At 60.0% G+C, this 57,671-nt stretch carries 49 protein-coding genes, 1 tRNA gene and 5 pseudogenes (1 of these 55 running past the window's edge); 28 read left to right on the top strand and 27 right to left on the bottom strand.

Annotation, left to right across the window (positions count from 1 at the left end):
- Positions 1-568, top strand: the 3' portion of a protein-coding gene (gene fghA, locus QLQ83_RS00275; protein ID WP_282733580.1) for an S-formylglutathione hydrolase. The gene continues 287 nt to the left of window position 1, outside the view; only the last 568 of its 855 coding nucleotides appear in the window; its start codon lies off the left edge, out of view; the stop codon is at positions 566-568.
- A gap of 115 nt (positions 569-683) precedes the next feature.
- Positions 684-1,385: a monofunctional biosynthetic peptidoglycan transglycosylase gene (gene mtgA, locus QLQ83_RS00270; RefSeq protein ID WP_282733579.1), complete on the top strand. Its 702-nt coding sequence runs from the start codon at positions 684-686 to the stop codon at positions 1,383-1,385.
- On the opposite strand, the gene QLQ83_RS00265 is transcribed toward mtgA, so the two are convergent.
- Positions 1,367-2,290, bottom strand: a complete 924-nt coding sequence (locus tag QLQ83_RS00265; protein ID WP_282733578.1) for a DMT family transporter — start codon at positions 2,288-2,290, stop codon at positions 1,367-1,369. The genes mtgA and QLQ83_RS00265 overlap by 19 nt on opposite strands.
- 423 nt (positions 2,291-2,713) lie before the next feature.
- Here QLQ83_RS00265 and dctP point away from each other — a divergent pair, with 423 nt between their 5' ends.
- From dctP to QLQ83_RS00240, 5 genes are all read left to right on the top strand, one after another.
- Positions 2,714-3,883 (top strand): TRAP transporter substrate-binding protein DctP, encoded by a 1,170-nt coding sequence (dctP, locus tag QLQ83_RS00260; protein WP_282733577.1) that lies wholly within the window; start codon positions 2,714-2,716, stop codon positions 3,881-3,883.
- Positions 3,884-4,027: 144 nt separating this feature from the next.
- Positions 4,028-6,226: a TRAP transporter large permease subunit gene (locus tag QLQ83_RS00255; protein WP_282733576.1), complete on the top strand. Its 2,199-nt coding sequence runs from the start codon at positions 4,028-4,030 to the stop codon at positions 6,224-6,226.
- 172 nt (positions 6,227-6,398) lie between these two features.
- The gene (locus tag QLQ83_RS00250) at positions 6,399-6,791 is read left to right on the top strand and encodes a DUF4168 domain-containing protein (protein ID WP_282733575.1); all 393 of its coding nucleotides are present in this window, start codon (positions 6,399-6,401) and stop codon (positions 6,789-6,791) included.
- Between the two features lie 152 nt (positions 6,792-6,943).
- On the top strand, positions 6,944-8,854 hold the full coding sequence (locus QLQ83_RS00245; RefSeq protein WP_282733574.1) for a DUF294 nucleotidyltransferase-like domain-containing protein: 1,911 nt from the start codon (positions 6,944-6,946) through the stop codon (positions 8,852-8,854).
- A gap of 7 nt (positions 8,855-8,861) precedes the next feature.
- Positions 8,862-9,587, top strand: a complete 726-nt coding sequence (locus QLQ83_RS00240) for a 3'-5' exonuclease (RefSeq protein WP_282733573.1) — start codon at positions 8,862-8,864, stop codon at positions 9,585-9,587.
- A 92-nt stretch (positions 9,588-9,679) separates the two neighbouring features.
- Here the strand turns inward: QLQ83_RS00240 and QLQ83_RS00235 are convergent, their stop codons facing one another.
- From QLQ83_RS00235 to QLQ83_RS00215, 5 genes are all read right to left on the bottom strand, one after another.
- On the bottom strand, positions 9,680-11,353 hold the full coding sequence (locus QLQ83_RS00235; RefSeq protein WP_282733572.1) for a BCCT family transporter: 1,674 nt from the start codon (positions 11,351-11,353) through the stop codon (positions 9,680-9,682).
- A gap of 49 nt (positions 11,354-11,402) precedes the next feature.
- Positions 11,403-11,831, bottom strand: coding sequence for a universal stress protein (locus QLQ83_RS00230; protein WP_282733571.1), 429 nt, complete (start codon positions 11,829-11,831; stop codon positions 11,403-11,405).
- Positions 11,832-12,105: 274 nt separating this feature from the next.
- On the bottom strand, positions 12,106-12,978 hold the full coding sequence (locus QLQ83_RS00225; RefSeq protein WP_282733570.1) for a glycine betaine ABC transporter substrate-binding protein: 873 nt from the start codon (positions 12,976-12,978) through the stop codon (positions 12,106-12,108).
- Between the two features lie 77 nt (positions 12,979-13,055).
- A complete protein-coding gene (locus QLQ83_RS00220; RefSeq protein ID WP_282733583.1) occupies positions 13,056-13,889 on the bottom strand; it encodes an ABC transporter permease in 834 nt (277 codons plus the stop codon).
- A gap of 5 nt (positions 13,890-13,894) precedes the next feature.
- Complete coding sequence (locus QLQ83_RS00215) at positions 13,895-15,142, bottom strand: quaternary amine ABC transporter ATP-binding protein (protein ID WP_282733569.1); 1,248 nt, start codon at positions 15,140-15,142, stop codon at positions 13,895-13,897.
- A 379-nt stretch (positions 15,143-15,521) separates the two neighbouring features.
- Here QLQ83_RS00215 and QLQ83_RS00210 point away from each other — a divergent pair, with 379 nt between their 5' ends.
- Together QLQ83_RS00210 and QLQ83_RS00205 are read left to right on the top strand one after the other, a co-directional pair.
- Positions 15,522-15,905, top strand: a complete 384-nt coding sequence (locus QLQ83_RS00210) for a hypothetical protein (protein WP_282733568.1) — start codon at positions 15,522-15,524, stop codon at positions 15,903-15,905.
- A gap of 102 nt (positions 15,906-16,007) precedes the next feature.
- Positions 16,008-16,502 (top strand): hypothetical protein, encoded by a 495-nt coding sequence (locus tag QLQ83_RS00205; protein ID WP_282733585.1) that lies wholly within the window; start codon positions 16,008-16,010, stop codon positions 16,500-16,502.
- A 154-nt stretch (positions 16,503-16,656) separates the two neighbouring features.
- On the opposite strand, the gene QLQ83_RS00200 is transcribed toward QLQ83_RS00205, so the two are convergent.
- From QLQ83_RS00200 to QLQ83_RS00165, 8 genes are all read right to left on the bottom strand, one after another.
- Positions 16,657-18,066 carry a sigma-54-dependent transcriptional regulator gene (locus QLQ83_RS00200; protein ID WP_282733567.1) on the bottom strand — a complete coding sequence of 470 codons (1,410 nt, stop codon included), beginning with the start codon at positions 18,064-18,066 and terminating at the stop codon, positions 16,657-16,659.
- Entirely contained in the window at positions 18,063-19,505 is a 1,443-nt protein-coding gene (locus tag QLQ83_RS00195) for a sensor histidine kinase (RefSeq protein ID WP_282733566.1), read from the bottom strand. The genes QLQ83_RS00200 and QLQ83_RS00195 overlap by 4 nt, the downstream gene beginning before the upstream one ends.
- Before the next feature lie 51 nt (positions 19,506-19,556).
- Positions 19,557-20,696, bottom strand: a complete 1,140-nt coding sequence (locus QLQ83_RS00190; protein ID WP_282733565.1) for a PQQ-dependent sugar dehydrogenase — start codon at positions 20,694-20,696, stop codon at positions 19,557-19,559.
- Positions 20,697-20,809: 113 nt separating this feature from the next.
- Complete coding sequence (locus QLQ83_RS00185) at positions 20,810-21,685, bottom strand: AEC family transporter (RefSeq protein WP_282733564.1); 876 nt, start codon at positions 21,683-21,685, stop codon at positions 20,810-20,812.
- Positions 21,686-21,941: 256 nt separating this feature from the next.
- Positions 21,942-22,514, bottom strand: coding sequence for a PRC-barrel domain-containing protein (locus QLQ83_RS00180; protein WP_282733563.1), 573 nt, complete (start codon positions 22,512-22,514; stop codon positions 21,942-21,944).
- Positions 22,515-22,634: 120 nt separating this feature from the next.
- Entirely contained in the window at positions 22,635-24,611 is a 1,977-nt protein-coding gene (gene fhuB, locus QLQ83_RS00175; protein WP_282733562.1) for a Fe(3+)-hydroxamate ABC transporter permease FhuB, read from the bottom strand.
- Positions 24,601-25,485 carry an ABC transporter substrate-binding protein gene (locus tag QLQ83_RS00170; protein WP_282733561.1) on the bottom strand — a complete coding sequence of 295 codons (885 nt, stop codon included), beginning with the start codon at positions 25,483-25,485 and terminating at the stop codon, positions 24,601-24,603. The genes fhuB and QLQ83_RS00170 overlap by 11 nt, the downstream gene beginning before the upstream one ends.
- On the bottom strand, positions 25,478-26,248 hold the full coding sequence (locus QLQ83_RS00165) for an ATP-binding cassette domain-containing protein (RefSeq protein WP_282733560.1): 771 nt from the start codon (positions 26,246-26,248) through the stop codon (positions 25,478-25,480). Before QLQ83_RS00165 ends, QLQ83_RS00170 begins: the two co-directional genes overlap by 8 nt.
- A gap of 148 nt (positions 26,249-26,396) precedes the next feature.
- On the opposite strand from QLQ83_RS00165, the gene QLQ83_RS00160 reads away from it, so the two are divergent.
- Positions 26,397-28,202, top strand: a complete 1,806-nt coding sequence (locus QLQ83_RS00160; RefSeq protein ID WP_282733559.1) for an ABC transporter ATP-binding protein — start codon at positions 26,397-26,399, stop codon at positions 28,200-28,202.
- Between the two features lie 204 nt (positions 28,203-28,406).
- Complete coding sequence (locus QLQ83_RS00155; RefSeq protein ID WP_282733558.1) at positions 28,407-30,599, top strand: TonB-dependent siderophore receptor; 2,193 nt, start codon at positions 28,407-28,409, stop codon at positions 30,597-30,599.
- Positions 30,600-30,671: 72 nt separating this feature from the next.
- Here the strand turns inward: QLQ83_RS00155 and fhuF are convergent, their stop codons facing one another.
- Together fhuF and QLQ83_RS00145 are read right to left on the bottom strand one after the other, a co-directional pair.
- Positions 30,672-31,412, bottom strand: a complete 741-nt coding sequence (fhuF, locus tag QLQ83_RS00150) for a siderophore-iron reductase FhuF (protein WP_282733557.1) — start codon at positions 31,410-31,412, stop codon at positions 30,672-30,674.
- A gap of 108 nt (positions 31,413-31,520) precedes the next feature.
- On the bottom strand, positions 31,521-32,123 hold the full coding sequence (locus QLQ83_RS00145; RefSeq protein WP_282733556.1) for a hypothetical protein: 603 nt from the start codon (positions 32,121-32,123) through the stop codon (positions 31,521-31,523).
- Between the two features lie 276 nt (positions 32,124-32,399).
- On the opposite strand from QLQ83_RS00145, the gene QLQ83_RS00140 reads away from it, so the two are divergent.
- Positions 32,400-32,476, top strand: a tRNA-Ile gene (locus QLQ83_RS00140).
- Positions 32,477-33,256: 780 nt separating this feature from the next.
- Positions 33,257-33,829 (top strand): recombinase family protein, encoded by a 573-nt coding sequence (locus tag QLQ83_RS00135; RefSeq protein ID WP_282733555.1) that lies wholly within the window; start codon positions 33,257-33,259, stop codon positions 33,827-33,829.
- A 129-nt stretch (positions 33,830-33,958) separates the two neighbouring features.
- Here QLQ83_RS00135 and QLQ83_RS00130 read toward each other — a convergent pair.
- Positions 33,959-34,945 (bottom strand): annotated as a pseudogene (locus QLQ83_RS00130) (integrase core domain-containing protein).
- A gap of 212 nt (positions 34,946-35,157) precedes the next feature.
- Here QLQ83_RS00130 and QLQ83_RS00125 point away from each other — a divergent pair.
- From QLQ83_RS00125 to QLQ83_RS00095, 6 genes and pseudogenes are all read left to right on the top strand, one after another.
- Complete coding sequence (locus QLQ83_RS00125) at positions 35,158-36,474, top strand: site-specific integrase (RefSeq protein WP_282733554.1); 1,317 nt, start codon at positions 35,158-35,160, stop codon at positions 36,472-36,474.
- The gene (locus tag QLQ83_RS00120; protein WP_282733553.1) at positions 36,467-39,763 is read left to right on the top strand and encodes a V-type ATP synthase subunit E family protein; all 3,297 of its coding nucleotides are present in this window, start codon (positions 36,467-36,469) and stop codon (positions 39,761-39,763) included. The genes QLQ83_RS00125 and QLQ83_RS00120 overlap by 8 nt, the downstream gene beginning before the upstream one ends.
- Positions 39,764-39,780: 17 nt before the next feature.
- Complete coding sequence (locus tag QLQ83_RS00115) at positions 39,781-40,500, top strand: hypothetical protein (protein WP_282733552.1); 720 nt, start codon at positions 39,781-39,783, stop codon at positions 40,498-40,500.
- A 588-nt stretch (positions 40,501-41,088) separates the two neighbouring features.
- Positions 41,089-41,274, top strand: coding sequence for a hypothetical protein (locus QLQ83_RS00105; protein WP_282733584.1), 186 nt, complete (start codon positions 41,089-41,091; stop codon positions 41,272-41,274).
- Complete coding sequence (istB, locus tag QLQ83_RS00100) at positions 41,271-42,080, top strand: IS21-like element helper ATPase IstB (protein ID WP_282733582.1); 810 nt, start codon at positions 41,271-41,273, stop codon at positions 42,078-42,080. Before QLQ83_RS00105 ends, istB begins: the two co-directional genes overlap by 4 nt.
- A 103-nt stretch (positions 42,081-42,183) precedes the next feature.
- Positions 42,184-42,444, top strand: a pseudogene (locus QLQ83_RS00095) (integrase core domain-containing protein); the annotation flags it as partial.
- Positions 42,445-43,221: 777 nt separating this feature from the next.
- Here QLQ83_RS00095 and QLQ83_RS00090 read toward each other — a convergent pair.
- The 6 genes from QLQ83_RS00090 to QLQ83_RS19510 all read right to left on the bottom strand — a co-directional run bounded on the left by QLQ83_RS00090 (position 43,222) and on the right by QLQ83_RS19510 (position 47,271).
- Positions 43,222-43,911 (bottom strand): hypothetical protein, encoded by a 690-nt coding sequence (locus tag QLQ83_RS00090; protein WP_282733551.1) that lies wholly within the window; start codon positions 43,909-43,911, stop codon positions 43,222-43,224.
- 874 nt (positions 43,912-44,785) lie between these two features.
- Entirely contained in the window at positions 44,786-45,322 is a 537-nt protein-coding gene (locus QLQ83_RS00085) for a hypothetical protein (RefSeq protein WP_282733550.1), read from the bottom strand.
- A 249-nt stretch (positions 45,323-45,571) separates the two neighbouring features.
- The gene (locus QLQ83_RS00080) at positions 45,572-45,964 is read right to left on the bottom strand and encodes a DUF6957 family protein (RefSeq protein WP_282733549.1); all 393 of its coding nucleotides are present in this window, start codon (positions 45,962-45,964) and stop codon (positions 45,572-45,574) included.
- 449 nt (positions 45,965-46,413) lie between these two features.
- Positions 46,414-46,779 carry a hypothetical protein gene (locus QLQ83_RS00075; protein ID WP_282733548.1) on the bottom strand — a complete coding sequence of 122 codons (366 nt, stop codon included), beginning with the start codon at positions 46,777-46,779 and terminating at the stop codon, positions 46,414-46,416.
- A 47-nt stretch (positions 46,780-46,826) separates the two neighbouring features.
- Positions 46,827-46,973 carry a type II toxin-antitoxin system VapB family antitoxin gene (locus QLQ83_RS00070; RefSeq protein WP_282733547.1) on the bottom strand — a complete coding sequence of 49 codons (147 nt, stop codon included), beginning with the start codon at positions 46,971-46,973 and terminating at the stop codon, positions 46,827-46,829.
- A gap of 91 nt (positions 46,974-47,064) precedes the next feature.
- Positions 47,065-47,271, bottom strand: coding sequence for an antitoxin Xre/MbcA/ParS toxin-binding domain-containing protein (locus QLQ83_RS19510; RefSeq protein ID WP_411971104.1), 207 nt, complete (start codon positions 47,269-47,271; stop codon positions 47,065-47,067).
- A 422-nt stretch (positions 47,272-47,693) separates the two neighbouring features.
- Between QLQ83_RS19510 and QLQ83_RS00065 the strand changes: the two genes are divergently transcribed.
- Both QLQ83_RS00065 and QLQ83_RS00060 read left to right on the top strand, forming a co-directional pair.
- Positions 47,694-48,056 (top strand): hypothetical protein, encoded by a 363-nt coding sequence (locus QLQ83_RS00065; RefSeq protein ID WP_282733546.1) that lies wholly within the window; start codon positions 47,694-47,696, stop codon positions 48,054-48,056.
- Between the two features lie 434 nt (positions 48,057-48,490).
- Positions 48,491-48,703, top strand: a pseudogene (locus QLQ83_RS00060) (IS5/IS1182 family transposase); the annotation flags it as partial.
- 175 nt (positions 48,704-48,878) lie between these two features.
- Here QLQ83_RS00060 and QLQ83_RS00055 read toward each other — a convergent pair.
- Entirely contained in the window at positions 48,879-49,448 is a 570-nt protein-coding gene (locus QLQ83_RS00055) for a hypothetical protein (protein WP_282733545.1), read from the bottom strand.
- A 527-nt stretch (positions 49,449-49,975) separates the two neighbouring features.
- Here QLQ83_RS00055 and QLQ83_RS00050 point away from each other — a divergent pair.
- The 5 genes and pseudogenes from QLQ83_RS00050 (at position 49,976) to QLQ83_RS00035 (ending at position 52,936) form a co-directional block, all read left to right on the top strand.
- Positions 49,976-50,551, top strand: a complete 576-nt coding sequence (locus QLQ83_RS00050; RefSeq protein ID WP_282733544.1) for a hypothetical protein — start codon at positions 49,976-49,978, stop codon at positions 50,549-50,551.
- Positions 50,552-50,568: 17 nt separating this feature from the next.
- Complete coding sequence (locus tag QLQ83_RS00045) at positions 50,569-51,156, top strand: hypothetical protein (protein ID WP_282733543.1); 588 nt, start codon at positions 50,569-50,571, stop codon at positions 51,154-51,156.
- A gap of 102 nt (positions 51,157-51,258) precedes the next feature.
- On the top strand, positions 51,259-51,684 hold the full coding sequence (locus QLQ83_RS00040) for a lipocalin-like domain-containing protein (protein ID WP_282733542.1): 426 nt from the start codon (positions 51,259-51,261) through the stop codon (positions 51,682-51,684).
- 253 nt (positions 51,685-51,937) lie between these two features.
- A pseudogene (locus QLQ83_RS19505) lies at positions 51,938-52,099 on the top strand (IS5/IS1182 family transposase); the annotation flags it as partial.
- Between the two features lie 225 nt (positions 52,100-52,324).
- Positions 52,325-52,936 (top strand): hypothetical protein, encoded by a 612-nt coding sequence (locus QLQ83_RS00035; protein ID WP_282733541.1) that lies wholly within the window; start codon positions 52,325-52,327, stop codon positions 52,934-52,936.
- Positions 52,937-53,151: 215 nt separating this feature from the next.
- On the opposite strand, the pseudogene QLQ83_RS00030 reads toward QLQ83_RS00035, so the two are convergent.
- Together QLQ83_RS00030 and QLQ83_RS00025 are read right to left on the bottom strand one after the other, a co-directional pair.
- Positions 53,152-54,219 (bottom strand): annotated as a pseudogene (locus QLQ83_RS00030) (IS3 family transposase).
- 83 nt (positions 54,220-54,302) lie between these two features.
- Positions 54,303-54,989 carry a response regulator transcription factor gene (locus QLQ83_RS00025; RefSeq protein ID WP_282733540.1) on the bottom strand — a complete coding sequence of 229 codons (687 nt, stop codon included), beginning with the start codon at positions 54,987-54,989 and terminating at the stop codon, positions 54,303-54,305.
- Between the two features lie 296 nt (positions 54,990-55,285).
- On the opposite strand from QLQ83_RS00025, the gene QLQ83_RS00020 reads away from it, so the two are divergent.
- Entirely contained in the window at positions 55,286-55,564 is a 279-nt protein-coding gene (locus tag QLQ83_RS00020) for a hypothetical protein (RefSeq protein WP_282733539.1), read from the top strand.
- A gap of 15 nt (positions 55,565-55,579) precedes the next feature.
- Complete coding sequence (locus QLQ83_RS00015; protein WP_282733538.1) at positions 55,580-56,278, top strand: transposase; 699 nt, start codon at positions 55,580-55,582, stop codon at positions 56,276-56,278.
- 39 nt (positions 56,279-56,317) lie between these two features.
- On the opposite strand, the gene QLQ83_RS00010 is transcribed toward QLQ83_RS00015, so the two are convergent.
- Positions 56,318-57,571, bottom strand: coding sequence for an IS256 family transposase (locus QLQ83_RS00010; RefSeq protein ID WP_282733537.1), 1,254 nt, complete (start codon positions 57,569-57,571; stop codon positions 56,318-56,320).
- Between the last annotated feature and the right edge of the window lie 100 nt (positions 57,572-57,671).

The raw sequence follows: 57,671 nt of genomic DNA, 5'->3' as shown, positions 1-57,671 counted from the left end.
CGAGGATGACAGCTACGACTTCGGCAGCGGCGCCGGCTTCTACGTCAATGCCACCCGGGAGCCCTGGAAGAAGCACTATCGCATGTATGACTACGTGGCCGAGGAGCTGCCCTCGGTGGTGCGCCAGCACTTCCCGGTCAACGGCCGAGAGTCGATCAGCGGCCACTCCATGGGCGGACACGGTGCCCTGGTGATGGCCCTGCGCCGTCCCGGGCACTACCGCTCGGTATCGGCCTTCGCGCCGGTCGTCAATCCCAGCGAGTGCCCCTGGGGGCAGAAGGCCTTCTCCGGCTACCTGGGGGAGGACCGCGGCCTCTGGACCCAGTACGATGCCTGCGAACTGGTGGCCCGCGGGGCCTCGAGCCAGCCGCTGTTCATTGACCAGGGCGAGGCCGACGACTTCCTCGAGGAGCAGCTCTGCCCCGAGCGGCTCGAGGCGGTATGCGCCGAGCATGACCACCCGCTGACCCTGCGGCGCCAGCCGGGCTATGACCACAGCTACTTCTTCATCGCCACCTTCATCGAGGAGCACCTGCGCTACCACGCCGAACGACTGAACAAGCGCTGAGCGGGCGCATGCCCGCACCAGGATGACAGGCTGCCTCCCTTCGGGGAGGCAGCGTCGTTATACTGGCGGCATTCACCGAGCGGCGAGGGGAGCCCATGGCCGAGCGAGACACGCAATGAGGGAGTGGCGGCAGCGGGCCTGGCGGGTGCTGTGGCGTACCCTGCTGGGCTTCGTGGTGTGTTCCCTGGTGCTGGTGCTGCTGCTTCGCGTGGTGCCGGTGTTCGGCTCCATGGTGATGGTGGAGCGCAAGGTCCAGTCCTGGATCGCCGGGGAATCCCTCGACATCCGCCACCAGTGGCAGCCCTGGCAACGCCTCTCCGACCACGCCAAGCTGGCGGTGATCGCCGCCGAGGACCAGCGCTTCCCGCTCCATCACGGCTTCGATCTGGGCGAGATGCGCCGCGCCTGGGAGGCCAGCCGCAACGGGGGGCGCCTGCGCGGGGCCAGCACCATCAGCCAGCAGACCGCCAAGAACCTCTTCCTGTGGACCGGGCGCAGCTGGGTGCGCAAGGGGCTGGAGGCCTGGTTCACCCTGCTGATCGAGGGGCTGTGGCCCAAGCAGCGCATCCTTGAGGTCTACCTCAACATCGTCGAGTGGGACAGCGGGGTGTTCGGCCTCGAGGCCGCCTCACGCCACTACTTCGGCGTCGCCGCCGGCCAGCTCAGCGAGGCCCAGGCCAGCCGGCTGGCGGCGATCCTGCCCGACCCCCGCGGCCGTGATGCGGCGCGCCCCGGCCCCCAGGTGGAGCGGCGCAGCGCCTGGATCCGCCAGCAGATGCGCAACCTCGGCGGCACCGGCTATCTCGAGCGGCTCTGAGGGCTGCCGGGCCCGCTTCTCACCACCAGCACCACGCCGGCGATGGCGATGGCCATGCCGGCAAGCGACAAGGGCGGCAGGCGCTCGTCGAACAGCCACCACGCCTCCAGCGCCGTCACCGGCGGGACCAGATAGAAGAGGCTGGCCACCCGCGACGCCTCGCCGCGCTTGATCAGTGCCATCAGCAGCAGGATGGCGGAGATGGAGAGCACCAGCACCAGCCAGGCCAGGGTCAGCAGGAAGGTGGGCGCCCAGTCGATCTCCCTGGTCTCGAACAGCAGGGCGCCCAGGCCCAGCAGCGTCCCGGCACCGAGATACTGCACCACGGTGCCGGAGAGCAGCGGCATGCCGGTGCAGAACCGCTTCTGGTAGAGGGTGCCCAGCGAGATGCCGACCAGCGCCACCGTTACGCTGGCCAGCGCCCCGAGACCGAACCCCTGGAACAGCATCTCGCCCGGGTCGAGCTTGCCGCCCAGCACCAGGGCGATGCCGACGAGCCCCATCACCAGTCCCAGCCACTGCAGGCGCCCCAGCCGCTCGCCCAGCAGGGGACCGGCAAGCCCGGCGGTCAGCAGTGGCTGCAGCCCCACCAGCAGTGCGGCCAGGCCCGCCGGCATGCCCTGGTAGATGCCGTAGAAGACGCCGCCCAGGTAGGCCCCGTGGACCAGCAGGCCGGAGATGGCGATATGCCCCCACAGCCGGGGCCCCTGTGGCCAGCCCGCTCGCAGCAGCACGACCAGCGGGACCAGCAGGGCCAGGGTCAGCACGAAGCGCACGAACAGGAAGGTGAAGGGCTCGGCATGGGGCAGGCCGAACTTGGCGCCGATGAAGCCGGTGCTCCACAGCGCCACGAAGAGGATGGGCATGGCAGCCAGCCAGGACTGGCGGTGACGTTCCGATGTCATGGCAAAGGGCTTCCAGGGTCAGGGGGTGGGGGCATCATCGCGGCCCGTGGCACGGGATGCCACCCTCGCGGCTCGTGCTTTGGTAGTAGACGCGGCGACGCCGGAAAATTGGTAAGACCATGATTTTGCCTGAATAGACAGGGTCTTGCCACGCGTGAACGCTTGGTCTGACCAATGTCCGACGGCGGCTTGCGTTGAAAGTCGCTATTGGCCGGGGGGCGGCTTTTCGCTAGCTTTCGCCATGGAAGACGTTTCCAGATATATGGAATCTTCCCTGAGGCCCATAAGGATAGCGGGCCCTGCGTGCCGGTCGGTCGCCAGAACGAGCAGGCACGCGAGATGGCGCAGGGAGGAAAACAACAAGATCCCGTTGATGCCCGCTCATATGAGTGCGGGCTCGCGACCCAACCAGGAGTCCATGACATGCAAGACGACAAGCAGCCGTCAAGCATCTCTTCCGTCGACAACGACAACACGAAAGTCCTCAAGGAGTTCAAGACCCCGAGCCGGCGTAACTTCCTGAAGGCCGCGGCCGTCGGGTCGGCGGCGGCCGTGGCGGCCCCCTGGATCGGCAACGTCCAGGCGCAGGAGGGCATCCGCATCCGCATGCAGTCCTCCTGGCAGCCGGGTACCGTCGGCTATCGCACCTTCGAGGCCTGGGCCAAGGGCGTCGCCGAGGCGACCAGCGGCGAGGTCAACATCGAGCCCTTCCCCGCCGGGGCCGTGGCCGGTGCCTTCGAGGTCGCCGATGCCGTGCGCAACAACGTGCTCGATGGCCAGAACTGGTTCACCGTCTACTGGGCCGGCAAGATGCCGGCCGGCGTGTTCCTCACCGCCTTCCCCATGGGCCTGTCGCTGCCCCACCAGTGGGACATGATGTTTGGCGCCTACGGTGGCTTCGACATCGCCAAGGACCTCTACCGCAAGCAGGGCCAGGAACTGTTGGGCTATGTCCACCATGACCTGAACCTGATCCACTCCAAGAAGCCGCTGCGCAGCTTCGATGACTTCGACGGTATCAAGCTCCGCATGCCCGGGGGCATCGTCGCCGAGACCTTCGCCGCCGTGGGCGCCCGAACCACCCTGCTGCCGGGTTCCGAGGTCTATCCGGCCCTGGAGAAGGGCACCATCGATGCCGCCGACTTCACCGGTGCCGCGGTCAACTACGAGCTGGGCTTCTGGCAGGTGGCCGACTACATCATCATGGGGCCGCCCTCCACGCCCTGCCTGCACCAGTCCGTCGACCTGATGGACATCGCCGTCAGCCGTCGCATCTTCGAGCGGATGTCCTCCCAGACCCAGGACCTGATGCACGACCTGGTGGCGGCCTACTCCCGGGAGCACTATGCGGCGATCCAGAAGGCCAACGCCGAGGCCTGGCCCAAGTACCGCGAGAAGGGCGTGGAGATCATCCACCTCTCCGAGGAGGATGCCACCCGCTTCCGCGAGGTCGCCATCCCGCTGTGGTTCAAGTGGGCCAACAAGGACCCGGATGCCGCGCGGCTCTTCAAGGTGCATCTCGACACCATGATGGACCCCGCGGTGGCGCTGATCACCGAGGACGACATCAAGGACTACGAACTCAACGTCTGACCCGTCTGCTCGACCACTCCGGGTGTTGTCGGCCGAGGGCCGCAGCGCCCGGTTTGCATAGGGCACAACTCTCAATCCCGCATCCCGTCGGCTCGATGATCCGTCACCATCGCCGGGAGGCGATGGTATCGCGGAGGAGTTTCCATGAATCTTGAGATCAATTTCGTTCTGCCGCACTGGCTCTACTGGTCGGTACTGTTCTTCCTGCCCCTCGTGGTGATGTTGCTCGTCGACCGCAGCTTCCGCCGCGGCGGCACCATCAGCGGCGGTGACACCGCCGAGATCCCCGCCGGCGAGGCCGCCGAGGTCGCCTACCAGCCCCCCGGCAACCTGTTCACCGCCGTTATCGATCGCATTTCCGGGTTCTTCGGCCGCTACGTGGCCTACTGGGCGCTGATCGCCCCCTTCGTCTTCGCCTACGAAGTGCTGATGCGCTATGCCTTCAACTCGCCGACCAACTGGGCCCACGAATCGATGACCCTGATGTTCGGCATGCAGTACCTTATCGCCGGGGCCTTCGCCCTGCGCGAGGGTGGGCACGTGCGTGTGGACATCCTCTACACGCGGGCCAGGCCGGTGAACAAGGCGGCGCTGGACCTGCTGACCTCGGTGTTCTTCTTCATCTTCACCCTCGCCCTGCTGGTGACCGGATGGAAGTTCTTCTCACAATCGGTGAGCGACCGCTTCTTCTTCGGCTCAAGCTACGCCAACGAGACCTCCTTCACCGAGTGGGCGATACAGTTCTACCCGGTGAAGTTCATGCTCTTCTTCGGCGCGCTGCTGCTGCTGCTCCAGGGCATCGCCCAGCTGATCCGCGACTTCCAGGCCTTCCGGCACCATCGTCGGATGCATGACGGCAGCCGCACCTTCTCCACCCTGCTGGTCGCGGCGGGGGCCATCCTGGCGGCGTGGACCCTGTTCGAGATGGTCAACATCGCCACCACCGACTACGAGAGCCTGGCGGGCAGCCTCGAGGGAGCCCTGGCCAACGTGGGCATCGGTGGCCTGACCCTGGTGATGTTCGGCACCCTGATGGTGGTGCTGGTGGCGGGCCTTCCGCTGGCCTTCGTCACCGGCGGCCTGGGGGTCTGCTTCCTCTACCTGGTCGGCACCCAGGACATGCTCAACCTGATGCCCTCGCGCATCTTCCCGATGATGACCAACTACCAGCTCTCGGCCATCCCGCTGTTCATCTTCATGGCCTCGGTGCTGGAGAAGGCGGGCATCATCGAGGAGCTGTTCGACGTCGTCTACAAGTGGATGGGCGGCCTCAAGGCGGGCCTGGCCATCGCCACCGTCATCGCCTCCACGCTGCTGGCCGCCATGGTGGGCGTGATCGGGGCCGCGGTGGTGACCATGGGCCTGATCGCCCTGCCGGCGATGCTCAAGCGTAACTACGACCCGGAGATCGCCATCGGTTCGATCATGGCCGGCGGCACCCTGGGTATCCTGATCCCGCCGTCGATACTCGCCATCATCTACGGCGTCATTGCCCAGCAGTCGGTGGGCGAGCTCTACCTGGGCTCGCTGATCCCCGGCCTGCTGCTGGCCTTCATGTACGGCTTCTACTGCTGGATGCGCGGCACCCTGAACGTCAAGATGGCGCCGCCGATGCCGGTCGAGGACCGGGTCGACATGAAGGAGAAGCTGCGCCTGCTGCGCAATATGCTGGCACCGATCGTCCTGGTGGTACTGGTGCTGGGCATCATCTTCACCGGCATCGCCACCCCGGTGGAGGCGGCCGGCATCGGTACCTTCGGCGCCCTGGTGGTGGCCGCGATGCACAAGCGCCTCACCTGGCCCAACCTGCATGCCGCCTGCATGACCACTCTGGTCGCCTCGGCGATGGTGATGTGGATCATCTTCGGTGCCAGCATCTTCGTCGGCTTCTATATCCTGCAGGGCGGCCAGACCTTCGTGCAGGAGCTGATCTCCGGCGCGGGCCTCGGCCCCTATGCGGTGCTGGCCCTGATGATGGTGCTGCTGGTGGCCCTGGGCATGTTCCTCGACTGGGTGGGCATCCTGCTGCTGGCGGTGCCGATCTTCGTGCCGCTGATCAAGGGTCTCACCTTCGACGGCGTGTTCGGCCTGCCCGGCGTCGACCCTGCCGATGTCTCGCTGTGGTTCGGCGTCATCTACCTGGTCAACATGCAGATGTCCTTCCTCAGCCCGCCGTTCGGCTATGCGCTCTTCTACATCAAGGGCGTCTGTCCGCCGCATATCACCATGGCGCAGATCTTCCGCTCCTCCTTCCCCTTCCTGGGGATCCAGGCGGTGGGACTGCTGCTGGTGATCCTCTTCCCGGCGCTGGTGACCTGGCTGCCGAACCTGGCCTATGGCTGATGCCAGGCGCTCGCCCCGGCAAGCCACCAGAGGCGCTCCCTGCGGGGAGCGCCTTTTCGTGGGCATGGGAATATCCCTAAGTTTTACATTTGGTTACGAGATAGTCTGAACTCGCGCTTCCGGGGGGCGTCACAGGGGGGCACATTCACAACGCAACACCCTGGAGGTATTCATGCAACGGATGACTGCTCTGTTCTCGGCCGCACTTCTCTCTCTCGGTATGGCTGCCGCCGTGCAGGCTCAGGAAACCCAGCAGAGCCAGGACCCGGCCGCTGCGGAACAGCCGCAGGCCCAGGCGCCGGCCCAGGACTTCTCCGATGAGCAACTGCAGCAGTTTGCCGACGCCTCCCAAGAGATCGCCGTGATCTCCCAGGAGTACACCGAGGAGCTGCAGGCGGCAGAGGATGAGCAAGCCCAGCAGGAAGTGCGCATGGAAGCCAACGACAAGATGGTCGAAGTGGTCGAGGACAGCGGTCTCGACGTGGATACCTTCAACGCCATTGGCCAGGCCATCCAGCAAGACCCGGAGATGATGCAGCGCGTGCAGGAAATGGCCGAGTCCTAAGCACGGGCAGATCTCCGCCGACTCGATCGGCAGACGAGGGCCACCCTACGGGGTGGCCCTCTTCGTGTCTGTCGCTCGTCCCTGTCCTCTTTACAGCCCCGTGCGGCCATTCCAGACTGGTGCCATACATGTAACGGGCGGGAGCGTGACGCATGGACGTGGAACTGCTTGAGATCCGCCAGCACCTGGGGCGCTTCCCCCCTTTCGAGGGGCTCTCCGACGAGTTGCTCGACGAGGTGGCAGGCAGCGTGGAGGTGGCCTACTTCAAGGCCGGCAGCGATATCCTGGTGCTCGATCAGGAGGTCCATGAGTTTTGCTACATCCGCAGCGGCGCCGTGGAGGTCTATCGCCGCGGCGGCGAACTCTACAATCGCCTCGGCGAGGGCGATATCTTCGGCCACTTCAGCCTGCTGCGGAATCATCGCACCCGCTTCCCGGCCCGGGCCATGGAAGACTGCCTGATCTACTTCATCCCCGAGTCCGCCTTCCAGCGGCTCTGCGAGGCCGACGACAACTTCGCCGACTTCGTCGAGCTCGAGCGGCCGCGCCTGGAGTCGACGGTCAAGGAGCAGAAGAAGAACAGCGACATGATGATCACCCGGGTGCGCAAGCTGCTGACCCGCTACCCGGTGATGGTCGAGGCCAGCACCACGGTGCAGGAGGCCGCCCGCCAGATCACCGAGTTCGGCGCCTCGGCGGTGCTGGTGCTCGACGCCCCCGGCGATACCCCTCGCTACACCTTCCGCGACAGCGAGGATCGCCACTGGCAGGTGCGAGGCATCCTCACCGACAGCGACTTCCGCAAGCATGTGGTGGCCGAGGGTCGCTCCCCCGAGACGCCGGTGGGGGAGGTGATCGGTCCCCGTCTGATCGCCATCCAGTCCGATGAGTCGGTGCACGAGGCGATGTTGTGCATGCTGCGCAACAATATCCATCACCTGCCGGTGATGCACCGTCGCCACCCCGTGGGGATCGTGCATCTTTCCGACATCATCCGCTACGAGACTGGCAGCAGCCTCTACCTGGTGAGCAACATCTTCCACCAGTCCAGCGTCGATGGCCTGGCGCGGTTGGCGCCCGACGTGCGTGCCGCCTTCGTGCGCATGGTCGAGGAGGGCGCCGACTCGCGCATGGTGGGCAGCGCGCTCTCCACCATCGGGCGCAGCTTCACGCGCCGGCTGCTGGAACTGGCCGAGGAGGAGCTGGGCCCCCCGCCGGTGAGCTACTGCTTCATGGCGCTGGGCTCCATGGCGCGCAACGAGCAGTCCATCGTCACCGACCAGGACAATGCCCTGGTGCTCGCCGACGACTTCGACCCCGAGCGCCACGATGCCTACTTCCTGGCGCTGGCCCAGCGCGTCAGCGACGGCCTGGATGCCTGCGGCTACCCCTACTGCAAGGGCGACATCATGGCCACCAACGACCGCTGGCGCCAGCCCCTGTCGGTATGGAAGCAGTACTTCCGTGACTGGATCGATCACCCCTCCCCGGAGCGTCTGCTGCACAGCTCGATCTTCTTCGACCTGGACGCCGTGCACGGCGAGAATGCCTTCGTCGAGCAGCTCCAGGACCTGGTGGCCAGCCGGGCCCACAAGAGCCCGCTGTTCCTGGCCGCCATGGCGCGCAATGCACTGAACCGCACTCCGCCGCTGGGCTTCTTCCGGACCTTCGTGATGGAAAAGGACGGCAAGCACAACAATTCCATCAACCTCAAGCGCCGCGGCACCGCGCCGATGACGGACCTGATCCGGGTGCATGCCCTGGCCTGCGGGTCGCGGGCCCAGAACAGCTTCGCGCGGCTCGACGACATCGACCGGACCCAGCTGCTGGCGCCGGGGGTGAGCCAGAAGCTGCGCTATGCCCTCGAGTTCCTCTCGATGTCGCGGATCCGCCATCACGTGATCGATATCGAGCACGAGCGGGCACCGGACAACAACATCGAGCCGGAGAACGTCTCCGACACCGAGCGCCACAACCTCAAGGATGCCTTCCAGGTGTTGAGCAACGCCCAGAAGTTCCTCAAGTTCCGCTACCCCATGCCGTCGCGCTCCCGGTCTCGCTGAGGTGGCCATGATCCGCCTGCGTCCGCGAATGTCTCCGCCGACCCCGGGCTGGCCGGAGTACCTGGCCGGCCGGGCCGAGACGGCCAGGGACCCGCGACTGGCCCGCTATTTCGCCGCCGGGCTACCGGGCCCCGAGACCCCCATCGGCGAGGCGCCGATGGTGGCCCTGGACATGGAGACGACCGGACTGGACGAGCGGCGCCATGCCATCGTCAGCATCGGCGTGGTGCCCTTCACCCTGGGGCGTATCGCCCTGTCACGGCGACGCTACTGGGTCGTGCGCCCCTCGCGCCCGCTGAGCGAGGAGTCGGTGACCTTCCATCACATCACCCACGCCGACATCGCCCGGGCTCCGGACCTCGGCGAGATCCTCGACGAGTTGCTCGAGGCCCTGACGGGGCGCCTGGTGGTGGTCCACTACCGGCATATCGAGCGGCCCTTCCTGAACGCCGCACTGAAGGCGCGGCTGGGGGAGGGCGTGATGTTCCCGGTCATCGATACCATGTCGCTGGAGGCGCGCATCCACCGCCAGTCGCTGCTGGCCCGCTTCAAGCGCTGGATCGGCAGGCCGCCGGCCTCCATCCGCCTCTACGACAGCCGCGCGCGCTACGGCCTGCCCGTCTATGCGGGGCACCATGCGCTTATCGACGCCCTGGCCACTGCCGAGCTGCTGCAGGCCCAGGTGGCGAGCCACTATAGCCCGACGACCCCGGTGGGCGAGCTCTGGAGCTGAGACCCTGCCCGACAGGGGAGTCCCCCACGCGAAAAGGCGGCCCACGGGCCGCCTTTTCGTTGCTTGCCGAACGCCAATGAGGCGTGCCGGGCTTACTTGGCGCGAGGTTCGCTCATCAGTCCCTTGACGATGGCGTAGCAGCCCACCAGCAGCACCAGCGTGAAGGGCAGGCCGGTGGTCAAGGCCGCCGTCTGCAGGGCGGCGAGGCCGCCGCCCAGCAGCAGGGCGATGGCCAGTGCCCCCTCGATCAGCGCCCAGAAGATACGCTGGGGCTTGGGAGCGTCCACCTTGCCGCCGGCGGTGATGGAGTCGATCACCAGCGAGCCGGAGTCGGAGGAGGTGATGAAGAACACGATCACCAGCACGATGCCGACGAAGGAGGTGATGGCGGTCAGCGGCAGGTGCTCGAGCATGGTGAAGAGTTGCAGCTCCAGGGCGGCATCCTGCACGTCGGTGATGCCGGAATTGACCACCTGGTCGATGGCAGTGGTGCCGAAGGCGGTCATCCACACCACCGAGGCCATCGACGGCACCAGCAGCACCGAGATCAGGAACTCGCGCACGGTGCGGCCGCGGCTGACGCGGGCGATGAACATGCCGACGAAGGGCGACCAGGCGATCCACCAGGCCCAGTAGAAGGCCGTCCAGCCCTGGCTGAAGTTGGCGTCCTCGCGCCCGAACGGCATGGAGAGCGCCGGCAGGTGGGTCACGTAGCCGATCAGGTTCTCGAGCACGCCGGTAGCGATCATCAGCGTCGGGCCGACGAAGATCACGAACAGCAGCAGCAGGGCGGCGAGCACCATGTTGATCTGCGAGAGGCGCTGCACGCCCTTGTCGACGCCGAGCATGATCGAGCCCAGGGCCACGAGGGTAATCCCCAGGATCAGCAGCACCAGGGTGGTGTCGCCGGCGGGGATGCCGAACAGGTACTCGAGGCCACCGGCCGCCTGGGTGGCGCCGATGCCCAGCGAGGTGGTCAGGCCGAACAGGGTGGCGAACACCGCCAGGATGTCGATCACATGGCCCGGCCAGCCCCACACGCGCTCGCCCAGGATCGGGTAGAAGATCGAGCGCATGGTCAGTGGCAGGCCCTTGTTGAAGGCGAAGATCGCCAGCGACAGGCCGACGATGGCGTAGGCGCCCCAGGGATGCAGGCCCCAGTGGAAGATGGTGGCGGCCATGCCCAGCGAGATGGCGCCGGCCTGGTCACCCTCGGCACCGCCCAGCGGGGCCCAGTCAGTGCGCACGCCGTCCTCGCCCATGCTGATACCGCCCATGGCGGTGCCATAGTGGCCCAGCGGCTCCGAGACCCCGTAGAACATCAGCCCGATGCCCATGCCCGCGGCGAACAGCATCGAGAACCAGCCGGCGTAGCCGAAGTCCGGCGTGGCATCCGCGCCGCCGATGCGCACCTTGCCCATCGGGGTGAAGATCAGCACTAGCGCCAGGAGCACGAAGACGTTGGCCCCCAGCAGGAAGAACCAGCCCAGGTTGGTGGTCAGGAAGCTGAACATGCTGTTGAAGATCGGCTCCATCTGATCCTGCAAGGCCAGCGTCAGGACCACGAACAGCAGGATCACGATCGAGGAGAACAAGAAGACCTTGCCATGCAGGTCCACGTTCACGCCCAGCGGTGAGGCGGTGATGTTGTCCTGGCCGATCACATAGTCGGTATCGATGAGGTTCGCCGCCCCCTGCGGGGCGGGAATTCCCTCGGAGCCCGCACTCGGCTCCTTGGGTTTCTCGTCTTGGGGATCTTGAGCCACGAGACATCTCCCTTGCAGTTATTGGTGTGCTTGCGTTTGCTGGTTCGGCTTACTTGCCGGCCCCCGGACGCACCAGGAACACCGATGCCTTGGTGTGCGTCGCCACCTTGCCGCCGTGGGAAGGCATGATGACGTCCAGATGCTTGGGGGGGTGGGTCGGCATGACGACGAGGTCGGCGCCCACCTCGTCGATGGCCTCGATGAGATCGTCGTCGAGATCGGCGATCGGGTCGGGACTGACGATGGTATGGGTGCTGACCGGCTGGCCGTGGACCTTGTGCCGCTCCTGGGCGAAGGCCTCGAGCTTCTGCGTGTACTCCTGAGGGGTGCGCGCCACGCTGCCGGGCGTATTGGCGGTCACGCCCACGTAGCAGACCTCGGCATCATAGTGGCGAGCGAGGTCGGCCACGGCCTGTAGCGACGGCTCGATCAGCTCGATATGTGCCAGGTCGACCGGCACCATGATCTTGTGGAACATGCCTGTATCTCCTTGTTGGCCGCAGAGGTCCTGCGAGTCTGTTCAGTGTGACCGTTCCTCGCCACCTTGCCAGGCGACATTTCAACGGCGGCACTGCGCATCCCGAGCGGGCATGGTACCCATCCTCGCCGTTGATTGCAGTGGGCCTGTCTGCATCGGGCGACAGGGTCGTCGAGATTCGAGCCCCCCCAATGAGAAGGGGAGGCACCCTGTGGTGCCTCCCCTTGCGCTCGATGCGGTCAGCCTCGCCGATCAGGCGCGGCCCGGCATGCCCTCACGATTCGGGCAGCCACTCCTCGACCACGTCCTGGTTCTCCTCGACCCACTGCTTGGCGTTCTCGTAGGGGTCGGCGTCGTCCTCCTGGTTCATCAACATGACCTCACCCATCTGCTCCGGGGTCCACTCGAAGGCGTCCAGGATGGCGTAGGCCTCCGGCATCTCCTCCTCGAGGCCCTGGCGGGCGATGGTGTGGATCTGCTCGGCGCCGCCGTAGACGTTCTCGGGGTCCTCGAGGTACTTGAGGTCCCAGCGGGCGAACTTCCAGTGCGGCGTCCAGCCGGTGACCACGACGTCTTCCTCGTTGTTGATGGCGCTTTCCAGGGCGGCGGTCATGGTGGCACCGCTGCCGCTGCGCAGGGCCAGGTCGAGGTCGTAGGTGTCGACCACCTCCTCGGTCAGCCCCATGAGGCCGGCGCCCGGATCGATGCCAATGATCTCGCCGTTGAAGTCGTCGGCGTGGTCGTTGAGCTCGGCGATGGAATCGACGTCGCTGTAGGCCGGCACCACCAGGCCGAGTTTGGTGCCATCCAGGTTGACGCCCAGGTCGACGACCTCGTCGCCCACGCGCTCCATGTAGTCGGCGTGGGTGGTGGGCAGCCAGGCGGCGACGATGGCATCGGCATCACCGGTGGCCACGGACTGCCACATGGCGGCGGCGGAGAGCGAGGTCATCTCCACCTCATAGCCGGCCTGCTCCAGTACGGCGCGCACCACGTTAGTGGAAGCCACTTCTGAGGACCATTCCACGTAGGCCAGGTGCACGCTGCCCTTGTCCTGGGCCTGGGCGGAACCGGCGGTGAGCGCGGTGCCGGCGGCCATGGCCAGGCCGGCGAGACGGATGCGACGGTTCAGCGGGTGCTTGTTCATCGTGTTCCCCTTCTCTTGATGTTCAACCATTTACCTTGGAGGTGCCTCCCGACGGATTCAAGGGGTGGCCTCAACTATCAGGACTTGCGGCCCTTGCGCAGGGACTGGGTCACGCGGTCGAGCAGCATGGCCAGGATCACCACGGCGATGCCCGCCTCGAAGCCGTCACCCGGGCGCAGGCGCTGGATGGCGCGCCACACCTCGCTGCCCAGCCCATCGGCGCCGATCATGGCGGCGATCACCACCATGGAGAGTGCCAGCATGATGGTCTGGTTGATGCCGGCCATCACCGTGGGCAGCGACATCGGCAACTGCACCTTGACCAGCTTCTGGCCGCGGGTGGCACCGTAGGCGTCGGCGGCCTCGATCAGCTCCACCGGCACCTGGCGGATGCCCAGGGTCGTGAAGCGGATCGCCGGCGGCATGGAGAAGATCACCGTGGCGAAGATCGCCGACACCGAGCCGATGCCGAAGAAGGGAATCGCCGGGATCAGGTAGACGAAGGCCGGCATGGTCTGCATGAAGTCCAGGACCGGCATGATCGTCTTGTAGAGCCGCTCCGAGAGCGCCGCGGCAATGCCCACCGGGAGCGCGATCACCACCGCCACGAAGGTGGCGATCACCACCAGGGTGAGGGTCTCGATCATCGGCTCCCAGAGCCCCAGGTTCCAGATCAGCGCCAGGCCGAGGGCGGCCCCGATGCCCAGGCGCAGGCTCGCCACCCACCAGCAGAGGCCGACGATGATCGCCAGCAGGCCCCACTCGGGCAGCCACATCAGGGCATCGTTGAGCACGTCGATGCCGGTCTGGGTCACCCGGGAGATGGCGCGGGTGACGATGGAGTATTCGCTGGTCAGCCAGTCGAGGCCGCCCTCGATCCAGTCGCCCAGCGGAATGCTCGGAATCTCGATAGCCATCATGCGTCTCCTGCCGGTGCCATGTTCTGGTTCTCGCCCACCTTGGCGGGCTCGGCTGCCTGGGCCAGCTCGTCGAGGACGGCGCCCTTGACCACCACGCCCAGCAGCCTGCGGTGGTCATCCACCACGGCGATGGGGAAGCTCTTCTCGCTGAACATGGCGAAGAGGTTGTGCAGCGGCTCCACGGGGCCGACGGCACGGAAGTACTGGGTCATGATGTCACGGATGCTGTCCTTGCCTTCCTTCGCGGCCTGCTCGACGGCGTCCACCACCACGAGACCCAGCAGCTTGCGGTCGCGGCTGGTGACGTAGATGGAGTCCAGCCCGTTCTCGCGCATCTTGCGCAGGGTGGTGCGCGGGCCGTCTTCCTCGCGGGCGGTGGCACGCACCGGCCGCATGGCATGCTGGGCGGTGAGGATCCTGGACATGTCCACGCCCTCGATGAAGCGCGCCACATAATCGTCCGCGGGATGGGTGAGGATCTCCTCCGGGGTGCCGATCTGCACGATCTCGCCATCCTTGAGCAGGATGATGCGGTCGGCGATGTTGATCGCCTCGTCCAGGTCGTGGGTGATGAACACCGTGGTCTTCTGCATGCGGTGCTGCAGTTCCAGCAGCTCCTGTTGCATGTCGCCTCGGATCAGCGGATCCAGCGCCGAGAAGGCCTCGTCCATCAGCAACACCGTGGAGTCGTTGGCCAGCGCCCTGGCCAGCCCGACGCGCTGCTGCATGCCGCCGGAGAGCTGGTTGGGATAGGCATCCTCCCAGCCGTCCAGGCCGACCTGGTGAAGCGCATGGCGCGCCACCTTGGCGCGCTCCTCCTTGTCCACGCCACGGATCTCCAGGCCGAACTCGGCATTCTGCTGCACCGTGCGGTGAGGGAAGAGCGCGAAGTTCTGGAACACCATGGAAAAATGGCGACGACGGCAATCGAGCAGCGCCTTGTCGCCGAGCTCGGGAATGTTCTCGCCGTCGATGACGATCTCGCCCTCGGTGGGCTCGATCAGACGGTTGAGGCAACGGATCAGGGTGGACTTGCCCGAGCCGGACAGCCCCATGATCACCAGCAGTTCCCCCTCGTAGACATCGAAATCGATGTTCGACAGGCCCAGCGTCTGGCCGGTCTTGTCGAAGATCTCGGGGCGCTTTAGCCCCTGCTTGCGCAGTTCGAGTGCCTTCTTCGGCTGGTTGCCGAAGACCTTGCTCAGGTTGCGTACCCGAATCTTGACGTTTCGGTTCTCGTTCATTGGCTCTGCCTTTTGTCGGCTCCCCCGTCATCGGGCGGAAAGCGCCGAAGGGTCGAGTGTCGTGACGTAAGAAAACGACGTCATGATGCCAGGCTGCTGCGTTGACAGCGGCATCGGGTGACGATGGAGTGGACGCTACCCTAGCGTTTTTTGAATGACCATTCAAATTAAAACCCGGGGTGTCGAAGGCCTGCAGGATGGCGCAGGGGTGACCCATGTGTCGAATCTGACCAACGCCCGGCCCTTGGTGGGCCGCGCCTTCCGTGTTGCAAGGGTTATTTAACATGATGATTTTAAAGTTTTTATATACTTTCTTGCCGTGACTGGCACGGTGGCTGCTCGTTGTTGGGTGAAGTCCCGATGACTCAGGGAGAAAGCGATGACCGACCATGAGCTGAACCGAGACAGGCCCCGCGGGAAGCGTTCGCGCCGACTGACGACCCTCGCCGCGATCGCTGCCCTGGGGCTCGGCAGCCTGGCCCTGGCCGGCTGTGGCAACGGCGAGGAGGAGATGCCGCCGATGGAGGAGCCGGCCGGCGAGGAGTCTTCAACCATGAATGGAGAGTCCTCCACCATGGGTGAAGAGTCCTCCTCCATGGGACAGGACTCGGACATGGAGAGCCAGGATCCCGCCATGCAGCAGGACCAGGCCATGGACCAGGAGTCCACCATGGATTCACAGGCGTCATCCGGTGAATCGACCTCCACCACGGAATCGCCATCCGATGACCAGGAGCAAGACGACGACCAGAGCGGCACCTGACCGCCATTTCTCATCGGTGACCGACCGGACAGCCGCCGGTCACCCGACGGGCAAACCCCGCCCGATCCACCCTCGATCTTCATGTAAGGAAGGAGGTGCAAGATGATGTCCAAGGAAACCCTCAAAAGGCTCGGTATTCTCGGTGTCTCGTTCGGCCTGATCGCAAGCCCCTTGGCCTTCGGTGACATGCACGAGGACCCCGCCGCCCAGAGCACCGGCTCCGCGGCCGACCCTGCCACCCAGCAGGCGGATCCTGCGTCCGGCGACCCGGCGGCCGATCCGAATGCCCAGGGTGACCCGGCGGCAGCCGACCCGACGACCGGCGATCCGGCCGGCGGCGACCCGGCGGTGCCGGGCGACGACCCCGCGACCCAGGGCACCGATTCCGCGGCCGATCCCACTACCCAGCAGGCGGACCCCGCGGCGGGTGAGCCGGCCGGCGATCCGAACGCCCAGGGCGACCCGGCTCAGGACCCCGGCTTCGGTGAAGGCACCGAGGCGATGCCCGGCGCCGAAGAGGAGTATGAGAACGTGGAAGAGGAGGCGCCCTGGGACGAGGAGGGCGACGACAGCGAGGATGAGGAGCAGGGCTGGTAAGCCCGCTCCACCGCCCCGCTCAGCGGGGCGGCACTCGCGTGATGGACGGTTCTCCCGGTCCATGCCATTCCCAGGCCGGTGTATCGCGTTCCCCTCTGGCCGGCCCGGCATGTGACCCCTGGCCCCCGCTGCGGCGGGGGTCCTTTTTGTGTGGCTACTCCTCCTCGAGGCGACGGTAGAGGGTGCGACGGGCGATCCCCAGCACCTCGGCGGTACGCCGCTTGTTGCCGCCCGTGGCCGCCAGCACCTTGCGGATATAGCGCTTCTCCACCTCTTCCAGGCTCGGCCAGTCCGCCTGGGTGGCGGTGCTCGCCAGCGCCCCCTCGGCCCGGGTCTCGCGGCAGGCACGACGCCGGGCCTCGCCCTGATCGCGGATCCGCTGGGGCAGGTCGGCGTGACAGAGCTGTCCCGCCTCGGCCAGGGTCACCGCCCGCATGATGGCGTTCTCCAGCTCGCGAACGTTGCCCGGATAGTCATAGCCGAGCAGGGCCTCCAGGGCCGCCGGCTCGATGCGCGCAATGTGCTTGTCCTGCTGACCGGCATGCTTGTCGATCAGCGCCGGGATCAGCCGCTCGATGTCCCCCTCCCGTTCGCGCAGCGGCGGGATGCGCAGCGAGAAGGTCTCGAGGCGATAGAAGAGGTCGCTGCGGAAGTGACCCGCCTCGATCTCCTGCTCCAGCTGGCGATGGGTGGCGGCGATGATGCGCACGTCCACCGCTTCCTCCCGTTCGGCGCCCACCGGTCGCACGCTCTTCTCCTGCAGGGCCCGCAGCAGCTTGGCCTGCAGCGCGACGGGCATCTCGCCGATCTCGTCGAGGAACAGGCTGCCGCCCCGCGCGGCCTGGAAGAGCCCCTGGCGGGACTCGTCGGCACCGGTGAAGGCACCCTTCACATGGCCGAAGAACTCGCTCTCCATCAGCTCGGCGGGAATGCTGGCGCAGTTCACTGCGACGAAGGGGCCGTCGCGACGCGGACTCTCGGCGTGCACGGCCCGCGCCATCAGCTCCTTGCCGGTGCCGCTCTCGCCGAGCAGCAGCATGGGCGCGTCGCTGTCGGCCAGCCGGGCGGCGTCGTGGAACAGCGACTGCATGGCCTCGCTCTCGCCGACGATGCCGTGGAAGCTGTTCGCCGTCCCGTCGCTCGCCAGGCGCGAGGCCAGCCGACGGCTCTCCAGCACCCGGTAGACCGCCTCGCGCAGCCCCTCCAGGTCCAGCGGCTTGGTCAGGAAGTCGTCGGCGCCCTGCTTGAGTGCCTCCACCGCCTGGTCGATGGTGCCGAAGGCGGTGATCACGATGAAACCCACCGTGCTCCCCTCGCGGCGCAGCCGCTCGAGCAGCTGCATGCCGTCGATGCCCGGCAGGCGCACGTCGCTGATCACCAGGGCCACCTCGCTGTGGCTGAGCGTGGCCAGGGCCTGCTCGGCACTGGTCGCGGCGAGGGTCGCGTAGCCGGCGTCGGCCAGCTCCTCCTCGAGCAACTCCAGGATGGCCGGGTCGTCCTCGACGACCAGCAGGGGCAGGGCAGGCGTGTCGCGTTCCGTGTCTGGCATGTCGTGTCCGTTCATGGGGTGGTGTCCTCGAGTGGCAGCACGATCTCGAAGCCGGCGCCTCCCAGCGCGCTGTCGAAGGCGCCGATGGAACCGCCGTGGTCGTTGATGATGCGATGGACCATGGAGAGCCCGAGGCCGCTGCCCTGGCCCACGGGCTTGGTGGTGAAGAAGGGGTCGAAGACCCGGGTGCGGTCGGCCTCGGGGATGCCGCAGCCGTCGTCCTCGATGGTCAGGCAGAGACTGTCGTCGCGGCGGCGGGCCGCCAGTCGTATCCGCCGGACGCCCTCGGCCTGGGTGGCATTGCGCAGCAGGTTGGTGAGGACCTGGACCAGCTGCTGGCCATTGGCCAGCAGCATCAGCGGCGGGTCCGGCAGCACTGGCTCGAGGCGAATGTCGCGTGCCTCGAGGTCGGCCTCGACCAGCTGCCGGGCGTCGTGGACCAGGTCGTCCAGGGCGAGCCGCGCCTTGTCGACGCTGTGCTGGCGCCCCAGGTCCATCAGCTGGCGCACGATCTCGACGATGCGCTGTACCTCGCCGCGGATGCGTCCCAGTCGCCGCCGTTCGTCGTCGCCGATGCCGGCACGGCGCTCGAGGCGCTGGGCCTGGCCCTCGATGACGGTGAGCGGCGTGCCGACCTCGTGGGCCACCCCGGCGGCCAGCACGCCGAGCTCGGCCAGCTTGCGCGACTTGCGCAGTCGCCGCTCCAGCTCGATCTCGCGGCGCTGACGGGCCTCGATGTCGGCATCCTTCTCGGCCAGGGCGTCGAGCATGTGGTTGAGGGCCAGGCCGAGCCGGCGGAACTCGTCGAGGCCCCGGATCGTTGCCCGCTGGCGGCGCTCGCCCCGGGCGACCCGCTCCATCACCTCGAGCAGTCGGCTCAGCGGGCGCTCGATATGGCGCCGGAACATCCACCAGATGCCCAGCACGATGCCCGCCGCACCGATACCGAAGGCGACCAGGGCGACCTGGCTGAGAAAGCCGGTGTAGTTCTCGATGCCGGTATTGAGGCGGTTGACCTGCAGCACGCCGAGGGTATTGCCGTCGGGGGATTGCAGCGGCATCAGCGTCGAGAAGTAGGTCCAGCCGTCTTCCTCGCGATAGTCGCTGCGCATCTCCCCCTCCTCGACCACCGCCTGCAGTTCGGAGGCCTCGTAGAGCGCCTCGCCGAGCCCCAGGCCATGGATCTCGTTGCCCTTGATGTCGAAGACATAGGCGCCGTAGATGCGGTTGTAGGAGAAGGCCGACTGCAGGGTCTCCTGCAGCGACTCCGGGCTCTCGCGGGTCAGGGCATAGCCCAGGGAGGTACCGATGGCGCGGCTGATGGTCTGGACCTCGGTCTCCAGCTTGGAACGCACGTTGTCTTCCAGCGACTTGATGGCCACCAGGCTGAAGACCATCAGCACCAGGAAGAGCGGCACGATGACCGTGACGATGATCAGGTTGCGCAGGCGCATGGGGGATCCCTGTGGTCGTCAGGGCCGCGTCCGGTGCGGCCCCTGTCGTGGCTAGTCGGCGGGCACCAGGCGGTAGAGGCCGCCGTCGGCGTGGTCACTGAGCAGGTAGAGGGCGCCGTCGCGGCCCAGGCGCACGTCGCGGATGCGGCCGATCTCGCCCTCGAGGATCACCTCGCGCTCGACGACCCTGTCGTCGTCCAGGGCAAGGCGCACCAGCCTCTCGCTGGCCAGCCCCCCGGCCATCAGGTGGCCCTGCCAGGCGGGAAAGGCGTCGCCGCTCACCTGGGCCAGGCCCGAGGGGGCGAAGCGCCCGGCGAACACGTGCACGGGGTCGCGCATGCCGGGGGCGCTGTCGCGGCCGATGGGCTGGTTGGTGGCGTAGTCGTTGCCGCGGCTCACCTCCGGCCAGCCGTAGTTGACCCCGGCCTCGAGGCGGTTGAGCTCGTCGCCGGTGCGCGGGCCGTGCTCGGTGGACCAGATGGTGCCGTCGGCGGCCACGATCAGGCCCTGGGGGTTGCGGTTGCCGTAGGTGAAGATCTCGTCGTGCACGTCATCGTCGTCGACGAAGGGGTTGTCGTCCGGCACTCCGCCCTCGGCGGTGAGGCGCAGCACGCTGCCGGCGTGGTCGCCGCGGTCCTGGGCGCGTTCGGGGCTGCCGCGCTCGCCGATGCTCATCAGCAGGGTGCCATCCTCGCGCCAGGCCAGCCGCGAGCCGTAGTGGCGACCCGGCCGGGAGAAGCGGTCCTGGACGAACAGTGTCTCCAGGTCCACCAGGGCGTCGCCCTCCAGCCGCCCGCGGGAGAGGGTGGTGGCGCTGCCTCCATCGCCGGCCTGGCTCCAGGTGAGGTAGACCCAGTCGCTGCCCTCGCCGTAGTCGGGATGCAGGGCGACATCGAGCAGGCCGCCCTGGCCGCGGGTGGAGACCTCGGGCGCGCCGGAGAGACGAGTGACCTCGCCCTGGGCATCGATGCGCACCAGGTGCCCGGGACGCTCGGTGACCAGCCATTGGCCGTCGGGCAGCTCGGCGGCCGACCAGGGATGCGTGAGGCCAGAGGCCACGCGCTCCAGGCGCAGCTCAAGGTGGTCGGTGGCGATGCGTTCCTCGACCACCTCCGCGGCCACGGCCGGGGCGGCGAGCAGGGCACCGCTCAGCAGCAGGGCGGTCGAGAGTGCATGACGTGGCGAGTGCATGTGGCTTCCCCCTCGTTGGCTGTACCCGCATAGGGACTCTTCACAAAGACCCTACACAGGGACTCTGCCGCGGCGAGGGTGTTCCCCGCGAGGGGGCACAGGCGATGGCAGTGCTACATCAGGATCGCCAGCAGGATCGGCAGGTAGACCAGCGACAGCAGGGTGGAGCAGAACACCAGGCTCGCCACGTACTGCGGCTCGCGTCCGGCCTTCTGGGCGAAGAGGTAGTTGAACACCGCGACCGGCATGCTCATCTGCAGCACCAGGATGGCCAGCGCCATGGGCGGTAGCGCCAGCAGGGTGCCGATGCCCCAGGCGACCCCGGCGGCCACCGGGATGCGCAGCAGGCTGAAGCCGATGCCGGAGCCGAGGTTGCGGGCGTGGATGCTGGCCAGCGAGACGCCCAGGGTGATCAGCATCAGCGGCACCGTGAAGCCCGAGATCAGATCGACGCTGTTGGCGAGCCAGCGGGGCAGGTCGGTGTCGCTGAGCAGCAGCCCCAGGGCGATCAGGATGGCGTAGACCACCGGCGTCTTCGCCAGCGCCTTCAGCGGGTTGCCGCGGCTCGCCAGCAGGGTCCCCAGGGTGAACTGGAACAGCGAGACCGTGACCATCACCGTGATGCCGAACGCGAAGCCGGCGCTTCCGAAGGCGTAGAGCACCACCGGCAGGCCCATGTTGCCGGTATTGGGGTACATGGTGGGGGCCAGCAGCACCCGCCAGTCCTTGCCCAGCAGCCGTGCCAGCAGGAAGGCCATGCCGGCCATGGCGGTGAGCACCAGCGCCGTGGCCAGCATGGTGCGCCCGAAACTGCCGGCATCGATCTCGGCGCCGGAGAGCGAGGCCAGTACCAGGGCCGGGGTGCCGATGTTGAACACCAGTCGGGTGACGAAGGCCACCGGGAAGTCGTGGCCGAGGCGCACCCAGACGAAGCCGAGCCCCGCGCCGGTGAGCACGGGCGCCATCACGGCGAAGAGTTCGGCGAGCATGGGCGGCATCCTTGCGTGGCGGTGGGAGCAGGCCGCGTATTGTCGTGAATGCTGGCCCCTCGGGGCAACTCCGGCGTGCCGCCGGCATGAAAGGGCCCCGGCAAGGGCCGGGGCCAAGGATCGAAACGCCAGCCTCTTCAGGTTAGAACGTGTAACTGGCGGAGAGCCAGAGCCGTCGACGCGAGCGGCGCCTTATTTCGCTCCGCAAAAAGCCCGGTCGATGACCGGGCTTGAAGGGCGGTAAGCGGCCGAGCCGTCATTCGGCGGGGCGGTCGGCGGCCTCCTGGGTCTGTTCGCCGACGTTCTCCAGGGCCTCGCCGATACTGTCCAGGGCCCATGACGCGCCTTCCTGGGTGGATTCCCAGGCGCTGGCGGCGCCCTCCTTGGTGTCTTCCCAGGCCTGCTGGGCCCCTTCCCGGGCGTTCTGCCACCAGTCGTTGGTGTATTGCGGCTGCTGGGCGATCTGCTCCTCGCTCAGGTCGACATTCACCCGGTACTCGATTTCCTCGAGGCTATTGCCGTCCTGGGTCGCGACGGTGAACTTCCCGGTCTCGATCACGAACTGCTGGTTGCCCTGGAAGTCGAGCAGATTGCCGGTGTCGATGACCAAGGCGCGGACCTGCATGTCGTTGTCGAGCAGGATGTCCTCGACGTCGCCGATCTGTTCGCTGCCGGAGGTGGCGTAGACATCGGCATCGAGCAGTTCGTTGGCCGAGTAGAGGCCTTGGGGCTCGGCCAAGGCGCTGCCGGTGACGGCCAGGCCGCCGGCGAGCAGCGCTCCGAGGGTGGCCTGCTTGATGGTGTGATTCAGCGGTGTGCGTTGGGCCATGCGTTCACTCCTTGTGATCCGTGTAAGGTCCATGTGATCAACAGCGTCTTTCGACGCCTCACTTACGTTAGTGTGGCCAGCGGCCGGCGAGTTCAATGGCGAGCCCGCCGCGGGGTCCGATCATCGGCGCCCGAGGCCCCACATGAAGTAGGCGCCGCCCAGCAGCGAGGCCACCAGGCCGGCGGGAATCTCCGCGGGGAACAGCAGCTGGCGGCCCAACCAGTCCGCCAGCACCATCAGCAGGGCGCCGATCAGCGCGGCCCCCAGCAGGTGGGTGCGGGCCCGGGAGAAGCCCACCAGCCGCGCCATGTGGGGCGCCAGCAGGCCGACAAAGGAGAGCGGGCCCACCACCAGGGTGGCGCAGGCGGTCAGCAGCGCGACCAGCAGCAGCAGCGCCAGCCGGGCTCGCTCGACCCGTACCCCCAGCGCCGCGGCCGTGGCCGCTCCCAGCGGCAGGATATCCAGCCAGCGGGCGAAGGGGCGTGCCGCCAGGGACAGCACCACGGCGAGGCCCGCGACCACTGTCGCGCTGACGGGGTCGATGTAGTAGGTGGAGCCCGAGAGCCAGGCGATGACCTGCTGGCCGCGGGGGTCGCCGCCGGCCAGCACGATGGCGCGCACGGCGTCGAACAGGGCGGTGATGGCCACGCCGCTGAGCAGCAGCCGTTCGGGCACGAAGCCGCTGCGCCGGTTGAGCATGACCAGCACGGCCAGGCTGGCCAGCGCGCCCAGGGTGCCGGTAGCGACCAGGGTCAGGTTGCCGGGGGCGGGCAGCAGGAAGAGCGCCGCGATCAGGGCGATGGCGCTGCCGCCGCTGATGCCCAGCACCTCGGGGCTGGCCATGGGGTTGGCGGTGAGGCGCTGGATCAGGGTGCCGGCGATGGCCAGCATCATCCCGCTGGCCACGGCGGCCAGCAGCCGTGGCCAGCGCCACGTCAGCACCGCCTCGTCGAGGGTCGCGAACCAGCCGCCGGCCGCCTGGCCCAGCAGCAGCGCCAGCAGAAGCGCGGCGAGAAGGCCCAGTGCCAGGCCCGCGACCAGACGCCCGGGAGTGGGATGGCGCGGTGCCAGGGCCGTGGCGGCAGCGGGCGGGCGCCCGGCCTCGAGGCGCAGCCGGGGGATCAGCCACAGCAGCAGCGGCGCCCCCAGGGCGGCGGTAGTGGCCCCGGTGGGGATCAGGGTGGGCAGGGTGCCGGCGAAGCGCTGCAGCAGCAGGTCGGTGGTGGCGAGCAACAGGGCGCCGAGCAGTGTCGACCAGACGAGCCGCGCCCCCAGGCGGCGCGCGCCGGCCAGGCGCACGATGTTGGGCGCCGCCAGGCCGATGAAGCCGACCACCCCCACCTCGCTGACCACACAGGCGGTGAGGAAGACCGCCAGCCCCAGCCCCGCCAGGCGCAGGTGCTTCAGCGAGACGCCCAGGCTCCTGGCGCTGGCATCGTCGAGCTCGAGCACCGTCAGCGGCCGCAGCAGCAGCCAGGCCGCCAGGCCGCCCAGCAGCAGCCGCGGGGCCAGGAAGGCGGCGTCGCCCCAGCCGTTCTGGGCCAGTGAGCCGGCGCCCCAGATCAGCAGCCCCTTGAGGGTCTCCTGGTGGAAGAGCAACAGCACCATGCCCAGGGCCCCGGCGTAGAGGTTGACCACCAGGCCGGCGAGGACCACCACCGCGGGGGAGAGGCCGCGGCGCCAGGTCAGGGCGAAGACCAGCGCCATGGCGCCGCCGCCGCCGGCCAGGGCCACCCATTCGCGCCCGGCCAGCAACAGGCCCGGGGCGAGCAGGGTAGCGGCCATCAGCGCCAGGTTGGCGCCGCTGGCCACCCCCAGGGTGGTGGGGGCGGCCAGCGGGTTGCGCAGCACCTGCTGCATCAGCACCCCGGCCAGGGCCAGGCCGCCGCCGGCCATCAGCGCCATGGCCAGCCGCGGCCACCAGCTGTAGTGGCGCACCAGCGCCTCGGTGCTCTCCGGCGTCGCCGTCGCCAGCGCGCGCAGGCCCTCGAGGAGCCCCTCCTCGGCGAGCGATCCCAGCACCAGGGCCAGCAGCACCAGGCCCGGCAGCAGGCAGACGAGGGCGGGCGCGTGGCGGCGGGCGGCCTCAGTCGCCATGGGGCGCGTCCTCCAGAGCGGCGACCAGATGCTCGGCGAAGCGCTGCGCCGAGGGCAGGGCGCCGAAGCTCCATACCGGGGGCAGGGTGATCAGGCTGTCATCGCGCACGCTGGGCTGCTGCTGCCAGAGGCCGCTGTCGGCCAGCGCCGTCTCGACGCCCACCGGGTAGGGCTCGACCACCACCAGCCGCGCCTCCAGGCCGGCCAACTGCTCGAGGCCGACCAGCGAGAAGCCCCAGGCGTTGGTCTCGCCGTGCCAGGCGTTGTCCAGCCCCAGGCGGGCCATCACGGCCTGGTAGAGGCCGCCCTCGCCGAACACCCGGACATGGCGCTCGTCCATGAACTGCACCACCAGCAGCGGCGACACCCGCTCGGGCAGTCGCCGCCGCAGGGCCTCCAGTCGCGTCTCCGTCTCGGCGATCAGCCTCTTGGCGGCCGCCTCCCGCTCGGCCAGGCGACCGACCTCGCGGCTCAGCTCGCGCAATTGTGGCCAGGTCTCGCGGCCCGGGGAGTAGAGCGGCAGGGTCGTGACCGGGGCGATGCGCGACAGCCGCGGCGCCAGGTTGGCGAACATCGGCGAGATCAGGAGGCGGTCGGGCGCGAGGCTCGCCAGCAGCTCCAGGTTGGGCTGGCTGCGCAGGCCGAGATCGACGGTGGCCTCGGGCAGGCGCGGCGCGCGCACCCAGGCATGGTAGGCGTCGCGCTGGGCGACGCCGGCCGGCGTGACGCCCAGCGCCACCAGGGTCTCGGCCAGGGTCCAGTCGAGGGTGGCGATGGCCGGCTGGGCCTGAGCGCGGGTCGTCGGCACCAGCGCCAGGACCAGCAGCAGCCCAGGAACGAGACCGCGAAGCAGCCGGGCGAGCGCGTCAGGCATGGACCAGGGCGACGGGATGATGGCCGGCGGGATGCGCCATCACGCGCATGGGGATGCCGTAGATGGCCTCCAGGGTGGCCTCTTCCATCAGCTCGGCCGGGGTGCCCCGGGCCAGCACGCGCCCGCCGTGCAGGGCGACCAGGTGGTCGCAGTAGCGCGCCGCCATGTTGACGTCGTGCAGCACGATGACCACGCCGAGCCCCAGCGTCTCGCTGAGCTCGCGGATCAGCGTCAGCACCTCCACCTGGTGGGCGATGTCCAGCGCGGCGAGCGGCTCGTCGAGCAGCAGGAAGTCGCTGCCCTGGGCAAGCAGCATGGCCAGCCAGACCCGCTGGCGTTCGCCGCCGGAGAGGGTGTCGACCAGGCGGTCGGCGAAGGCCTCGGTGTGGGTCGCGGCGATGGCCCCCTCGATGGCCGCCGCGTCCTCGCGGGTGTGACGGCCCAGCAGACCTCGCCGGGGGTAGCGACCCATGCCCACCAGCTCGCGGCCGAGCAGGTTCTCGGTGGCGGGCAGCTGCTGGGGCAGGTAGGCCACGCGGCGGGCGAACGCGCGCTGGCCCCAGCGGGCCAGGGGTCGGCCGGCGAAGGCCAGCTCGCCTCGGCTGGCCGGCTGCTGACGGGCCAGCAGCTTGAGCAGGGTCGACTTGCCCGAGCCGTTGTGGCCGATCAGGCCGTGCACCCGGCCGCCCTCCAGGGTCAGGTCGGTAGCGGCGAGCAGCAGCCGGTCGGCGATGGCGAAACCGGCTCCGCGCAGTTCGAACATGCAGGACGCTCCTTCGACGGGCCCCGGACGGGGCGGGCGATGGGCGCTACCTTACCTCCGGTGATAATGGTTATCAATAAGATCTGTTTCGGGCCGGCCGCCTTCCCGGTATGCTGTGGCGTTTCACCCTCCAGGACCCCCGCTCCCCATGCCTGATGCCACCACCTCCAGCTTCCGGGCCCTGGCGCGCCTGCTGCGCTATGCCCGCGGCTATCGCCGCCGGATCCTCGCCGCCAGCGCCTGCTCGGTCATCAACAAGCTGTTCGATATCGCCCCGGAGATCCTCATCGGTGTGGCCATCGACGTGGTGGTCAACCAGGAGCAGAGCTTCGTGGCGGGGCTCGGCTTCGAGTCCGCCCGGGAGCAGATCCTGATCCTTGGTGCGCTGACCTTCTTCATCTGGGCCGGGGAGTCGCTGTTCGAGTACCTCTTCCAGGTGCTCTGGCGCAACCTGGCCCAGCGGCTGCAGGCCGACCTGCGCCAGGACGCCTACGAGCATGCCCAGCGGCTCGACATGGGCTTCTTCGAGTCGAGGAGCTCCGGCCAGCTGGTGGCGACCATGAACGACGACGTCAACCAGCTCGAGCGCTTCCTGGACGGCGGCGCCAACGCCATGATCCAGGTCGGCGTCACCGTGGTGGCGGTGGGGGCGGTGTTCTTCGTGCTCTCGCCGCTGATCGCGCTGCTCGCCTTCACGCCGATCCCGCTGATCGTGTGGGGCGCCTTCTACTTCCAGCGCAAGGCCGGGCCGCTCTACGCCGAGGTGCGCGAGCGGGTCGGTGACCTCTCGAGCCGGCTCTCCAACAACCTGGCCGGCATCGCTACCATCAAGAGCTTCACCGCCGAGGCTCGCGAGGCCGAGCGGCTGCGCCTGGCCAGCGAAGCCTACGTGGAGGCCAATCGGCGGGCGATCCGCATCAGCTCGGCCTTCATCCCGGTGATTCGCATGGCGATCCTGGCCGGCTTCCTGGCCACCTTCACCGTGGGCGGGATGATGGCCCTGCGGGGTGACCTGAACGTCGGTGCCTACGGCGTGCTGGTGTTCCTCACCCAGCGGCTGCTGTGGCCGCTGACCGGCCTGGCCCAGGTGATCGACCTCTTCGAGCGCGCCATGGCCAGCACGCGGCGTATCCTCGACCTGCTGGCCACGCCGATCCGCGTGCGCGACGACGGCGGGCGGGCGCTGGTCGAGCCGGTGCGCGGCGAGGTGGCCTTCGCCGACGTGAGCTTTCGCTACCCGGGCAGCGGCGAGGGGGTCAGCGAGGTCCGGCTGGAGGTGCCGGCGGGCCATACCCTGGCCCTGGTCGGCGCCACTGGCTCGGGCAAGTCGACCCTGATCAAGTTGCTGCTGCGCTTCCACGACCCCCAGGCGGGGGAGATCCGCATCGACGGCCAGCCGATCCGCACGCTCGAGCTGGCCTCGCTGCGCCGGGCCATCGGCCTGGTCAGCCAGGACGTCTACCTGTTCGAGGGCCCGGTGCGCGACAACATCGCCTATGGCCGCCCCGATGCCCCCGATGCCGATATCATCGCCGCGGCGCAGACCGCCGAGGCCTGGGAGTTCATCCAGGCGCTGCCCCAGGGCCTGGACACCCCGGTGGGGGAGCGCGGCGTGCGCCTCTCCGGCGGCCAGCGCCAGCGCCTCTCGCTGGCCCGGGCGCTGCTCAAGGACCCACCGATCCTGGTGCTGGACGAGGCCACCAGCGCCGTGGACAACGAGACCGAGGCGGCCATCCAGCGCTCGCTGAAGCGCATCGCCCACCAGCGCACCGTGATCATGATCGCCCATCGGCTCTCGACCATCGTCCATGCCGACCAGATCGCCGTGGTCCACGGCGGGCGAGTGGTCGAGCGCGGCACCCATGGCGAGCTGCTGGCGCGCAACGGGCGCTATGCCGCCCAGTGGCGGGTGCAGACCGGCGAGATCGAGGTAGCGGACGCGCCCCTGGCCTGATCTTTTTTCCCTTCCCTGTATCCCTTTCGCCACCGGCGGCCCTGGGGCCGCCGGTGGCGTCTACCGCCCGGCTCTCGCCGCCTCCCGGTGAAGAATACCTCCTCTATTAACACCTCAAAAGAGAAGTGTTCCTGGTTGTTTTAGCTAATGCGACTCATTATCATGCGCATTCCCGTTTTATAAGAACCGAAGGCTTGCTCAACCATGTCCCATCCCGCTTTCCGCCCCATCGGGGACGATCCCCTGGCCCAGGCCGTGCGCCGGGCCCTCGGCCTGGCCACCGCCGGTGCCTTCGTGCTGGTCTCACCCTCCCTGCTGGCCCAGGAGGCCGGATCCGCCGAGGAGCTCGAGACGGTGACCGTCGAGGCCGAGGCCCTGTCGGTCATCACCGAGGGCACGGAGCGTTACCGGGTGCCGCTCACCAGCACCGCGACCAGGCTCGACCTGACGCCCCGCGAGACGCCCCAGTCCGTCTCGACCGTGACTCGGGCGCAGATCGACGACTTCAGCCTCGACACCACCAACGACGTCCTGGAGAGCACCCCCGGGGTCACGGTGGAGCGCCTCGAGACGGATCGCACCTACTTCACGGCGCGGGGCTTCGAGATCTCCAACTTCCAGGTCGACGGGGTGCGCGTGCCGATGCCCTACAACAACGTGCACGGCGACATGGACACCGCGATCTACGACCGGGTGGAGGTGGTGCGCGGCGCCACCGGCCTGATGTCCGGCTCGGGCAACCCGGCGGCGACGGTCAACTTCGTGCGCAAGCGGCCCACGTACGAGCCCCAGGCCTCGGTCTCGGCGAGCCTCGGCGCCTGGGACCAGCGGCGCCTGGAGGCCGATGTGGCGGGGCCATTGGATCAGGCGGGGCGCGTCCGCGGGCGCCTGGTGGCGGCGGGGATGGAGAGCGACTCCTACCTGGACCGGCTGAGCCGCGAGCGGGGGCTGCTCTACGGCGTGCTGGAAGCCGATGTCACCGACAGCACCTTGGTGACCCTGGGCCACACCTGGCAGCAGAACGACACCGACGGCAACATGTGGGGCTCGCTGCCGCTCTATGATTCGGCCGGCAACCCCACCGACTACGATGTCGCGACCTCCTCGGCGCCCGACTGGTCCTACTGGGACGTGGAGACCCACCGCAGCTTCCTCGAGGTGCAGCAGGAACTCGGCGACCGCTGGTCGCTGAAGGGCACGCTCACCCACCTGGACATGCGCTCCGACACCCAGCTGCTCTACATCTACGGCACGCCCGATGCCACGACCGGGCGCATCGCCGACAACCAGCTGACCCTTAGCCGCTACGACCGCCATCTGGAGCAGTGGGTGGCCGACCTGCATGCCAAGGGCGACGTCGATGCCTTCGGGCGCAGCCACCAACTGGTGCTGGGCACGGACTGGAGCCAGAGCCGCAACCAGCAGCTCTCTCGCTACCCCACGGCGAGCTTCGATGCGGGCGGCCAGGGCCTTCCGCCGCTGGACGACTGGAATGGTGGCTACCCCGAGCCGACTGTTTGGGTCGGCGATTCCGGTGATGGAGGCGATGCCACGGTCAAGGAGCGCAGCCTCTATGGCGCGGCCAAGCTGGACCTCGCCGAGCGCTGGACTGCGGTGGCCGGCGCCCGGCTAAGCTGGCTGGACACAGTGGGCCGGCAGTATGGTGCACCTCAGGATAATAGCGTCGACAGCGAGCTGACACCCTATGCCGGCCTGATCTATGACGTCACCGACCAGGCATCGCTTTACGCCAGCTACACCGAGATCTTCAACCCCCAGACTGAAATCGACAGAAACGGTGAGATGCTGTCTCCTTCCGAGGGTGAGAGTTACGAGCTAGGCGTGAAGGCCGATGTATTCGATGGCGCAGCCGATGCTTCTTTGACCGTTTTCCGTACGGAACAAAATAACTTCGCGCAGGGGACTGGCGAGTATCTGGGTGTTCAAGAAATCCACCAGGAAGAAGACATCACCAGCGAGGGTGTCGAGGCCACACTCGCCGGCGAGCTGGCCCCGGGCTGGCAGGCCAGCGTCGGCTATACCTACCTGGAGGTCGAGGATGCCGACGGCGAGGCCACCAACACCTACATCCCGCGCCATCTGGTGCGCGCTACCACCAGCTACCGGCCGGCCGCCCTGGACGCCCTCAAGGTGGGCGCACGGCTGCGCTGGCAGGACGATATCGAGCGTGACCGTGACCTCGCCGAGGGCAAGACCCGCCAGGAGGCCTATGCCCTGGTCGACCTGATGGCGAGCTACGACTTCAGCGACAGCCTGACCGGTTCGCTGAACGTCAACAACGTCACCGACGAGAAGTACCTGACCAGCCTCAAGTGGGACCAGGCCTTCCACGGCGCCCCGCGCCATGTCATGGCCAACCTGACCTGGCGCTACTGAGCCCATCAGCGGCGAGTCATGCCAAGAGGGCCCACCCCGGCAGCGGGGTGGGCCCTCGCGTGGGTGTGGCGATCAGGGCGTCTCGGCGGCACGGGTCCTGTCGCGGCAGGTCAGCGGGCAGTTCCCGCAGACGCCCAGCTCGTCGATCAGGTAGCGAATGCAGCACAGGCGACGCACCCGCCGGGGGGCATCGTCATCGCCCTCGACATAGCGCACCGGGCGATGGAGCGGGTTGCGCCGGCCGTCGGGAAGATTGCGACTCGCCAGCAGCGCCAGGGCGGGCTCAGCGACGTCCGCTGCGGCCATGGGATGGTCGGCCAGGGCGCTAGCGAAGTACTCAAAATAGTTGCCGGCGTTGCTCCAGAACACCTTGGGTGAGGCGCCGCTGGCCGCGGCCAGGGCCTCGACCAGTGGCGTCAGGTGGCCGTCGAGCAGGGTGGCGAAGCGCGAATGGGAGTCGAGCTCGGCCAGGGGCCGGCCAGCATGATGCAGCACCAGGCCGGTGGTCTGCCCCTCGGGAGATTGCTGGAGATGGAGCTCGTCGAGCCCCAGCGGCAGGTCGCGCTCGAGCAGCAGGTTGGCCGCCAGGCCATGGCCGCAGAGGCTGCTGAAGTGCCACTTGGACCACAGCGAGGCCACCGCCCGGCGGTCGCCCTGAGGGTACTGGGCGCCGAAGCGTGCCAACAGCGCGTCCAGGTAGGCCGGGTCGAGCAGGTCACGGGCCGGCATGCCGTCGGACGCTGCCGACGCGATCGTCGGCGCGGCGAGGTGCTGCAGGGGGCCGACGTAGAGCCGGGCCAGGGAAGAGGGCATGGCGAGACCACCGGAGCCGCGGAAAGCCTCATTATACAAACAATAATCATTATCAATAAAGGGCTGTGCCGGCATCATGGGAAGGACAGAGCCTGCCGGGGTAGCCCCTCAGCGCCGCACCAGCATGGCGTCGAGAAGGACCGGTACCTCGTCGCCGATCTGCTCGTAGCCGAGCAGCAGCAGCACCGAACGCAGCGTCGGGTTGGCCATCAGTTCGCGGCCATCCAGCGCCACGCGCTCGGCGTTGGTGACCCGGACCCGACCGGCGGACTCGCGGGTGAAGCGCACCGCCAGCGGCTCGCGGTGGGTGGTGCCGCCGGACTGCACCGAGAGCTCGAGCACCTCCACCAGCGACTCGCCCACGGCCAGCGCCTCTAGGCGCTGGGGCGGGAAACGCGTGCTCACGGTGGCCAGCGGCTGCTCGGTGAGGCCGGAGAGCCAGGGCGGCAACGGCCCCATGCGCTCGACCACATCGCTCTGCGCCAGCCGCAGGGGCAGGCGCAGGGTGCCGTCCGCCTCGGCGGTGCCGGCGAGGCGACGCACCTCGTGCTGATGGGCAATGGGACCCGTCGGGGCGATCTGCACCACGGTTGCGGCCACCCGCGAGCGTTCGGGGTCCAGCTCCCAGGCGGCGGCTGCCGGCAGGGCCAGCAGCAGGGCGAACAGCGCAGTGCCAAGGGCAGGGAAACGGCGATGGGGGAAAGGTCGCACCGGTCGATCTCCAGATGGGCAGGCCACCTGCAGACCACGGTCGGGGAAGGAAGTGCCGCGGCGGGAGATTCGGCCAGCCAAGGTCTGCCGGCTATGGTCACCTTCATCGCCATTCGCTATCATACGGCGGCGCCGCTCGGCGCCATCCGCTGCAAGGGCCTATAGCTCAGTTGGTTAGAGCAGGGGACTCATAATCCCTTGGTCGCTGGTTCTTATGTGGGGATTGGAAGTTTAGCGAATATGGGTGGTGTGGTAGATTATCCACCCATTCTCTCAGGGCCGTTAGCTCAATTGGTTAGAGCAGAGGACTCATAATCCTTTGGTTACAGGTTCGATCCCTGTACGGCCCACCATATTTTTTCAATAAAATCAATAGCTTGAGTGTGGCGAGGTCGGGTGATGACGTAATCCCGATCATGACTTGTGCGGTTGCAAGATCTTGCTTGCGTCGTCGGGCTCTCCACGTTCAGGCAATGTCGACTGACCTGCTGTTCATTGCACTGCCCCAGCGAAATCGTACCCGCTAAGCGCGTGACCTTAGCATCGTTGGAGAAGGTGTATGCCACGTTGATGCGTAGCTTTCCTTCTTCATCTAGGCTTGCTCGGAAATCTGTCAAGACCGGCTTCGGAAGTGGCCCTTGTGAAAGGCGAGGAATGCCAGCACAGCTGTTCTTCATAACAGCCTGAAGTCAAACAGGGTCTGTGTAACCAGATCGCATAAGCTTCTGTTTTTTTGAGTCTTTCTTTCTATCTCTATCCTGACCTGCGTCTTGTGTGAACATCTGTGTAAGCCACCTCGACTCCTGCCGAGATGCTCTGGTGCGAGGAGTCATGCTGTGACTCACAATGTTGGACAGATATACAGCGCACCCTCATCCCCTTTTTAAGGGCCTGCCCGATGGATATGTGCACAGCTACCGTTTTGGCTCATGGGGCGTGAATGAGACAAAATCGCTTCCCTCGTAGGTAATTGCTACCCAGTTGATGTCGCATGGAAGGTGGCTCATTGAGTAGACCTTGTGAGCCATCGGTCGCAGTGGCACCAAAACATGGATCAAAGCTGTTGAAATACAATGAGCTATTCTCTACTTATGAGCTAAAGATTGTGAGCCATTATCGAGGGTCAGCAAGCCATGTCCGCTCGCATTGCCTATGTCCGAGTCAGTACCAATGATCAGACCGTCAGTGCTCAGCGCCACACCATCGAGAACCGCTATAAGGTGGACAAGTGGTTCAGCGATGAGGCGACCTCTGGGGCTATCAAGGCTAAGGACAGGAAGGGGTTCGGGCAGCTCCTAGGCTACGTTAGGGAGGACGATACCCTGGTGGTCTATGCCATCGATCGCCTGGGCCGAGATACCATCGACGTATTGGAGACGGTCGAAAGGCTGAAAGCCAAGGGTGTCACGGTGGTTTCTATCCGAGAGGGCTTCGATCTGTCTACTCCCGTGGGAAAGGCTATGCTGACCATGTTAGCCGCCATGGCGGAGATGGAGCGTACCAACATCAAGGCTCGACAGATGGCCGGGATCGAGAGGGCCAAGGCTGAAGGTAAGAACCTGGGGCGTGAGAAGGTGATCGATGACGCCGCCGTGGTCCAATGGCGCCAGGATAACAATGCCAGCATTAAGGGTACAGCGGAGAACTTCGGTATATCAACTGCGTCGGTGAAGAGAGCTTGTCGTTCATTAAAGATGAACAGCTAAAAAAATCATATACTTCCATTAATTTATGCATTGTGGAAAGGTCATCCCTCCACTTTCCTCTCCCCCTAATGATGAAATTTATCCATTCACACTTATAGCTCCGCTTACTCTTCAATGAGGTGCTTTAGCTTAAGTGTCGGGCCCTGTGTGATTAACCACCAGCTTGGTAAATAATTCAGGGCATTTAGCCTCCCATTCTTTCATCTCGGCAATCGGTGATTGATGGGGCAGCTCCACCTGAGGGATATGGTGAATGTACAGCCAACAGTACCGCTTCAGCGTCAGTTCTAGATCCTCACCTGATACATAGCGTCGAGTGGCCAGCACATCGCTGATGCGACCGTTGAAGCACTCCATAATGCCGTTCGTCTGAGGCCGCCCAGGCTTGATCAAGCGATGCTTGATGCCATGTGCCTGGTACTCCTGGTCAAACGAATGCCGGACGCTGGGCTTGTGCTCACCGGCCCGTGTGAAGCGATCGGTAAAGGATTTGCCGTTGTGAGTCAGCACCGTCTGGATCATGCAGGTCGCCTTCTCTTCCACCTGCTTAATGAACGCGCGAGCAATTTCGCGGACTGGCTGCTTCGGATCTCCAGATTCACCCACCGCGTTGCCCGGCCGATGTCCACGTACAGGTAGCGCTTCTGCTGCTCGTCAGGCATCTGGCGCAGGTGCTTGATGACGATGCGCACATACCCCGGTTCGTAGCCCTTGAAAGGCTTGTGCCGGGGGTGTCATCACCACCGACATCTTGCTGGGTCAACGCCACCTGCGTCGGCACGTCACGCCGCGTGAACATGCGGTGCAGGCCTTAGCGAGTCAGCCGAGGGTTCAGGAACTCAGGTGCCACGGCGAGCAGATCGTCTAGCTCGAGGCGAAGGAATTCATGAGCCGCAATCAGCACCTCCTCCTGCTCAAGAGTCAGCATAGCCAGGAGGTTGTGACGCGTGTGCGGTAGGTCATGGACTTCGTCACGGTACCGCCAGCGTAGGGTAGTCGCGGTGGAGACGGCGTACTGGCGAGCCAGCACGCTATCCATGATGCTGGAGGGCTGCCTGGATCTCGGCACGGATCGTCATGTGTCGTCGTCGCTTGTTTATGCAGCTTGATGTCCATGTCTGTGCTCCCGGATGAATTGCTGTAGAAGATCCTCGCCAATAGAAAGTAACTTCTATGGCTCATCTGATCATCAGGGGCCCCCACCTTATCCAAAGCATGGCTCCCATACGCCAGGCTAATAAAAATTAGATTTAATTTACAATATATTAAATTGTACTAATCCTCGGCGTCTGCTAGCTTCCAAAAGACTCTATTCATGGGAGGTCAAGGTGAAGCATTTCAACATTGTTGGGAAGGGCCTCAGGGCAGTCCTGATTGGTCCTGGCGGTAGCGTGTCTGAAGCTTTTGTTGAGTACAAGAGGTACATTTCGAGACATCCTGATATTGGGATGTCAACAATGGAAGCATATTTAAATCATATTGGTATATTCATAGAGTTTATTTATGCAGCGTCAAAAGCAGGAATTTCCTATGAGGAGCAAAATTTGGAAAACTTGATGATTCTTTATCAAGGGTATCTGTTGGATGCTTCTGATAGTGAGGACCCGACCATAAGGGAAACAGCATGCTATACAGAAAGAAAGAAAGGGTGTACACCACAATCATTGCCAGTTATTGAGTCAGCTTTACTGCATTTTTTGGAGATGATTGATATCCAAGTTAGAGAGAACAGGAAAGAGTCCCTTTTCAGCGTATATCTCCCGAATATGATCGAAAGAGTATCAAGTAAAGAGTCAGCACGAATAAGAACTGTCGGCTGGTTAGGTGGTGTGATCCGTGGGGGGACCAATAAGAATAAAAATCGTAGAGTCAGGCTATTTTCCATGTCAAGGATGCCTGCAAAAAAGCCAGGCTTAAAAGTTATGGATGAAGATTATGCGTTCCCATGGAATAAAATTCCAGAACTATTGAGTTCATGTAACTCGTATAGAGATAGGGCTTTATATTCACTTCTGGCTGCGTCAGGTATTAGGACGCATGAAGCACTGCAAATTCAATTCAAGCATGTAGCGCGACATGAAAGACTTGATACGATAAAAATTATAAACCCCTTTATTGATAGTTCGGGTTCGGCTGGTCTATCTGAATCAGAAATGTCAAAACTTAGATTTAAAGGTAGAGCAAATCAAACAGCGTATCTCATAGAGCCATGGAAAACTGTATTTTATAAAGAGCTGCAAAAATATCTGAGCTTTGAGTACAAGGTGAATGTAAGCCACAATTATGTTTTCCAGATTCTACAAGGAAAGAACAAAGGGAGACCATTTTTCCTGTCAAATAGAAAAGATAGAATATCAACCTTTAGAAAACTTGCAAAATCAATAGGGGTTGAACTGCCTTGGGGAGTATCCATTCATTCTCTTCGACATGCATGGGGTTTTTACATGCTTAATGATTTCCCTACCAGTAACGGCAAAGGACTGCCAAAAGCAATAGTAAGTCAAATGTTTGGTCATGTAAGTATATCAAATACAGAAATTTACGCAAAACATGATGAAGAGGTAATAATAGACCAGATATTACGGGCAGAAGAAGAGGTGTATAAACACAATTGTACTTATTCAGTAGGAGTTGCGAATGATTAATATGACAGATGAGCTAGTGATTGTTCAGCGAGGAGATCAGCTCGAGGAAACAATTCGGCTGTCCATTAATGAAACAGTTGAGATTTTAAAGGTTAGCTATAATATAAAATCTGATGTAAAACCATATCAAGTTACGGCGGGCAGGGAAAATCAACTCAAGGAGTTGGCTTTTTTAAGGTACATCCCCCCCTTTAGTAAGATAAAACATACTGAGGAATGGTTGGTAGAGTTTTACAAGCTAGTATGTAGCGGTGGACGAAGAGGATACGTTTCAAAAATAGATTCAGGGAAGCTTTCACACCTGATTAACGAGGGTGAGATACCGGAAACGCTCTGTAATCCTCTGATTCGCGGGATGCGTTTCTTCTTTCTTTGTCTTTGGAAAAATAGAGCAGTTCTTTTGACGATGAATTTTGTATTGCCTTCTACGAAAAGAGACAGTGATCCTGCGAGGATAATTTATCCAGACCTACTATATGCAGCCAGGTCTCCGATGATGAAAGGTGATGTTGACAACGACAGAAGCTTAATACCATATTTAAAGCATACAGCATACAAAAATGTATACTGGTATTATTGGAGACCAATTGTATGTTCGGACTGGCATGTAATTGAGGATGTAAGTAATGAAGATTTGATCACATATTTTGAAGAAATTAGGAGGAGAAATGAGAATGGAACCAAAAAGACAAGCTATCCAGTATCAAGCAGTGGGTTTCTTGGAGTGCTATATAAAAAATATGGCGACCGTTGCAAATTTGACATTGGCAAGGTAAGCAAGTTCAATCCAAGAGCAGAAAGAAGTACAAAAGATTTAGGGTTTGAAGTGGACGTCTTTGCCACTAATACAGACTTTTCAGAACAGAAAGATTCGTGGTTAAATCTAGAAAAATCTTACATGAAGCTTCTTGAAAAACAGTATTCGAGAAGTAAGCTTAAGCAAGCAGGACAATCTATATCTAAGTTGAATGCTTATTTGTTTACAGTGCTGCCGCAGGCAGGTGGTTCTCCTCCATATCCGAAAGACTTCAACAGGAGGTTCTTAGATGGAATCGAATACCCTAGCATGACAGATGAAACAATAGTCAATACATCTCTGTTTGTTAACCTTCAACAATTTTTCAATCACATAGAAAGTGTCTCAGAAAGCTTTTACGGAGCAGAGGGGTTTACAAACCCACTGTTAAAGCTTGATAAGCCTCGAGAGAAAAAAAGGCAGGCAACGAACAAAAAAACATTTAGCATAGATGATTTTAGATTTATCTATGAGATTGTTTACAGCATCAGTGAGATGAGTTGGCATATTAATAGCACTATTGCAGACGGAGTGGGCTTGAATTACATTTCTTCGGGCGGTGTGGAAATGTACAAAGGGTTATCACAGAAAATAAAATCTGTCTCAGATTTAGTTTACTTTGATAATGCAAACTGGCATATTAGGAGCCATGTTTCACCTACAGAGAATTTGAATATCCAGAAAGTACTTCGTGCCAACATCTTTGAAAATACTTTACGGAAGAATAGTAATCGCTCTGTAGTTGACATGGAGGAGTTTGGGTATGTCCCTTTTATTTCGTATCAACGTTTTTCTGATGATAAGATATTGATGGTACCATTAAAGTTTATTCCAACTAAAGTTTTGAAAGTAATATCGGTTCAATTGAAAGGTGCGACTCGCTATTCACCATTTCTAGCAATGCAAAATATCAACCAGATCGTTGCGGCATTAGAAACTGGATTGCGCCATATTACAATAAGATGGTTGGATAAAAAAACGTATAGGCACGGAGATGTTGATGAAAACAAGGTATATTTTAATCTCCATGTGAATTCAGACAAGGTTCAAAATAGCTGGATAAGACCAACATCAAAAAAGCTTTTACAAGTATTGGATAGGCAGGTTGAAAGTCACAAGTGGATTGATGATGATCTTGTAAATCACGAGATTAATTATAACTACGAAAAAAATACAAGGCATGGTAGGATCTACCCTGTTTTCATAAGATATGATAAAAAAGAAGTATATGGAGAGCAGGTAGTTAGTAACTACTACAATAGTCTTATGTGTTTTGTGTCACTTGTCAAGATTGCAATTGGAGAGGCCCCGCTTGAAAGTATTGGCAATAATATAAAGGCTCTAAAGCTTTCTAGTAAGGAAGGGTTCGAGTCTGCCTGGAAGAATGTAGATACATTTAAGAGTAGGTTTACTCCGCATGGGACTCGAGCTAGTGTTGTCAGTATAATGTCAACAGCATTGCCTGCTGATATCATAGGTCAGTTCATTACAGGACATGTTTCAGTTGATACCGTTAGGTATTATATTTCTGTTAACATTGATATGATGAGCCAGATGGGCCTGATAAATGATGAAGAGACTCAAAATAAAGTCCAAAAAGTGTTGGCATTGATAACACCATTAAAAATTCATGCGGACAGTAGAGACTCTAAGATCAGGAGGCTCTTAACGCAAGGGAATGAATCAATTTCAACTGTGATGAACGATTTTGGAGGATGCTCTTTTTCCCAAGAGATGGATGATAAATACGTATCTGGAATTGATGAAATAAGGAGTGTCGATCGTAGTCAGCTAGCATTTCTTCCGACACATATTTGTCCGCTTGAAAATGAATGCCCAAGAAGTATCAAGGCGAGTATAGGGGAGAAACAGTGTGGTCAATGCCCATATAGTGTTAAAACGGTAGATCACTTGCCGGGGATTCAGGCCAAATGCCGATATTTAGCGCGCGAGTTGGATGCTACTAAAAAGATTATGAAAAACCATAAAAAGAATAATGGAGAAGGAGAGCAATCAGAAGTGATTCAAAAAAAATATATGAAAATGGCTAGCGAGCTTGCTGCATGGACATTGACAGAGAGAATTCTGAGGACAAACTACGAACAGCTAAAGGATAAGGTTTTAGTGAATAAGCCAGAGTTGCTAATGGGGGCCGTGGAAGAAAGAGAAGTTCCAGTAGACTGGCTAAGTAAACTGCTAATAGAATGCGAGGATGCCGTAGCCTATCCAGAATTGTCTAATAGTACTCTTGAAGCGAATGTATTGAGATGTAGAACTAGGATTGTAGCATCTAAGAATGAGCTTGCAGAGTACTATGGTGAAAATGATGATTATGACCCTGTAGAAGGATTTCGGCACCATGTAAGAGCATTCTGTCTAGCCACAGGAAAAGCTCCAAGCGAGTTGGTAAGTTACGTAGAGAATAACGAAACTAAATCTCTTTTGACAGAGAATGCCGGGATGTCATCAAGCAATCTGATTCCAAAGCTGTAAAGGGAGAGTTGTTGGTTATGGCGGGAAAAGACAAAGAAGTTGAGCTAGGAGCTAGGAAAGGAGAAAATAGATTTAAGTGCTATCAGGAGAACATGAAATTAAAAAGAGTTGTAGCAATAAAAGAAGCCCTACGGAAAGCAAAGGCTCTCAGGGTTAGCTTTACGTCATTCTCCCACCTTGCTGATTTTGTGGTGAGCGAGATAAAGCTGGGTGATAATGAAGAAAAAAAAGTTTCCATAAGTAAAAGTACTTTGTATAGGACGCCTGACTACAGGTATCTTATTAATAATTTTTTAGATTCATATAATGATGCTTTTGACAAAGCATCTAAGTCAAGCCAAAATTTAAAAGACTTTTCCCTCATGTTAAAAGTGAAGATGCTTGAGGCCGAAAATTCACGCCTTAAGCTGTTTATCGAAAACAGCTTGAGCTTAGAGGATGGTTTTAAAGAAAGTCACATGTCAGGTGGGAACATTATAGGCATGGGCAGTGATAAGACTATAGTTTCTAACAATGGTGGAGATAGAGGTGTAAGGGAAAGCGGAGAGCTTGATGCAGCTGGAAAACTATGCTCTCTAATTGAAGCCATGGTATACAAGTCTGAGTATTTTTATGAAGTTAAGGATGGAATGGTTGTTACAAGTGCGTATGGTGAAGAGGATGAATTGGTAGGGGATGTAGATATCCAAGAACCTTTTAGGGAGTGGTTCTTGAGTAGGTATCATTCAGATCATTAGTGAGCTTTTAACCGAGTAATGTATTCAAAAAGCTTGACCTCTTACTGAAGCTCATTGTGGATCTGAGCTGTAACTGCTGAAAGCACGATAATGAAAAAGCATTTTGATGAAGCTCAACGTATTTTGACCTACAGCTTCGGTCAACACAGCTCCTCCTTCCGCGAAGGCCTGTTATATGCAGTAGCTTAGTGTTTAGCTGGTAAGCCCGAAGCCACCTAGTTGCGAAATCGTGACAAAGCCTGTCAGTACAAACACGGCACACTTGAGCGTGACGCCGGGCAGCGCTGCAAGGTCAACGTCGCCGTCGACACGCTGGGTTATTCGCGGCTCTTCCATGCTTGGGCGGCGCCCTGCCAGGATGCCGAGCACACCTATGAGGCGCTGGTGCAGGCCTTCCGCCACTTTGGGGGCGTGCCGTGCACATTTCTGGTCGATAACCAGAAGGTGGCAGTTCGAGAAGTAGGTCCATCTGAACCAGCTGCTCCATCTGAACCAGCTGCTCCATCTGTGGCTGGAGGAGGTGGCCGATCAGCGACCGCTGCGACAGTTTGCCAGGCCCCGGCCGAGCGCTACTGCGGACAGGTGGTCGTGATCTGGCTGAGCCTGGAGGACGAGCTGACCGTCTACTCGCAGAGCGGTGACGCCATCGCGCAGCACCGCCTGCAAATGCCACAGGCCGATTGGCGCACAGTCCCGGAGCACCATGCCGCCCTGTGGCAGCAGACCCTATCGGTACAGCAGCGTGACCTGCGGGTCTACGAGGAGGTGCTCTGATGGCCCTGGAACAACTACTCAACCGCCTGAAGATGGAGGACCACCTCCAGTCCTCGCTCGACAGCCTCTGCGAGCACGCCAGCAAGCAGGACCTGAACTACCGCGAGTTCCTGGAGCAGGCCCTGCTACAGGAATGGGGCGGGCGCCACCAGAAAGGGCTGGAGTCCCGCCTGAAGCAGGCTAGGCTGCCGTGGATCAAGACCCTGGAGCAGTTCGACTTCAGCTTCCAGCACAGCATCGATCACAAGATCGTGCGCGATCTTGCCGGCCTGGGCTTCGTCGAGCGCGGGGAAAACGTCGTGCTGCTCGGCCCGCCCGGTGTCGGTAAGACGCATCTGGCAGTCGCCTTGGCGGTGAAGGCCGCCGAGGCCGGCCACCGCGTGTTGTTCATGACCCTGGATCGGCTGGTCAGCACCCTGATGCGCGCTCGCCAGGAGAATCGCTTGGATCGGCAGCTCCAGCAGCTGACCTATCCCAAGGTGCTGGTGTTGGACGAGATGGGCTACCTGCCGATGACCCGCGAGGAGGCCAGCTTGTTCTTCCGCTTGATCAACCGACGTTACGAACGGGCCAGCACCATTCTCACCTCGAACAAGTCGTTCAAGGACTGGGGCGAGATCTTTGGCGACCAGGTCATCGCCACGGCGATCCTGGATCGGCTACTGCATCACTCGACCACGTTGAACATCAAAGGCGAGAGCTACTGGCTGAAGGATAAGCGTCGAGCCGGCCTGGTGACGACACCTGCTACGAAGGAGGACGAGCCCTCACACGCCCCTGACCCGGTACCGATGAGTTCAGACTGATGAAAACCGGACAATCTGAATTGATGAAAACCGGACAATCTGAATTGATGAAAAGCGGACAATCTGAATTGATGAAAAGCGGACAACCTTCATTGGCGTTGACACCAGCAAGGCGATGTTCTTCTGGGCGCGTGAGCGGAAGGTCACGCTGGCCTTCATCCAGCCTGGCAAGCCGACACAGAATGCCTTCGTCGAGAGCTTCAACGGCAAATTCCGGGATGGCTGTCTCAATCAGCACTGGTTTCTGAGCCTGACCGATGCCCGATATGAAATCGACCAATGGAGAGCCCACTACAACCATGTCAGACCGCACAGCTCGCTGGGCTATATGCTGCCCGTCGCCTATGTCCAGCGGTGTGCATGAAGGGGCGGTTTCTCACATTGTGGGTGGACTAGATCAGGGGGAAGGTCACTGAGACGCCGGTCTTGCTGATTAGGTCCATAGAGAGAATTATCTTGTCAGTAAGTCTAAGCAACACCGTTCCTTCGTCGCTGCTTAGCTAAGCAACCTAGCCTTATGTCCGGCGACAGGCTTAACTCAACGATGTGTTGGCCGTGGGGACTGACGAACAGGCCCCCTCACTTCCTCGGTACCATCGTCTACGTTGAGCGTGCTCAGTCGATTCTCGTTAGGCAATAGCCGCTCATGGTGATAGTCGGTCAGCAGCGCCTGACCACGGTGAGCTGATGCTCTTGGCGTTCTACCATCACCTCGCACACGGATTAGCAGCTGATCAGGCAGAGACGCTGCGCCGACGCTTTTTGATCAATCCCAACGAGACCAGCGAGATGCTTTACAAGGTCGTTTTGTCTGATATTGACTGGCCAAGCTGATCTCGCTCATCGATGTGGTGCCGAGGCCGGAACTGCACAGCTCTCGCGTGATGGCCAACTATGAACTCATCAATGAGTGGTTCGAAGCTAGGCTTTGGTCCCCGGCAGGGTGACGATCGACGCGGAGTAGACTATCCTGCCCGTGACGCTTGTTGATGCACTCCTTGTAAAGCCCTCAGAAGTCGTTACCACTGCCATTAGCTGGCTCTTACAGGTGGGGTATTTTCCATCCTAGATTTCAACAAAAACCGTTGCAGGGGCGATGCACCGTTGACAGTGCTACTCAGCCTTTATGAGAAGAAGCGGTTTATTGATATTTGTTGTCATCAAAATTCACAGCGCTTTGATAATCGTCAATACCATATTCCTCTAGTTTGGACTCAACATTTCCCGTAATCATATCCCTGACTATTTCCTGCCCCCGCTCACTAACTGAGTATTTATCAAAAAACTCACTCAGGCTTTCATTGAATTCGTCGTCATTATCACCACTGAACTCCAAGCCGTTCTCGTCAATTTCAAAAGGCACGCGTTCGAATACCATGGCCTCTCTACTAATACCCTGCTTAGTAGCCATCTTACTTGGATCAATCACAATATCGACATCAAAGAATCCGCTGTTCCATTCTTCCTCAGTATAAATGCGAGCATCCACAGCGACGCTCACTTCGGGAACATTGAGTTCATCAGTCATTACTTCTTCAAAAGATCGGGAAAGATCAGATTTGTAGTTTGGAACTTCTTTCTCGACATATTCCTGCCATTCATCTATAATCATCACGGTGAAGTTACTTTTATCAAAGGTGTAGATACGGTACAAAGCATCAGTATCTTCATGACGTTTTTGAATGGTAGACACATAGCCCTCAAAGGCGCCCACATGTCTGCCATTTACTTCACAACGTCCAGTCCCGCAATAGGACGGTGTGTCGCTATCTTTATTTCCATTGAAGCAATGGACCTCTAGGCTGTTGCCAGAAATTGAGATGCGGCTCATATTTCATTTCTCCTTTGTGCATTGATGATATCAAAGAGTGTCGATAGTAAACACTCTCAGGATTTAGGGTTGTTCCTATTCCTTGGGTTGATTTTTTACCAGGGATTCTTCCGGAAAGCTATCAACTGTTAATTAAGAATGTGACATCTATGAAAAGCGATTCCAACATGCTTCCTCGCCCTTATGAAATCAATTGTTGCCTTGAAGATTAAGGCTGTTTCTCGAGCATTAGTGTAATCATGCTGAGTGTCATCAGGCTGAATTGCAAAAGTTAAAAAATCTATAGCCTCAGGTTCGGTGAATGAAGGCAAAGACTTGTCTAATCCAGCGCTAACTAGGTATTCAGCGATATTCTGCTGTAGATGGTCTTCAAGTGTCATGTCTTATCAACAAATTGTGGTTCTATTTTATTCAGGTGGCTGGGCCTGAGTCAATAATTTCGAAGAAAAGACTGGCAAATAACTAGATAAAAATCCGCAATAGGGTTTTGATTCAATATCTTTCGATTTCCTCGGTTTACTGGTTCCTCTCTAGGGATGGACGGGGGAGGCGTAGATACAAGCTATGGGCATTTATTGCCTTGCTCTGGCCATTGACGGCATAGGGACTTCGCCAATGAGACTGCTCGGAGGTTCCTACCTTTGCACGTAATGCCGTTGTAGCCATCATGCAGGCGAGCGAGAAACTGGGGGAACCGTGAAGCCAGAAAAGAGTTTTTAAGCTAGCCAGGCAGCATCGAAAAATGACTTTGGGGAGAGTGCCCACGAATGAGGTTTTGGCTTTGCCCCAGAATGATCGGTGAGCTACTGTGCCGGCTTGGCCGAAGGGAGATGAAACACTATAATTGGTCATTCGAACCATCTGATGATTCACTCTACACGCTGAGGATAGGGGCTCCGACCTCATCACTGTCGGGTGAAAGGCTGGGTAGGATCGGGCCGAATTCATAAATCAATTTATTCAGGAAATGCTTTTCGCGATCCGTCATGGTGTCCAGATCGATATCGAACCAGTGTTCGGTGTACCACAGGTGAGCTTCGTTATTCGTTATCTCGGCATCCGAAAGGCCATGCAGAAGGGCACTTTTGTTGAGTTGCGGATAGTCAGCCACTTTGACTCTGGCTTTTCCTGAGATCGGAGTGAGACGGGTAACAGGACGACCCCATGTATACGGTCTCTCAGCGCTATACGTCTGAAAAGTTCGATATTTCGGCACCAAGGGGCCAAATTCATTGATCAGGCTATTTATCAGCTCAATCTCATGATCTTTGAGAGAACGAATCGACACATACTCCCAAGTATTACTGTAGTGCTCGTATGCGTCTTGACGGGAAATGACTTTCTTGCTAGGAAAACTCCACAGAATGATGCGAAGCGAGATATAGTCATCTATACGTATCATGTTATCCATCTCTATAGCTCACAAGATGCGGAAAAATGAAAAATGGCAATAACCTAGCCCTGGAAGTGATTTTGCACGGTGTTGAGGCTTGGGCAGGCTCCAGGTCAGCGGCTGAACAATGGTACAGGGGAGACACCCATCCCGTCGCTGGGAAGCCTCACAGAGCAGCAGCTGGTCGACAAGGGGAGGGTGGCTGAGGTTCTGCGCTACCTTGAGCACATAGAGCAGGGCGGTTACGCCTAGGAGTGCCCGTTGTGATCAGTCATGATCCGGCCCTTGGATCTCGCCTACGTCGCGCTCAATGGCCCTGATGGTATGCAGCGATTGACCGATTGCTCTCATTTTGGCAGCTTCCTTCAGAGTAGCAAACACTTCTTCCCCATCGCCCACTAGGCAGTAAAGTGAATTTTTTGTTTTCACTAGCCCTGTCTCTTCATCAAAGTTTGTCACTGAGCTGGTGAACACATAGTCACCATACTGCCATCGACGCTTGTAGTCGCTAACCACTGTGCCATAAAGAAAGTGTGTTTCTTGGCCATCTAGATCGATAGAGACAAGCTCCCACTCCTGGACAATGCAGGCTTGGTTACGATGGCTGCTAGCTGTTTCTTCCCACGCAGGGAGAGCTTTGATGGGATTTGGTTCTTTCATGATCAGTACCATTTTAAGGGTCAATAATGACTCTAGCAGAAATCACGAAAATGTAGAATAAGAATCGCTCTTCTTGGCTCTTCAGCTGTAACTGATCATGAGTGATAGCTTAAGCCACTTTTTACGATCTAATTGATCATCTAAGATCAGATATAGTACTGATGCTAATAATCAAGAGGAGTTAATTGTAATGGTGGCTTCCCCATTCTCGATCATCAGTTAGGAACCTGGCGAGTCATGAATACCATTTCTCGATTTTTCGATATTCCTCAACAACATCTCCATGACCCAAGCTAACTAGTAGTTTGCACAGCACCTCATCTGCATCAACATGTTGCTTATGCTGATCCACCCCCCGATTCTTGCAGCCACGAATTTTACTCAGCTGACCTATTCTGAATCGCCACGAGCTGTTTGATCGCTTCTTTTTTGTCCATCTTTGTTCACCCTTAGCGTTTTGAACGCATAAAAGCCATTAAGTCATTATACAGCTGATCTTCATCATCCCATATGTTGTACTCGCGACCCGATGAAAATTCCTCAAGCCACGGCGTGCGGTGCAGTGCAAGCAGCCAGTCGTAACCTCCATTCAAGACGCCGTTTAGAAGATTACTGTGTAGGTGTTTGACAGCCTCTTCGGGACTGGCTCCTGTGCCGTTAAACTCGCCGGTGGACTCGCCGAGGGGTACAGGAAGTTCATTTCCCAGCATTGCTTTCCAGACAGGCTCCCCATCTAGATTGAAAAACAAGGCAAACTCCTTGCTTCCTGGTTTCTTTTCGATGCACTCAATAATTAATTCATTGAGGTTTTTCATGATTCGTCTCGACGCGGGATATCCCGCATGGCTGGTAATTTGCCACCCTAGGCCGCAAGCCGTCGCGCAGCCTGGACTCGAACATATGTTTGGATCGCTTCACGGAAAAGCGCTGATGTGCTGTCTACACCGGGATCAGCAAGATCCATGGCTTGTTTATACAGGGCATCATCAATTGTGACCGTGGTTCTCATTATCCTCTCCATTTCATTTTGAAATCATAACGAACCATGTGATTCCTATATTATGAACTCTCTGGTCAAAATATGTGCCAGTGGTTGACCTCTAACTGAACTCCCCGCGCTCGATCCTGCCGAGAACATCCCGCACCATGGCTCTGCCCTGAAACGTGTCCAGAAGATTGATGGGGCGCGACCCTGACAGCGCTGGGATCTCGCAACTAAACCACCCTCTGACGATGTCGTCGCTGTCGAAAATCGAAGAGCTATACGAGAACAGACTCAGTAGGTCAAGGATCTGTTCACTCTGCATCTTACCAATAGCTGCTTTTTTGTAGGTGCGGTGAAGATTGCTAGGTGTAGTCCCTGCTAGCTCTGCAACCAGCTGTTGGTGCCCGCCAAGCAGGGCAACCGTCTGTCGAACTACCTGTCCGGGGATTCCTGTTATGACTGCATTGATGAATGCCACGTCGTCACACAGAACATCCGGAGGCAACCCATCTACGTGAAGAACCTTCATTTCCAGCTACCAATATTGCAGCTATGATATATGTATAGTAGTAGGGGAAAAAGGATAGCGAAAGCAATCTGGCCCAGGGGGCATCGTGAACGAATACCTCGAAATGATTTTGTTAGCATCTCCGCTGTTGGGCCTGGGTGTACTGGTAGCGCTCGCAGCGTGGCTATTATATCGCAATTCAAAAAAGTGATTTTCTCTCGCATGGGAGCTGGGAAATGTCAGGGCTGAGCATAGCTGTCACTCACCTCAATACGCCTTACTCTGTCACAGTCACGACAAAGCAGCTTGCGCTTGCGCTTCGCCATGGAACTGTTCATCTTGATGAAATCACGGAGCAAGAAGGCGCAATTATTGCGACTGTATTTACTGAGTCAACCCCAAATCTGATCATGCTCTGCATTAAAGAGGCGGGTGCTACTATTGAATCAGCGCAAACACTATACAAAGAGGCAATTAAAAACTGGCACCGTTCCCCCGAGTGGGAGGAGGCTGTCAGCCTTTTTATACCAGCACCTCAGGAGCGGCTACGAGGAAGCGTGAAAGCCTATTACCGGCCATTCGACCCAGCAGATGATTAAGGCCTATCACTGATAATTGGGGAACTAACTTCATCACTGCCTAGCGAAAGGTTCGACAGAACAGGTCCCAGAACGAAAATCCATTCATTCAGAAATTACGTTTCTTCATAAGACATCGTGTCTCGGCTCATGCCATACCGATGCTTGCTGTGCCTGATCAAAGCATGCATTCACATGAACTGGGCACTTATTTTTTAAGTCATGGGTAAAAGTGGTTTGTGTAGTTTCGGATGTCTGCCACCGTTACTGTGGTAGAACGCGGGCGAGAGGAGAGGGAGGGAGATCGGACTATTCAAGCTGTAGGGGAAATCAGTACATTAAGTATGGAATGTTTGATACGGAGGGAAGGGCTTCATAAATACTACCGCAACCTCTTGAGTGGCAGCGGCGGAATACGAATCTGCCCTTTCTACCACCGACTGACAGGGCATCCGATGAAGCAGGTATCGTTCGTACAGGCTGAGCATCAGCACAAGAAGAAGGTTACCCGTCGAGAGCGATTCCTGGCCCAGATGGAGGCCCTGGTGCCTTGGCAACGGCTAATCGATGTGCTGTCGTCGTCCTACTTACGGAATTATTCGCGCAGGCGTGGTCTGCCGCCCAGCGGACTGGAGCGCAGGCAGAGGATTTACTACTTCCTCCAGCAGTAGAATGCGCTCACTGGCTAGGCATTCAAGATGCCATCTACTAAAGAAGCAGGTCCTGAAGATACTGACCTTCCAGGAAGTCGACCCCATCCTGGCAGCAAGACCTACTCATGCGCGAGGGCATCATCGTAGAAGCCACTATGTAGAAAGCGTTTATTCCTCACCCGCCATTCCGTCATCCGGAGGCAGAGAAATGCAATTGCTTGGCTCCTGCCAACCAACCCCTCGGCCATGGACACGAGGCCAGTTGGGCATCCGTCGCGAACTCCATGTCATAGGACTCGATCAACTCTTGGAGAATATGTCGCTCTGACTGTTTCTGACCTACCACACCAGCCAGTAGCGACTGGACAGCAGGTGTGGCGTTAACCTTGTGGAGGTGTTCGGCTACTCGGACTGCATGCTCGGCCCGTGCTTCAGCCTTCCTCAAGGTTGCCAGCGCATGACTTCGGTCATTGATCAGGTGGAGGGAATCGCCCGAGGCTGGCGGTGTTCCGCAGGGGAGTTCGACACATGTTGGCGAAAGCCCCACCTCGCATGCTACGCGATTGAGTTCGCCCAGGCGCCTTTCGCACTCGATACCTAGAACGGCCATCAATCGACTGATTCCCCGTCCGAATGTCAAGAAAACGAAGGCCAGGTAGCGGTAGCGGTGCATCTCCTCGCGCTCGTGGTCGATGGCCAAGCCCATTAGCTCTTCGGGCGCCAAGGCGGTAGAAAGGTAGAGACTATCAAGACGATACATGGAGAAGCCTCCTTGGATGCAGCGTTTTGCCGTTCAGGTGCCCAAAGTAAAGGAGAAACATGACAGGTGCATGACCTAGATCAAGTTCGAGGTCGAGCGGAGTTATAATCCCTTGATTTCATACTTGAGGATGAGATTCCTCATACAAAGGTTAATGGTTATTAGACTATGGTTAAGACTCTAAAGTAACTGAGATGTCACCGGCGCGCCCAGCAACGCGACCTGTGCAATAAGGTCTCCGCGCTAAGTACCACTGAGATTGATCTCCCACGAGTTGTCTTGCCGGGTTGGGAAAATATGAACAATGTAGATTTTTCAATTTTTTTATATGCGTGAAGTAAGTAGATGCGAGAGCGACGGTATCAATGACCAAGCGCAACACCTGATCCATCAGGTATGATGTTGCCATGACCCATCGTAGATTCTATTTACAAGGGAATATGTTCACCGGGAATAGTTACAGAATGGGATGGTGAGAGGTGGGCGGCCATTGAAAAGTTAATGAATGCTGACAAGCGGAGGTTCCCATGAAACCCTCGGTTTTAACTCGCGCACAATATGTCTGGCTGTTGATGATCGTATCAGTTTCGGCATTTTCAGGTGGGGCGGTACTGACATGGTTCGCAACACCAACCTCTGTGCAAGCACAGGACTCTCAGACTCTTCAGGCCCAGCAAATACGCATCGTGGATAGTCGCGGCCGAGTCCGCATGAGTATGGGCGTCTGGCCGCCAGGAAACGAGCAAGCAGTTTATTTGGGCATGAACGATGCTAATGGTCAACGCCGTCTTGATATCGGTGTTTCGGAGCAGGGGGCTCCATGGGCGGCCTTCTGGGACCGAAATGCAAGTGCTTTCGGGCTCTCTCCTACGGAGCCTACATTGAGGTTTTATAACGCCCGAGGACAAGCGATTGCCGATCTTCCGCGTGGTGCCCGACTTGCTTCGGGCCTGCCCCAACTTTCTCAAGTCAGTGAGCCGGGGAGTGGTGGTAAGGCAGATGCGGCACGGCCAGAAGACGTGCGCTCCCTCCAATCGCAAATCGATGCGGTTCGAATCAAGGTAAACCAGCTCGTTACCCGAGTGAACGCACTATTACAATAAGGGATTGTTTGCTTATTATGGCGTTAACCCGTGACATCGCCGTTCCCATTACGGTGAACTTGTTAAGCGCAGGGTTGCTGTTCTCGGCATCCCTATTACTCGAACCTGTGCAGAATTTTGTTTTCCCGCCAGAGGAGATCCCGGACTACCCTCTATTCTGCACGGTGGAGCCTTGGCTGGATCGCGATCGAGGAACGCTTGTCGTTGATCTTTTTATCATAAACACTACCCAAAATGATTACACCCATGCCGACCTTCAGCGGCTGCTGGACACTCGCAAGCTCGACCCTAAAAGCTCGCTCAGCCCCGATCTCGTGCTGACCTATTGGCGAAAGCTTGAGGAAACTGTGATCGGGAGAGTTGGCGAACCTGACCGTTACCCGGTGTTTAACCTAGGCAAGGGCGAGGTGGAGGTTGGAGTGAACGAGGCTAGCAACCAGGTTGGTATCCGTGTTGAGCGCATTTCACCACGCGCTGTCATCAAGATCGGCCTGCTGATACACAATCTTCCGGACATTGAAACCATGGCTGTCCAACGCACTAACAAAGCTATCGTACCCTTTGACTTCATGCCCTACGAAGAGCATTGCTATACACGGGGTTAGGTTAAGCTATCGTGGAAATTACTGTGCTATTTATAGTTTTGGTTAAGGAATCACCAGCACCCGAAATTTAGCAATCAAGGAACATTTGAGGGAGGGGATGGTATGTCGGAACAAAGCGTATTGATCGGGTCGTGGTGTATGGACGCGTGGACTCGCACTTCTATCACGACAGGTGAGACCACGGATGCGCTGGGGCCATCTCCCATCGGGTATATCGCCTATCATCGAGATGGCCGGATGATGGCAACCGTGTTCCGGCGTGAACGACTTCCGCCCAAGGGGGAGGGCTGGACGATGGAGGAGAAGGCGCAGCTGTTCGACGACATGCTGGCGTATGTTGCTTCCTATACGCTCGAGGAAGACCGCGTCGTGCATCACGTCGATGGCTCCTGGAACCCGAACTGGCAAGGCCTGCTGTCGCGTCCTTTCACTCTGAACGGTGACCGGTTGGTCATCAGTGGTGCTCCTGGCATCGATCCCATAACTGGTGAGGAGGTGGTCTATCGGATGGAGTTTACCAAGGCCTAAGCCCCTTACCTCAGCGGGTTCTGCACTCGCCAGACAGCCAGCTGCGAATTATGGTTATATAGCTAGCAATGTATTAAGAATTTACTACATGAATTCCGCCTCAGACATTATGTCGTAAACTCCAACTCGACCACTACACACTGGCTATCTGGTGGAGGCGTTTCCTGCCCTATCTTGAGTACCTTTTCGTCCAGATGTTGCTGCTGGCCTTTGAGAAGATGAAGATGCTTAGACATGGCGCTATCAAGAGGCTGACAGCCCGATAAAGACGCTACTGCTGGTGATCGAGATGTCTAAGGCGAGTATCCGCGCTAAGGTGGAGCACGCGTTTATCTCACCAAGAACCTCTTTGGTAACCGGAAGGGCTCGCCACAAGGGGCTGGCTAAGAACCGGGAGCAGCTGTGCAGTCCGTTTGTATACCTCTAGCTGGATCGAAGTATTTCAATCGCTCAAAGTTCAAATTGTTGGCGCTCTTTCAGTTCAGGAATTATTTTATGGAATAATAAGTCAATAGAAGTCGCAATACCGTAGATTGACTTTAAGTGGTGTTGAAAATTTTGTCAATGGAGAAGGGTTTTAGCTTTCAGTAAACGATTGTTCGGTATAGAGTCATAAGGAAGTGTATAGGAGATTGGAACAATGCCCTTGGTCAAAACCTTAATCATTAAAAATCGTGGCCGAAAATATTTCGACTGTGTGACAGGCAAATACAAAGCTAAGCTGTTAATCAATGATGTCAGCAATGAGCTGGAGACTGGTCGTGCTGTGCAACTCTACGTAACAGATCTGAGTGATGCATCCAAATATGGCACCGTTCTGAAATTTGAGCCGCTGGACTTTCTGGATGCCTGTGAACCTGACGATGTTGATAAGTTGTATTTTTCTGAATCACGAGTTAAGAAAGCTATCAGGTGGTTGGAGTATGCAGAAAATGATGCTCTAAAGGGTATGTATCAAACCAAGGCCATGAAAGAAGCATTCAATTTGTGTATAGGGATGTCCAGTCTATCCCAACGAATATCCGCACTAAAAAATAAAATAAAGATAAACTCTGAGTGGCATGAGGCAAAGAAATGGCTAGAATATGCGGAAGGAGATGCAAAAGCAGGAATGACATCCACAAAAGCTATCAATAAAGCCTTCGATTTGTGCCCGAAATTTGAGGATTTGACTGATCGTCTGGCTGCCCTAAAGCAGGTTCTAGAGGCCAACGGGGGCGGTCTCGACGACGATATAGGTCTATATTTTTGAAAGCAAAAATTGTTTGTGCCTGAGGAAATTATACTTTTTACGCTCGAGAAGTCTAATAACAGAATTCTCGTAACGCACCAACACTCATTTCATGCCATATCATCAAGTTCTTCTTTTGGTACCGGAAGGTGCGCTACAAGGGGGTGGCCAAGAATGAGGTGACCTTTGACCTTCCCCCTGATCTAGGTCCACTCACAATGTGAGAAACCGCTCCTTCATGCACACCGCTGGGCATAGGCGACGGGTAGCAGATAGCTGAACGAGCTGTGCGGTCTGACATAGTTGTAGTGGGCTCTCCATTGGTCAATTTCATGCCGGGCATCGGCAAGGCTCGGAAACCAGTACTGATTGAGGCAGTCATCCCGGAATTTGCCGTTGAAGCTCTCGATGAAGACATTCTGTGTCGGCTTGCACGGCTGGATGAAGGCCAGCGTGACCTTCCGCTCACGCGCCCATAAGAACATCGCCTTGCTGGTGAGCTGTGGGTTGTTATCGCAGACAATCGAGGCAGGCAGCGAGCGCTGTTGCGCGACCTCGTCCAGGAACCTGGCCAAGCGACGCCCGGAAATGGGCGTGTCCACCAGCTGGCTAGCACAATCTCTTCTGAAGTCGTTCACTATGTTCAGCAGGCGGAATCGGCGCCCCGAGGCCAGCTGATCTGAGACGAAGTCCATCGACCAGCGCTGGTTGGGCCTGTCCGGACACGGCATCGGCGCTATTGGCCGCACCAGTGGTTTGCGCCGCCGTTGCGGACCTGAAGCCCAGCCTCACGCTACAGCCGGTAAGTTCGCTTGCGATTGACCACCAGGCCCTCCTGACGTAACAGGGCATGCAGCTACAGGTCGCCGTAGCGGGGGTAGCAGGTCGCCAAAGTGTTCAGTCGAGCCTCAAGCGGCTCATCGTCGCGCGGCATCGTCTGGTAGCAGGCCCCGATCGTGGCAGGCCCAGTAATCGACAATCATGTTGCTGATTGAGCCAGCCGCCTGTCACCAGGTGCGCCACCGCGTGCTTCTTCGTTTCTGGCGTCACCACTTTCCCGGGACGAGCTTCTTGAGGGCGGTATTGTCGAGAGCGATTTCCGCCAGCAGCTTCTCCAGGCGGACATCTCTGCCTCCAGCTCCCAGAGACGCTTGACCTCCGGTACCTCTATACTTGGCCTTCCAGCGATAGATGGTCTGCTCGGTGACGCCCCTCTGTCGTGCCAGCTCTGCGACCGACACGCCGCGCTCATGGGCCTTGAGGATAGTGATGACCTGTTCGTCGCTATATCGATTTCGCTTCATCGCGAGATCTCCGGCTATCAGGGTAAAAGTAGCGGAAATCTCACATTGAAAGTGCGCTGGTTTATTGGGTGAAGGTCAATGAGTTAACTCGGGCTGGAATTGTCACGCTGGCGTCGACCCACAAAGGGGGGTAGGGTGCCCAAGTTCTGACGGGCCCAGTTTACCGCCTGGAATCGATTGTGCACCTTGATCTTGCGGAAGATGTTGTAGAGATGCGACTTGACGGTGTGCTCGCTAACGAACAGCTGGTCTGCAATCTCAATGTTCGAAACCCCTGTGCCAAGCATCGCGATGATCTCCAACTCCCGATGGGTTAGTCCACAGACCGGGCGATAGGAGTTGAGTTGCTGGCTACGAAATAACTGGATCATCCGCGTCATTAACGAGCGTGACATCCATAGGTTGCCTTCCGCCAAAATCGAGACTCCCTTGCAGATCATGTCTAGCGAATCGCTGCGGTAGAAAACCCCTTCTAGGTTCATAGCCAAGAGCACCTCGACGGCATGCTCCTCGTCCCTTAGGTTGAAGGCAGCCAAGGACATGACTCCGGCTTCTTCTGCCCTGACACGCCACTGCTGCATGATAGATTCATCGATATGATCTGCATCAAGCAGCGCTACGGTTGGCGAAGTCCCCTTTGGCTTCCATTCCTCTCTTGGGGCGACGACTGAGACAGGGCGGTCGAGCTGCTGGTGGAGATAGTCGATGAAGAGTTGTGACTGTGGGTTGTTGGCGGTAACGAGCAACAACTGGCTCTTCTCCTGTTCCATGGTTCGATCCTTCGTAAGGCGCGGTTAGTTTCTAATGAGTTCATCACCCAATGTTAGCAAAAGCACCACACTTTTTTTCTAGTCTCGGGAAAATATGTAACCTTATGTCACCAAAGTTTTTTTATATGTGCATATCTCCTCCTCTTCCATCGGTTTGAGGCAGAAATGAAGATGGCGAGCAATCTCTTGTAGAATCAAGATGTTCCTGCCAGAACACTCCAAGAGGACTGCTCGCCTTGGGAGAAAGATTTCCATCTGGCCGCCCTCCTGCAACGGGTCCATCCGCGTCGAAATGAGTGGCGCGCACGACCAGCGACAGCGGTGCTCCGCTGCTCCGTAAAACCCTCGACAGCGGAGTCATGATCGGCTCGCTTGAGGAGCTTCTGGTCGAACAGCATGACCCACAGCGCGTCCGTCACTTGTTGGCCAGTCAGCTGCGCAACGTGGTGTTGCAGCATGCCATGGGCTGGATCGATCTCAGTAATACCACCACACGGCTCCGCGATCCGGTCTGGCAACCGGCGTGCAGCGACGCGCGGGGGACAGCGCCATTGGCGCAGGACCGGCCGTCTTAAGCCACGCTGTCGCGTTTGCTGACGTGTCTTGGACACAACGACAACGTCGATATCGTGCATGAAGGCCTGCTGCGGATGGCCATCTGGCGACTGATCTCGCAGAACGGCAGCGAACGCCCCAAGCACCTGACGTTGGATATCGACGACCTGTCAATCGAGGTGCACGGCCATCAGGGCGGGTCGGCCTACCATGGTCATGTTGGCACTCGGATCACTTCACCGCTGACCGCCTCGCTGGCCGAGACCGGCAAAATTGTCGGTGGCTTGTTGCGCGAGGGCAACTTTGGCCCAGCCGAGAATACCGGTACCTGGATTCCGCACCTGGTGAGAGCCTCGGGGTCAGTGTGCAGGTGCGCATCGATGCGGGCTTCACCGACAACGACACGCTGGAGGCCCTGGAAGAGCGAGGCATCGAGTACCTGGGGACGGCAGCGCGGTCACTCGGGTCTTCAGAAGCTGGTGGCGCCGTACCTGAGGCGTCCACGAGGTCGCCGCCCCGAACAGCCCAGAGAGTGGTGCTACGACCTGACGTACCAAGCCGGTTCTTGTCCGACACCGCGCCGGGTAGTGCTGGTGGTGCAAGAAAGCCCCGATGACCTGCTGCTGCATGCCTTCTTCCTGGTCACCAACCTCGGCAAGTTCGTCTGGCCACCGGCGAAGGTCCTGGTGCTCTATCGCAAGCGCGCAGCGCCGAGGCTCATATGGGCGAGGTGAAGTCGGCGCTGAGTTATCGTCAAATCTGGTGGATGGCGGTCAGGCCGCATTCCTGTCTGACTGATCGGTTACCTGCTCCCCATCCCGAAACTCGACGTTGCTGACGACCAGCTCCAACTTCTGGAAGTGCTTGATACGCCGCCATCGCTTTTGGGCGCTCTGGAGCAGCTTGAAGACCATCGCCAGGGTTGTCGCCCGGGAGCCGCAGTTTCGGCTGCGCTTGGTCCTCAGGCGGACTGTGGCGAAGGTCGACTCGATCGGGTTGGTGGTGCGGATATGCACCCAGTGCTCTGCCGGGTAGTCGTAGAACGCCAGCAGCTCTTCCCGATCCTTGGCCAGGCACCCCATCGCCTTGGGGTACTTGGCCTCGAAGCGTTTCAGGGTGCGATCGAAAGCCTTGTGCGCCCCGTCGCGGGTCTCTGCCATCCAGATGTCATGGAGGTCGGCCTTGACCTTGGGCTGCACGGACTTCGGCAGCTTGTTCAGCACGTTAGCCGTCTTGTGAACCCAGCAACGCTGATGGTCGGTCTCCGGATAGATCTTGCTCAGGGCCGCCCAGAACCCCATGGCACCGTCGCCCACCGCCAGCTTGGGCGCCTGGATCAGGCCGCGCTCTCGCAGGCCTGTCAGCAAGGTCTTCCAACTGTCCGCCGACTCGCGGAAGCCGTCTTCGACGGCCACCAGCTCTTTGCGGCCCTGCTCGGTTACGCCGATGATCACCAGCAGGCACAGGCGGTCATCCAGGCGCACATTGCTGTAGATTCCGTCAGCCCACCAGTAGACGTAGCGCCGGTCTGCCAGGTCCCGCTGCCGCCACTCGGTATGCTCCTCTTCCCATTGTTTCTTGAGCCGTGACACCGTGTTGGCCGACAGCCCCTTGGCTTGGTCGCCCAGCAGCGCCGCCAAGGCCTCCTGGTAGTCGCCGGTGGAGATCCCCTTCAGATAGAGCCAAGGGATCAGTTCCTCGATGCTGCGAGCCCGCTTCAAGTAGGGCGGCAGCAGGCTGCTGTTGAAGCGGGCGCCACCGCCGCTGCGGTCACGCACCTTGGGCACCTGCACGCTGACATCCCCGATCCCGGTCTGGACCGTGCGCTCAGGCAGGTAGCCGTTGCGGACCACGGCCTGGCGGCCATCGTCTAGCCGCTGATCAGCATACTGCGACAGGAAGGTGGCTAACTCAGCCTCGACTGCCTTGGCGATCAGGTCACGGGCACCTTGGCGCAGCAGCTCGTGCAGCGGGTCAGTGACTTGGGGTTCTGGTTGTGAAAGAGCCCGGAGGGTAGAATTGGTCATGGCGTATCCATTCCTTGTTGATTGTGATCTGGCGAGATCAATCAACAGGATACGCCACCTTTCCTACCTCCTTCCGTACACCAGAAGTCACCATAGCTCG

This window comes from Halomonas rhizosphaerae (assembly GCF_030010555.1).
GTDB classification, from domain to species: Bacteria; Pseudomonadota; Gammaproteobacteria; order Pseudomonadales; family Halomonadaceae; genus Halomonas; species Halomonas rhizosphaerae.
Note: the sequence above shows the minus strand (reverse complement) of the source record. Positions and strands in the feature narration are given on the sequence as shown.

Bases quoted from the DNA above. Each gene is read 5' to 3' on its own strand.
- QLQ83_RS00180 (WP_282733563.1), bottom strand. From the start codon at position 22,514: ATGGCCCAACGCACACCGCTGAATCACACCATCAAGCAGGCCACCCTC.
- QLQ83_RS00090 (WP_282733551.1), bottom strand. From the start codon at position 43,911: ATGAGCCGCATCTCAATTTCTGGCAACAGCCTAGAGGTCCATTGCTTC.
- QLQ83_RS00170 (WP_282733561.1), bottom strand. From the start codon at position 25,485: ATGCCTGACGCGCTCGCCCGGCTGCTTCGCGGTCTCGTTCCTGGGCTG.
- fhuB (WP_282733562.1), bottom strand. From the start codon at position 24,611: ATGGCGACTGAGGCCGCCCGCCGCCACGCGCCCGCCCTCGTCTGCCTG.
- QLQ83_RS00045 (WP_282733543.1), top strand. From the start codon at position 50,569: ATGGCGTTAACCCGTGACATCGCCGTTCCCATTACGGTGAACTTGTTA.
- mtgA (WP_282733579.1), top strand. From the start codon at position 684: ATGAGGGAGTGGCGGCAGCGGGCCTGGCGGGTGCTGTGGCGTACCCTG.
- QLQ83_RS19510 (WP_411971104.1), bottom strand. From the start codon at position 47,271: ATGCAGAGTGAACAGATCCTTGACCTACTGAGTCTGTTCTCGTATAGC.
- QLQ83_RS00215 (WP_282733569.1), bottom strand. From the start codon at position 15,142: ATGAACGAGAACCGAAACGTCAAGATTCGGGTACGCAACCTGAGCAAG.
- QLQ83_RS00040 (WP_282733542.1), top strand. From the start codon at position 51,259: ATGTCGGAACAAAGCGTATTGATCGGGTCGTGGTGTATGGACGCGTGG.
- QLQ83_RS00050 (WP_282733544.1), top strand. From the start codon at position 49,976: ATGAAACCCTCGGTTTTAACTCGCGCACAATATGTCTGGCTGTTGATG.
- QLQ83_RS00025 (WP_282733540.1), bottom strand. From the start codon at position 54,989: ATGGAACAGGAGAAGAGCCAGTTGTTGCTCGTTACCGCCAACAACCCA.
- QLQ83_RS00245 (WP_282733574.1), top strand. From the start codon at position 6,944: ATGGACGTGGAACTGCTTGAGATCCGCCAGCACCTGGGGCGCTTCCCC.
- QLQ83_RS00265 (WP_282733578.1), bottom strand. From the start codon at position 2,290: ATGACATCGGAACGTCACCGCCAGTCCTGGCTGGCTGCCATGCCCATC.
- QLQ83_RS00075 (WP_282733548.1), bottom strand. From the start codon at position 46,779: ATGAAAAACCTCAATGAATTAATTATTGAGTGCATCGAAAAGAAACCA.
- QLQ83_RS00135 (WP_282733555.1), top strand. From the start codon at position 33,257: ATGTCCGCTCGCATTGCCTATGTCCGAGTCAGTACCAATGATCAGACC.
- QLQ83_RS00115 (WP_282733552.1), top strand. From the start codon at position 39,781: ATGGCGGGAAAAGACAAAGAAGTTGAGCTAGGAGCTAGGAAAGGAGAA.
- QLQ83_RS00035 (WP_282733541.1), top strand. From the start codon at position 52,325: ATGCCCTTGGTCAAAACCTTAATCATTAAAAATCGTGGCCGAAAATAT.
- QLQ83_RS00205 (WP_282733585.1), top strand. From the start codon at position 16,008: ATGATGTCCAAGGAAACCCTCAAAAGGCTCGGTATTCTCGGTGTCTCG.
- QLQ83_RS00080 (WP_282733549.1), bottom strand. From the start codon at position 45,964: ATGAAAGAACCAAATCCCATCAAAGCTCTCCCTGCGTGGGAAGAAACA.
- QLQ83_RS00155 (WP_282733558.1), top strand. From the start codon at position 28,407: ATGTCCCATCCCGCTTTCCGCCCCATCGGGGACGATCCCCTGGCCCAG.
- QLQ83_RS00185 (WP_282733564.1), bottom strand. From the start codon at position 21,685: ATGCTCGCCGAACTCTTCGCCGTGATGGCGCCCGTGCTCACCGGCGCG.
- QLQ83_RS00085 (WP_282733550.1), bottom strand. From the start codon at position 45,322: ATGGATAACATGATACGTATAGATGACTATATCTCGCTTCGCATCATT.
- QLQ83_RS00160 (WP_282733559.1), top strand. From the start codon at position 26,397: ATGCCTGATGCCACCACCTCCAGCTTCCGGGCCCTGGCGCGCCTGCTG.
- QLQ83_RS00065 (WP_282733546.1), top strand. From the start codon at position 47,694: ATGTCAGGGCTGAGCATAGCTGTCACTCACCTCAATACGCCTTACTCT.
- QLQ83_RS00190 (WP_282733565.1), bottom strand. From the start codon at position 20,696: ATGCACTCGCCACGTCATGCACTCTCGACCGCCCTGCTGCTGAGCGGT.
- QLQ83_RS00195 (WP_282733566.1), bottom strand. From the start codon at position 19,505: ATGCGCCTGCGCAACCTGATCATCGTCACGGTCATCGTGCCGCTCTTC.
- QLQ83_RS00255 (WP_282733576.1), top strand. From the start codon at position 4,028: ATGAATCTTGAGATCAATTTCGTTCTGCCGCACTGGCTCTACTGGTCG.
- QLQ83_RS00225 (WP_282733570.1), bottom strand. From the start codon at position 12,978: ATGAACAAGCACCCGCTGAACCGTCGCATCCGTCTCGCCGGCCTGGCC.
- QLQ83_RS00055 (WP_282733545.1), bottom strand. From the start codon at position 49,448: ATGTATCGTCTTGATAGTCTCTACCTTTCTACCGCCTTGGCGCCCGAA.
- QLQ83_RS00165 (WP_282733560.1), bottom strand. From the start codon at position 26,248: ATGTTCGAACTGCGCGGAGCCGGTTTCGCCATCGCCGACCGGCTGCTG.
- QLQ83_RS00210 (WP_282733568.1), top strand. From the start codon at position 15,522: ATGACCGACCATGAGCTGAACCGAGACAGGCCCCGCGGGAAGCGTTCG.
- QLQ83_RS00010 (WP_282733537.1), bottom strand. From the start codon at position 57,571: ATGACCAATTCTACCCTCCGGGCTCTTTCACAACCAGAACCCCAAGTC.
- QLQ83_RS00250 (WP_282733575.1), top strand. From the start codon at position 6,399: ATGCAACGGATGACTGCTCTGTTCTCGGCCGCACTTCTCTCTCTCGGT.
- QLQ83_RS00200 (WP_282733567.1), bottom strand. From the start codon at position 18,066: ATGAACGGACACGACATGCCAGACACGGAACGCGACACGCCTGCCCTG.
- QLQ83_RS00240 (WP_282733573.1), top strand. From the start codon at position 8,862: ATGATCCGCCTGCGTCCGCGAATGTCTCCGCCGACCCCGGGCTGGCCG.
- QLQ83_RS00120 (WP_282733553.1), top strand. From the start codon at position 36,467: ATGATTAATATGACAGATGAGCTAGTGATTGTTCAGCGAGGAGATCAG.
- fhuF (WP_282733557.1), bottom strand. From the start codon at position 31,412: ATGCCCTCTTCCCTGGCCCGGCTCTACGTCGGCCCCCTGCAGCACCTC.
- dctP (WP_282733577.1), top strand. From the start codon at position 2,714: ATGCAAGACGACAAGCAGCCGTCAAGCATCTCTTCCGTCGACAACGAC.
- QLQ83_RS00070 (WP_282733547.1), bottom strand. From the start codon at position 46,973: ATGAGAACCACGGTCACAATTGATGATGCCCTGTATAAACAAGCCATG.
- QLQ83_RS00230 (WP_282733571.1), bottom strand. From the start codon at position 11,831: ATGTTCCACAAGATCATGGTGCCGGTCGACCTGGCACATATCGAGCTG.